Raw genomic sequence first — 46502 nt, 5'->3', positions numbered from 1 at the left:
TCTATCTTATAGAATGCAAGACTTATTTTAAAATAGTTTTCATTTCTATTTCAATACCACTGATATGCACTATCTCAAGCCTTATTCATCATTGCATATTAAAACATCCTTCTAATCCAATACCTTTTCTATAGCAAGATGCCTATTCGTAGTGAGGTCTAAAATAGATCCATCTACACTCTTCTTCACCATTGGACGTAATCTTGCATCACGGTGAACGAAAATAACTTCTCCTACTTCGCCGTTTGTCAGCAGCACCTTTGTTCCAATAGAAAGATTCCCGACAAGGTCATGCAGTGCTTGGACAACTTTAATATCAAATTTCCCGAACTCTTCTTCCTTTATCATCTCAATTACCTTAAACGAAGATTCCTTTGAACGATGAATCCGTTCTGATGTCATCGCATGGAAAACATCTGCAACCGCCAGCACTTGTGAAAACACAGAAATTTGATTTGCTTTCTCACCGCGTGGGTAACCGCTACCGTCGAGGCGCTCATGATGTTGGAAGATCGCCAACTTCATTTCTTGTCTTAAAAGCGACGTGTCTTGAATCATTTGATAACTATACAATGTGTGTTGCTTTACTTCATTGAACTGATCTTTTGTTAAGAATGCTGCTTTCTCCGTAATTGCCGTATCAATTTTAGCCATTCCACAATCGGCGAGTACACCCGCAAGTCCAAGTTGTAAAGTCTGCCCTTTTGGAAATCCAAGTTGTCTACTGATAGCAGAAGCCAATATTCCCACACCTATTGAATGATGGTATATGTAGTCTTTGACATTTGAAAACTCATTTAATAACGTTACCATCTTTTTCTGTTCAATAAACGCATCTAATAGAGGTATCACTATTGAACGTACTTTAGCAATATCCGGACGCACACCTGCACGCCATCCGTGAAACTCCTTTTTATAGTTATGAACTGCATCGCTATATCGTGTTTGCAGGTCTCCCTGTTTCATGGGTATTTTTGCAAGCACATCATCCGGATTCACTGGACCCTCGTTGTCATCATATACATCTTCTCTTTTTACAACGAGTCGTTCTTGAACTTTAACTTTTTTTACACTGAATGCATTTAAAACCTTTATATGCTCCGGTGAGAGTTCAGTATCTTTTCTAAGGATCGGGTAGATTGTATTTATATATATATCTTCACTTGTAATTATGCCCGGGCGCAGGTCACTTGTTTTTACATAGTTTTCAGCCATCAATATTACCTACCTTCACCTTATAGTTCTTTCTATCATACTCTAAATATTTCAATTAAACGACGGGATTGTATAAATAGGCGTAAAAAAAAGGTTATTGAAATGGCCATATCGACCATTTCAATAACCTTTTTACTTAAGATTCCGTATCTTCATCGTCTATCTCAATAGTAGATAACCCGATGTCTTCATTATTTTCAGAAGAGACTTCATTCTCTTCAACAATATTGTCGTCGAGTTCTTCTTCCTCTTCTTCTTTCACAACTTTTGCAACAGTCGCGACAAGTTCATCTTCTCCTAGGCGGATTAAACGTACTCCCTGCGTACTGCGTCCAATAACAGAAATATCGTCAATGTCCATACGGATCAAAATGCCATGTATCGTAATCAGCATTAGATCTTCAGTACCATCTACTGTCTTCATCGCAACAAGAAGACCATTGCGTTCTGTCACATTCAATGTCTTCAGACCATAACCGCCACGAGTTTGAATACGGTATTCATCTTCTGGCGTACGTTTTCCGAATCCTTTTTCTGTGACAACTAGAATTTCATCGCCTTCATTCACTGTATCCATACCAATTACAATGTCGCCTTCGCGAAGACGGATACCACGGACTCCACCTGCTATCCGACCCATAGAACGAATATCTGTCTCATTGAATTTGATTAACATGCCATCCTTCGTACCAATGGAAATGTTTTCATCGCCTTTAGTCATTTTGACGCCGATAAGTTCATCATCGCCTCGAAGGGTAAGTGCTATCAATCCATTTGAACGGATATTAGCAAATTCGGAAACAGGTGTACGTTTAACAACCCCGTTACGAGTCGAGAAGAATAAGTATTTGTCATCCTCGAATGCATCTACAGGAATCATGGCTGTTACTTTCTCATCTTTATCGACACCTAACAAGTTAATGATAGGTAAACCTTTTGCAGTACGGCTAAATTCAGGCACTTGATAGCCTTTCGTACGGAATACTCGTCCTCTGCTTGTGAAGAACAAGATGGTATCGTGCGTCGACGTATTCAATAAATGTTCAACGAAGTCGTCGTTATTCGTGCCCATTCCTTGTATTCCGCGACCACCGCGACGCTGGCTACGGTACGTATTAGCAGGCAAACGTTTAATGTAACCATTATGTGTGAGTGTCAGTACTGAATTTTCGACTGGGATAAGATCTTCGTCCTCAATCATTTCAGCGCCGCCCAGTGTAATTTCCGTTCTACGTTTATCTTCAAAGCGAATTTTCACTTCGAGCAATTCCTCACGAATAATCTCAAGCAATTTTGATTCGTCTGCAAGAATTGCACGGAGTTCAGACATAAGGAGTTGCAACGCTTCGTATTCACTTTCAATTTTGTCCCGCTCAAGTCCTGTCAAACGTTGAAGACGCATATCAAGGATAGCCTGCGCTTGACGATCAGATAAATTAAATTGATCCATCAGCCCTGTTTTTGCTTCATCCGTTGTTTTAGATGCACGGATAAGGGTGATGATTCTATCGATATTATCAAGTGCTATGCGTAGTCCTTCTAAAATGTGTGCGCGATCTTCCGCTTTTTTCAGATCGTACTGAGTACGTCTACGGATTACAACTTTTTGGTGTTCAAGATAATGGAACAAAATCTCCTTTAATGCAAGGATTTTTGGTTGACCATCAACGAGTGCCAGCATATTGACACCAAAACTAGATTGCAATGCGGTTTGTTTGTACAGATTATTTAACAGTACGTTGGCATTTGCGTCACGGCGTACTTCCATCACTATTCGCATTCCGGTACGATCCGATTCATCGCGTAGGTCAGTAATGCCATCGATTTTCTTATCACGTACCAACTCAGCAATTTTTTCAATCAGACGTGCCTTATTTACCTGGAAAGGCAGCTCATGTACAAGGATTGTTTCCCTGCCGTTCGACTGCTGTTCAATTTCGACTCTGCCTCGAATGATAACCGAACCCCGCCCAGTTTCATAAGCTCTTCTGATTCCGCTACGACCAAGAATGATCCCACCAGTTGGAAAGTCTGGACCTGGAATAATTTCCAACAATTCTTCTGTTGTAATTGCAGGATTGTCAGCAAGTGCAAGGACAGCATCAATTGTTTCTCCAAGATGATGCGGAGGAATATTTGTTGCCATTCCGACCGCAATACCGGTTGTCCCGTTAACGAGTAAATTCGGGTATCTGCTTGGAAGAACAATCGGCTCTCTTTCTTGTCCATCATAGTTATCTTGGTAATCAACAGTATCTTTATTAATATCTCGAAGAAGTTCCATTGCAATACGCGACATACGAGATTCCGTATACCGCATCGCAGCTGCACCATCTCCATCGACAGAACCAAAGTTACCATGACCATCAACGAGCATATAACGGTAGTTGAAATCTTGGGCCATCCGTACCATCGTGTCATACACAGCACTATCGCCATGCGGATGATACTTACCGATGACGTCTCCGACAATACGTGCGGATTTCTTATGCGGTTTATCTGCGGTATTTCCGAGATCCTGCATTGCATACAGAATACGGCGATGGACCGGCTTTAAACCATCCCTCACATCAGGGAGCGCACGTGAAACGATGACACTCATTGCATAATCAAGAAAAGATGTCTTCATTTCTGTACTAATGTTAATTCCCTTAACACCACGTTGCGGCATATCTGCCATTATTGTTAGACTCCTTTCAACTCAAAAATCCTTAGGAAAAGATAGTTCGACTACTTGACTAGATATGCTGATCTAAAGTATTCCATTGAACTCGCTAGGGGATGCCTCACACCTTAAGCGAAGCAGCCTCACCGTTCTCAGGGCTTCGGCTCTTTTGCTCAGTTATTATGGACAATCCTTTGTTCAATACATTTAGTTTTTTTTCATTTCAACTAGCCAATCAGGTATCTATATTTTTCACGTACATTGCATTCTCTTCGATGAATTTGCGTCGTGGTTCGACTTCATCTCCCATAAGCTGTTGGAATGTTGAATCCGCATCAAACGCATCTTCAAGGTGAACTTGGAGCAGTGTACGCTGATCAGGGTCCATTGTTGTATCCCATAATTGCGTTGCGTCCATTTCCCCCAGACCTTTATACCGGGTAATAACGGGTTTCGGCATAGGAGGAAGTCGTCCAATAATCTCTTGGAGTTCTTCTTCAGTATAGCAATACTCCTGAACCTTCCCTTGTTTCACACGATAAAGTGGCGGCTGAGCAATATAAACATACCCCGCTTCGATAAGCGGTCGCATAAAGCGGAAGAAGAAGGTTAAAAGAAGCGTACGTATATGCGCCCCATCGACATCTGCATCAGTCATAATTACAAGTTTATGATAGCGTGCCTTGGAAAGATCGAATTCTTCTCCGATGCCTGTACCAAGTGCTGTAATCATCGCACGGATTTCTAAGTTACCTAAAATACGGTCAAGACGTGCTTTTTCGACGTTCAAGATTTTTCCTCGAAGCGGAAGAATTGCTTGGAAGTGGCGATCGCGTCCCATTTTAGCTGAACCACCCGCCGAGTCACCTTCAACGATATACAGTTCACTTATTGCTGGGTCACGTGAAGAACAGTCTGCCAGTTTACCTGGAAGGCTCGACACTTCAAGCGCCGATTTCCGGCGTGTAAATTCACGCGCGTTTTTTGCAGCAAGACGTGCTCGTGCTGCCATAAGACTTTTATCGATGATTTGACGTGATGTTGTCGGATTTTCAAGCAGGAATCGTTGGAATCCTTCTGAAAATAATGAGTTAGTGATCGTACTAACTTCTGAGTTACCCAGTTTTGTTTTCGTCTGTCCCTCAAATTGCGGATCCGGGTGTTTAATCGAGATGATGGCCGTTAGTCCTTCACGTACATCATCACCAGACAAGTTTGGATCAGCTTCTTTCAGCACGCCATTTTTCCGGGAATAGTCGTTAATAACGCGTGTCAGTGCTGTTTTAAAACCTGATTCGTGCGTACCACCCTCGTAAGTATTGATATTATTGGCAAATGAAAACAGGTTTTCTGCATAGCCACTATTGTATTGCATAGCGATTTCGATTGAAATTCCATCTTTTTCGCCTTCAATGTATATAGGTTCATCATGAATAGGCTCTTTGTTTTTATTCAAGTGTTCAACGTACGACTTGATGCCGCCTTCGTAATAATAAATGTCGCTTCGTTCTTCTTCACCACGCTCATCGGTAATCGTGATTCGCAGACCACGGTTTAGATAAGCAAGCTCACGAAGTCGGTTGGCCAGAATATCATACTCATATACTGTTGTTTCCGTGAAAATTTCTGGGTCTGCTTTGAAGCGGATTCTTGTTCCAGTTTCATCAGTAGTACCGATTACACTAAGTTCTTTTGACACAGCACCGCGTTCAAATTCGATGAAATGGACTTCCCCGTCACGTCTTACATACACTTCTGTCGTTTCGGACAGCGCGTTCACGACAGATGCACCAACTCCGTGCAATCCACCGGAAACCTTATAACCTCCACCGCCAAATTTACCACCGGCATGAAGTACAGTCATAATAACTTCGACTGCAGGTCGACCTGTAGATTCCTGAGTACCTACTGGAATACCGCGGCCATTATCATCGACTCGGATCCAATCGCCTTTTTCCATCGTCACTTCGATATGGTCACAGTGACCTGCAAGTGCCTCATCGATACTATTATCAACAATTTCCCATACAAGATGGTGAAGTCCTCTAGAACTTGTTGTCCCGATATACATACCTGGACGTTTGCGGACAGCTTCTAATCCTTCTAAGACTTGGATTTGATTTTCATCATAAGCCATCTGCATATCTTTCTCTTCCATTGCCAAACTGTTCACCTTCCCTTTCCGAACGTCTAACATTTGTATTGCTGCTGTTTTATATAAAGGGATGACTCAATCGTCATTCCTCTCTTTTAGCCACTTCGCCCGCTGTAACTTCGAATATGTCTGCCTGACGAATTGTTTCATGGTCAATCCCCGCTACGTTCGTCGTCGTGACAATTGTCTGCACTTCTCCTTGAATTGTGTTCAAGAGATGGGATTGTCGGTAATCATCAAGTTCAGACAGGACATCGTCCAAAAGAAGAACAGGTGCTTCTCCGACTTCTTGCTTTACAAGTTCTATTTCCGCAAGTTTAAGGGACAGCGCTGTTGTTCGCTGCTGTCCCTGCGATCCATACGTTTGGATGTCATAGCCGTTTACGAAAAAGTGAAGATCGTCTCTATGTGGCCCAATCAAGGTCATACCGCGATCTAGTTCACGGCGTCTTGCCTCAAGCAATCGCTGACCGAGTATCGACTGCATCTGTTCCACAGTCTGTCCCGAATCAAGTTCTTTTAGTGTTCCATAAGAAACTTGAAGGGATTCAATACCACGAGAGATTCCTTTATGAATCGGTTCTGCCCATTTTTGTAAAAGTTCCATGAAATAAAACCTTTTACGAATAATTTGGACGGCTACTTGAATATACTGCTCTGTATAAATATCAAACATGACATCGTTAAGGCTTTGTTTTCCCCGATTGTCTTTTAAAATTGCATTGCGCTGTTTGAGTATTTTTTGAAATGTTAAAAGATCATGTAAATAGGTTGGTGAAATTTGACCGATTTCCATATCGAGAAACCGTCTTCTTACCTGGGGACTGCCCTTTACAAGATTTAAATCTTCAGGAGCAAACATGACGACATTTAATTGGCCAATGTACAAGCTAAGGCGTTTTTGTTCAAGATGATTGACACGCGCTTTTTTGCCTTTTTTCGAAATGACTAATTCTAATGGCAGCCGTCCATATTTACGTTGTATGTCCCCTTCTATTTTACCATATTCTTGGTCCCAGCGTATTAATTCACGATCATTTGAAGTTCTATGCGATTTCGCCATAGAAAGTACATAGATTGCTTCCATGATGTTTGTTTTCCCCTGGGCATTTTCCCCAATTAACACATTGATTTGTGGGGAGAATGAAAGGTCAAGTGATTCATAATTCCGGTAATCGATTAATGCAAGTCGTTCAATATACATCCGTTTGACCGTCTGTTAGTTCAGTTACTTTATATGTGCCGACATTGGGAATTTTAACGATATCTCCATCACGAAGTTTTTTACCTCGTCGCTGTTCCTCCTCGCCATTGACGTAGACAATGTATTCATCCAGAAACCATTTAGCCATACCACCTGAACTAATTGTATTCGTCATTTTTAATAGTTGCCCTAGAGTTATGAACTCTGTATCGATTGTAAGATTTTCCATAGAGTCTCAACCTTTCGCAAGTTAGTCTGTCTTTCTATTTTAGCCGACTTTCGGCAGTAAGTAAAAAGGATAGTCAAATAAGTGACTATCCTTCAAGATTCAGTATGTTCGTACAGGGAGAATAAGTTGCAAGATTGAATCGTCATCAACTGATTTCAAGATGAACGGTCGCATAGCTCCCGTAAATTGAATCGTTATGTCTTGTCCATCGATTGCTTTCAATGCGTCCATCATATATTTAGCACTGAAAGAGATATTCAATTCTTCTCCTGTTACGCCAATAGCTTCAACCAATTCTTCAACCTTACCTACTTCAGGTGAATTTGAAGAGATTTCAATAACTTTACCTTCATTGGCAGAGAAGCGAACAATGTTGTTCCGTTCTTCACGTGCTAGAAGGGATGCTCTATCAATTGCCTGAAGAAGAAGTCGGCCATTCACCGTTACTGATGTTTTATATTCTAATGGGATAAGACGTGATGTATCTGGGTAATTGCCTTCCAATAGGCGTGAGTAAAATAACACACCACGTGTTTTGAATAACACTTGTTGATCTGCAATGACGATATCCACAAGTTCACCGTTATCGGGCAAAATCTTATTTAGTTCCTGAAGACTTTTACCAGGAATAACGACACTGAATGGAACTTCCGGCATATCTTCAGGTATCGTCAGTCTTCTTGCCAATCTATGGCTATCAGTAGCGATACAAGCAAGTCCCCCATCTTTTACTTCCCAAAGGACACCTGTTAATACTGGTCTAGTTTCTTGTTGAGACACAGCAAAGACCGTTTCTCGAATGATTGATTTCATCAGATCCGCTGGCAATGAAAATAGATAGTCATCTTTTACTTCTGGTAGAACCGGGTAATCTTCTGGATCTAGTCCAATTAGATGGAATTCAGACTTACCGGATTGAATATGTGTTTGAAGTCCATTTGCAACTTCTATTGTTACTTCATTCGTAGGTAGTTTTCGTACGATTTCGCTAAATACTTTAGCTTGCAGCACGATGCTTCCTTTTTCTACAACTTGAATAATTTGTTCTCCGTTATCTTCTGCAGGTATGAATGTACAGATCGTAATATCGGAATCACTTCCTGTTAATGTCATTCCTTTTTCGTCCACTTCAATCTTTATTCCCGTCAAAATTGGAATCGCAACTTTTTGACTGATGGCTTTCATAACATCGCTTAATCCATCAAGCAACTTATCTCTCATAATTTCAAATTTCATTCTATACCCTCGCTTAATATATATAGTATTAGTTATTAATAAAGTAATAGTAATAGTAGTAGGGGCTGTGGATATGTTGGTAAGTCTATTTTCCCTTTGAGCCTGAACGTTTTCCACATGTGTATAACCTGTTTGTAGGTGTGCACTACTTATTATATGTTATGCACAGGTCATCCTCTACCAAGAACATTACGAATATCTTGAACGTCTTGTTGCAAAGCTTGATCATCCTTTAACATTTGCCTAATCTTCTCGTGTGCATGAATGACAGTTGAATGATCTCGTCCTCCGAATTCAGATCCAATCTTAGGTAGGGAGAAATCCGTAAGTTCTCTGGATAAAAACATGGCAATCTGTCGGGGAAATGCAATCGCCCTCGTTCTTTTCTTCGCAGTAAAATCCTCTAGACGTATGTCAAAGTGCTCTCCAACTGCTTTTTGGATATCAAGAATCGTTACAGTACGCGGTCTTGAATTAGGAATAATATCTTTCAAGGCTTCCGCAGCAAGATCCGTATTGATATCCGAATTGACGAGTGATGAGTAGGCGACAACGCGTATAAGAGCCCCCTCAAGCTCACGTATGTTTGAGTCAATTTGGTTGGCAATGTACAGCATGACTTCATTTGGAATATCAACAAGCCCATCAGCCTTTGCCTTTTTGCGCAAAATTGCGATGCGTGTTTCCAGGTCTGGAGGTGCTATATCTGTGATAAGACCCCATTCAAAGCGAGATCTAAGTCTGTCCTCAAGTGTTGGAATTTCTTTTGGAGGTCGGTCACTTGAAATAACAATTTGTTTTGACTCCTCATGGAGTGTGTTGAATGTATGGAAAAATTCTTCTTGTGTTTGTTCTTTTCCCGCAAGGAATTGAATATCATCTATTAAGAGCACGTCTACATTCCGATAACGATTACGGAACTCGACAGCTTTATTATCACGAATAGAGTTAATGAATTCATTTGTAAACTTCTCAGATGAAAGATACATGACTTTTGCTGAGGGGTTCTGTTCGAGTACATAATGTCCAATTGCGTGCATTAAGTGTGTCTTTCCAAGCCCAACACCCCCATAGATAAACAGCGGATTATAGGCTTTCGCTGGTGCTTCAGCAACGGCAAGTGACGCTGCATGGGCAAAACGATTTCCTGAACCAATGACGAATGTGTCAAACGTATATTTTAGATTAAGCATGCCAGGTGCCGACGTTAATGGAACTTTTTCTATAGGTTTAACGGTCGGTTTAGGTAGCATGAAATCATTTTCTTCCATGTTTTTAGGAACAACGAACTGAATGATTCGGTCTTCGCCAGTCAATTCGGATAGAATACCGGTAATAAGATGTACATAGTGGTTTTCAAGCCAATCTTTTGCAAATGAATTCGGTGCGGCGATTGTGACATTTTCTTCGCCATAAGACATCAGTTTTGTCGACTTTAGCCAAGTTTCAAAACTAGGTCTTGAAATTTTCTGCTCAACCTTCGACAAAACTTCGATCCATAATTCTTCTAAGTGGTCCAAACGTGTGCCTCCTTTACAATGAAAATAAAAAACCCGAGGATATGTATTATACACAGTTTTCCGTCGTGTGGATAACAATTACGCAAAAGTGTTGAAAAAATTATCCACAATGTATTAACAACTGTGGATAACAAAAATGCTATAAAATTATGTGCATAACAAATTCATCTCATTGTAACAGGATATGTTGTGGATTACAAGGAGTCCTGAACCTTATCCACAGCGCAATTGGTTGTGGATGAAATTTTTATCCACAGGCCTTGGTATGTGAGGAAGATGTCGATAAGCAGTGTGCATAAAAAAACTTAAGAAAATACTATCCACATCACTATCTGGAATTAGCGGAAGAAACCGTGGATAACTTATTGAGATGAAATCAGAGAAACTAAATGGCCTAAATTACTGTCGAACAGGAAAGGGTTGACTTTTACCTTGGAAATCCGATATACTATTCAAGACTGTCACAGTAATAAATAGACAATCAATGCAGGAGGTGTCTTAAAAGATGAAACGTACTTACCAACCAAATAAACGTAAGCGTAGTAAAGTTCACGGCTTCCGTGAAAGAATGAGCACGAAAAGCGGACGCAGAATTCTAGCAGCTCGTCGTCGTAAAGGAAGAAAAGTCCTATCAGCATAAGGCCACTGACATTTCAGTGGTCTTTTTTCTTGTTTATTAATGAAGAACTATAATCATAGATGACGGAGCAGGTGCATGAGATGAACAGACGTCAACGGATAAAGACGAATGAGGAATTCCAAGAAGTATTCAAAAAAGGGAAGTCGTTTGCTAATCGGCAATTTGTTGTGTATTCCTATAGGAAGGAAGACCAGCCAGAATTCAGGATTGGTCTGTCCGTCAGCAAAAAAGTAGGTAATGCAGTCGTGCGGAATAGGATCAAACGGTATTTACGACAGTCCTTCCTGGAAATGAAAGACGAACTGCGCAACGATATGGATTATGTCATCATCGCCAGACATCAGGCGGCCACATTAGATTTTCATGAAACAAAAAAAAGTTTGCAGCACGTTCTGCGTATTTCTCGTGTCTTAAAGAAGTAGAAGGAAGTATATGAACGTGATAAACTGTTAGTATCGGTCGATAGGGCCTTTTAACTTCACTCGGCAGGGGTCGAAACCCCTACTGAAAATTAAGGAACTCTGGCTAAAATCGCCGCGTACTGCGGCAACGCCTGAGTAACCAACATCCTGTTGGCCCAAAGCCTCCAGCGGATGTCACAGACTTTGAAGAGAATTAATTGAATAAGATAAGATTTGGGGGAACTGATTTGAAAAAGAAGTTAGCATTAATCCTTATACTGACGGCATTGTCGGTATTTCTTGCGGGATGTTCGGAATTCCAACAACCGATTTACGAGGACAGTGAAGGATTTTGGAACAAATTTGTCGTCTGGCCGTTAGTTTCCCTAATAACGACATTTAAAGACATACTCGGCACATACGGGTACGGTATTGTTGCAGTTACAATCATCATTCGACTTGTCTTGCTTCCATTAATGATCAAACAGACAAAAAGTTCAAAACGGATGCAGGAAATCCAACCTGAACTGAAAGCACTAAAAGAGAAATACAAATCAAAAGACGCAGTTACACAACAAAAGTACCGTGAAGAAATGCAAAAAGTTATGTCGGAACGAAAAATCAATCCGGCGGCAGGCTGTTTACCAGTCTTAATCCAAATGCCAATTCTATTCGGTTTCTATCACGCGATCAGCCGAATGAATGTCACATACGATATTGGAAACTTCTTATGGTTTGAACTTGCAGCGCCAAGTATTACACTTGCAGTTTTAGCAGGAGCTATGCAGTTTATCGTTTTACGTACAGGTCCTGCAATGGACAACCCACAGATGAAAGTAATGATGTATATCATGCCGTTTATGATTATGATCTTCGGTTCATTCTTACCAGCAGCACTTTCACTTTACTGGGTAATCGGTAATATCATTTCAATTATCCAAAACATCTTCATTTACAAACCATTTAAGAAAAAGGAAGTGGAACTTGTAAAAGTGGGAGGGAAACGGAAATGACAAGGACGACGCGAAGGGGAACCACGGTTGAATTAGCGATTTCATCAGCATTGACAGTACTTGGCGTTACGCGTGATGAAGTAAAAGTCGAAGTGATCAATCAAGGGAGAAAAGGATTTCTAGGTTTCGGTGCAAAAGAAGCTGAAGTAACCGTAACTATTATGAACTTTGAAGAACCTTCCGTCCTTGAAGAAGCAAAACCTCTAATGGAAATACAGCCATCTGAGATTGAAGTTATTAGTGAATCTGTTAAACCTCCTGTGGAGAAAGAGGAAGTCCAAATTGAAGGATTGTCTGATGAAACCGCGATAGAAGAAACAGAACACTATTTAAAAATGATTGCAATTGGAATGGGTGTCGATGACATTCAAATCAGCCATGAAATCAAAGGTAAATATGTTACATTCCAAATGGAAAGTGCAAAAGCTGCATTACTGATTGGAAAACGAGGACAAACGTTAAATGCACTCCAGCAATTATCGCAACTTGTAACAAACAAATTGGCAAGTCAATTCAAGGTCGTCCGGGTAGATATCGGTGATTATCGGGAGCGTCGCGAACAATCTTTGGAACAATTAGCAGAACGAATGGCTGATAAAGCAGTTCGTACAGGGAAAAGAATCCAGTTAGAACCGATGGCTTCCTATGAAAGGAAAGTCATTCATAATGCTTTATCACGGCGCATGGATATTGAAACATATTCAGAGGGCTCTGATCCATTCAGGTATTTAGTCATTGAATCCGTTAGGTGAAAAAAAGTCCCGCAAAGACGAACGCTGTCTCTGCGGGACTTTTTTGTATTATATTGTAAAGATATCTTAACTTATCCACATTATTTAAATTGCGACACTAGGAGGATGGATGGATTTGTGATAATATATTATGTTAGATAGTCGTGTCGGAAATAGGTTATCCACATGTGAGTAACCAAGTCAGGAAGGTGAAAAACGTGCATTTTGATACAATAGCTGCCATCTCTACTCCAATGGGGGAAGGTGCAATTGCCATCGTCAGGTTAAGTGGGGACGAAGCTGTCCAAATAGCGGATCGTATTTTCCGTTCACCGTCTGGTAAGAGGCTAAATGAAGAACAATCACATACAATCCATTATGGTCATTTAATAGATCCATCAACTGAGGAAACTGTCGAAGAAGTAATGGTTTCTCTCATGAAAGCACCAAAAACATTTACACGTGAGGACGTCGTAGAAGTGAACTGTCATGGAGGAATTGTTGCGGTCACCCGTGTTCTTCAATTAGTGCTCAAGCAAGGGGCGCGTCTTGCAGAACCCGGTGAATTCACAAAACGTGCATTCCTTAATGGACGAATTGATTTGTCTCAAGCCGAAGCGGTCATGGATCTTATTCGTGCGAAGACAGACCGTGCCATGAATGTTGCACTCAATCAGATGGAAGGAAAACTTTCTCGGTTAATCGGGGGATTGCGACAAGCGCTTATTGAAACGTTGGCGCAAGTTGAAGTAAATATCGATTATCCGGAGTACGACGACGTCGAAGAAATGACAATCCCGCTAATGATTGAAAAAAGTATGTGGGTGAGAAATGAAATTGATAAGTTGTTGAAAACTTCATCTCAAGGAAAAATTCTGCGAGAAGGTCTATCTACTGTTATTATTGGTAGACCCAATGTAGGGAAGTCTTCCTTACTAAATAGCATCATTCAAGAAAATAAAGCAATCGTAACCGACATTGCGGGGACGACGCGTGATATTATTGAAGAGTACGTTAATGTGCGAGGTGTTCCACTGCGTCTCGTTGATACAGCTGGAATCAGAGAAACAGAAGATATTGTGGAACGAATCGGCGTCGAAAAATCGAGGAAAGTGTTGAAGGAAGCGGATTTAATTCTACTCGTCCTTAACAGTTCTGAAGAGTTATCGATAGAAGACGAACGACTATTTGAAGTGGTATCGGGAATGGATACAATCTTTGTTATCAATAAAACCGATCTTCCGCAAAAAATTGACATGCAAAAAGTGATGGAACATGCCGGAACGGGCAAAGTTGTCACGACCTCTCTCGTGAAAGACGAAGGGGTAGATGAACTGGAAGAAGCAATTGCCGGACTCTTTTTCGAAGGAAATCTTGAATCAGGCGATTTCACATATGTATCAAATGCACGACATATCGCACTATTACACAACGCGCGTGCCACGATTGAAGACGCACTCGCGGCTGCTGAAGCAGGTGTTCCAGTCGATATGATTCAAATTGACGTTACACGGACGTGGGAAATTCTTGGTGAAATTATCGGAGACACGGTCCAAGACGGTCTACTCAATGAACTATTTTCTCAATTCTGCCTCGGAAAATAAAATAAGATAAGTGTTCAACAAGAGTGAATGGAAAGAGGGGGCCTGCCTAGCGCAGTAGCCCGCTTCTACTTTTCATCGAGCTTTTTGAATGACTTTAATAGAAAGAAGGAAAAGAACATGCCCAAATTTGAAGCAGGCACGTTCGATGTTATTGTTATTGGAGCTGGCCATGCGGGAGTTGAGGCGGCACTTTCCGCTGCCAAAATGGGTGCAACAACGCTCGTACTTACAATGAACCTCGACATGATCGCCTTTATGCCATGTAATCCGTCACTCGGTGGTCCCGCTAAAGGGATTGTCGTCCGTGAAATTGATGCACTGGGCGGTGCAATGGGGAAAGTAATTGATAAAACACACATCCAAATGCGGATGTTAAATACAGGAAAAGGACCAGCAGTTCGAGCGCTTCGAGCGCAAGCTGATAAAGTCCTTTACCAGTCGGAAATGAAACGTCTCCTGGAAGAACAGGAAAATTTACTACTTCACCAAGGTGTTGTAGAAGAACTAATCGTGGAAGACGATGAAATAAAAGGTGTACTTACGCAAGTCGGTGCAATTTACCGTGCGAAGACAGTCATCATTACAACGGGGACATTCCTGCGCGGTGAAGTTATTATTGGTAACCTAAAATATTCAAGCGGACCGAATAACCAAATGCCTTCAATTAAACTTGCAGACAATATTCGCGAACTTGGTTTTGACATGGTGCGATTCAAAACAGGGACACCGCCTCGTGTGAATAGTAGAACAATTGATTATAGCAAAACTGAAATCCAACCAGGAGATGATACAGCGTGGGCATTCAGTTATGAAACGACTGAATTCATCACTGATCAACTACCATGTTGGCTGACATATACATCGCCAAGAACACATGAACTTATTAATGAAAACCTTCACTTATCACCGATGTATTCCGGAATGATTAAAGGGAAAGGGCCCCGCTATTGCCCATCAATTGAAGATAAAATTGTACGATTTGCTGATAAATCACGTCATCAGATTTTCCTTGAGCCCGAAGGCCGTAATACGCAAGAAGTGTATGTTCAAGGATTATCGACAAGTTTGCCGGAACACGTTCAAAAACAATTGATTGCAAGCGTACCAGGACTTGAAAATGCGGAAATGATGCGTGCAGGTTATGCAATTGAGTATGATGCAATCGTCCCTACGCAACTATGGCCTACACTTGAAACCAAAAGAATTCGTAATTTATATACAGCTGGTCAGCTTAACGGTACATCTGGCTATGAAGAGGCAGCAGGTCAAGGAATCATGGCCGGTATAAATGCAGCTTCCCGTGCTCTCGGGAAAGAAGAACGTGTCCTGGGGCGTGCTGACGCATATATAGGTGTTCTTATTGATGATCTTGTTACAAAAGGGACAAGCGAGCCATATAGACTTCTGACATCACGTGCCGAATACCGACTGTTGTTGCGTCATGATAATGCGGACATGCGCCTGACTGAAATTGGGTACCAAATAGGTATGATTAGTGAAGAACGACATGATGCGCATATTATTAAAAAGCAACAGATTGAAGAAGAAATTGCCAGACTGCGAAAAGTGACGATTAAGCCTAATAGTGATGTTCAAGACATCATACGTGAAACAGGCGGCTCAGAACTTAGAGAACCGATGAAAGCAGCAGACCTTCTAAAACGTCCTGAAATAAAATATAGCCAGATAGAAAGAATGGTTCCACCAGAAGAAAAGAAATCAAAAGAAGTAGAAGAGCAAGTTGAAATCTTCATTAAGTATGAAGGGTATATTGAAAAATCATTGCAACAAGTAGATAAAATGAAAAAACTAGAAAACAAAAAAATACCCGATAATATCGACTATAATGCTATATCCGGCATCGCGTCGGAAGCTAAAAGTGTACTAAGCGAAGTAAGACCATTATCCATTGCACAAGCATCTCGTATATCCGGCGTTAATCCAGCCGATATTTCAATTCTTCTTGTCTATATCGAACAAGGAAGAATAGCCAAAATTTCGGGTTAAATTAGCTAATGCGGTCTTGTGTTATGTTAGTTAATACAGGCCGCTTACGCTTTTCTTATTGTCTAGGCTCCAGGCGTCAGCTCCTCGGGGTCACAAGACAGTTTGCTGTGGTGGCTGAAGAACGCCTCCTCGCAAATTGTCTTGTGCCTGTCGGGGCTGAACGACGCCTTACGCTTTTCTTATTGTCTAGACTCCAGCGGCCAGATGCTCGGGTCATAAGTCGATCTGACTATACGGCAAAGGGCGCCGTGCCGTCATTTCGTCTTATGCCTGTCGCATCTAGGCGGGCCGCTTACGCTTTTCTTAAGGGGGAATATTGATGAATGTTGCACAATTTATACAAGCTTTAAAAGAACAAGGTATTGAATTGAGTGAAACGCAAATAGCTCAGTTTAACCAGTATTTTAAACTCTTGGTAGAGTGGAATGAAAAGATGAACTTGACAGCGATTACAGATGCGCCCTCAGTTTATTTAAAACACTTCTATGATTCTATATCCGCGGCTTTTTATATTAATTTGAATGAACCAAAAACAATTTGTGACGTAGGCGCGGGAGCTGGATTTCCAAGTATTCCTTTGAAAATTTGTTTTCCAAACTTAGACGTGACTATTGTGGATTCATTAAATAAAAGAATTGGTTTTCTGAAAGTATTAGCTGAAGAACTTCAGCTAGAAAATGTGCACTTCGTTCATGCAAGAGCTGAGGACTTCGGACAAGACTCCAAGTATCGTGAAAAGTTCGATATCGTCACTGCTCGTGCGGTTGCACGTCTGTCTGTCTTAGCTGAATTATGTATACCACTAGCTAAAAAAGGTGGAATCTTCATTGCGATGAAGGGAGCAGCCGCAGAAGACGAACTTTTAGATGCAAAAAAAGCACTTTCTGTTCTCGGGGCTACCATTAAAAAACAATACTCATTTATTTTGCCAATTGAAAATAGTGAACGAAATATCTTTGTTTTTGATAAAGAGAAAATCACTCCTAAAAAATATCCTCGTAAACCAGGCATTCCGAATAAAATGCCAATTCAGTGAACTGTTTCACGTGGAACAATGAGTAAAGAGGATATACTATCGCCATGCCGAATTAGTAGAATTAGGGAGCAGTATTGAAAAGGTGGTGCCGGGAATGAAAAGTCCGTTTTCACGATTTTTTGGGAGTGGAGATAAAGAATTAGATCCACTAGTAGTGGAAGAGGTTCATCACGAAGTAATTGAACAGGTGAAAATCGAGTTAATAAATCCAAATAAATTTCAACCGCGTACAATATTTTCTGAAGATAAGATTGAAGAACTTGCGAGGACAATCCATACGCATGGTGTCATTCAACCAATCGTCATTCGGAAAATGGGCGAAGAAAATTATGAAATCATCGCTGGAGAGCGTAGATATCGAGCAATGAAAAAATTGGGATGGTCGGAAGTACCGGCGATCATTCGAAACCTTGATGATAAAGAAACTGCATCCATTGCACTTATTGAAAACTTACAGCGTGAAGAATTGACTGCAATTGAAGAGGCATATGCCTATGAAAAACTTCTTGAACTTCATTCCTTAACACAGGAAGCGTTAGCGCAAAGACTAGGAAAAGGTCAGTCAACTGTTGCTAATAAATTGCGTTTACTGAAATTACCCGATGAAATCAAGAATGGAATATTAACAAAAGAAATATCGGAGCGACATGCAAGAGCACTTATTCCAATTAAGGACAGCGAATTACAGTCACAACTATTTAAGGAAGTAATTGAACAGCAGTTGAATGTCAAACAACTAGAAGCCAGAATCTTTCAGGTTTTACACCCTCCAGAGAATGTAAAAGATAAAAAGACAGCACCTCGGAGAAAATCGGTAAGTAAAGATGTACGAATTGCTCTTAATACTATTAGACAATCACTAGTTCTCGTTACTAAAAGTGGGATAGATGTAAAGACAGAAGAAGAAGATTCAGATGATTTTTATATAATCACTGTTAAAATACCGAAAAAGAAATAAGAAATGTCCAAGTGCCTTGATAGACCTGAAAAACTTATACTTTCTTATTTTTTAACAAAAGACTCTTGCTTCACATAGCAAGAGTCTTTTTTCTACATATTTCTCTACAAAAAATGTTTTTTTTGTTAAACTAGAAGAAGTTACAAAATTGAAAGAATAAAAGAATAATAAAAGTGCAGGAAAGCAGGTGCAGGTGTGGGCAGAATTATAGCGATAGCCAATCAAAAGGGAGGCGTCGGAAAAACGACAACATCCGTAAATCTAAGTGCTTGCCTTGCTCATATAGGCAAAAAAGTTCTTTTGATTGATACCGATCCGCAAGGGAATGCAACGAGCGGGGTAGGCGTTAACAAGGGGGAAGTCCAACAATGCATTTATGATATTCTAATAGATGATGTTAATATAAAAGATGTCATTCGTTCGACTAAAGTAGAAAACCTTGATATCGTGCCGGCAACTATATCCCTAGCAGGCGCAGAAATTGAGCTAGTTTCAACTATATCCAGAGAAGTACGGATGAAACATGCTATTCAGGAAGCAAAAGATCTGTATGACTACATCATTATCGACTGTCCACCGTCACTTGGTTTACTAACAATAAATGCACTGACCGCGGCTGATTCAATTATCATCCCAGTCCAGTGCGAGTATTATGCCCTTGAAGGTTTAAGTCAACTACTAAGTACGATCCGGCTTGTTCAAAAACATTTAAATGAAGACTTAATGATTGATGGCGTCTTACTTACGATGTTCGATGCAAGAACAAATTTAGGGATTCAAGTGATAGATGAAGTGAAAAAGTATTTTCAAGATAAAGTATACAAAACGATTATTCCAAGAAATGTACGATTGAGTGAGGCACCGAGTCATGGAGAACCGATTATCATTTATGATTCAAGATCACGTGGTGCAGAAGTATACTTAGATCTGGCAAAGGAAGTGGTTCGCAATGGCTAAAGGTCTTGGAAAAGGATTAAATGCTTTATTTCCTGGAGAGTCACTAGCGAAAGTAGAGTCTGTCGAACACATTCATGTGAAAAGTATTAAGGCCAATCCGTACCAACCAAGGAAAGTATTTGATGAAAATGCTATTCAAGAGTTGAGTGCTTCCATTAAAGAACATGGTATTCTTCAACCAATTATTCTTCGGAAAATGGGAACGGCCTACGAAATTGTTGTAGGTGAGAGACGATTCCGTGCAGCACAAATGGCAGGTCTAACTGAAGTTCCAGCGGTTGTCCGTATCTTGACGGACGAAGAAACAATGGAGTTTGCGATTCTTGAAAACTTACAGCGGGAAGACCTAACGCCAATAGAAGAGGCTGAAGCTTATCAAAGCCTCATGGAAAATCTAGGTCTTACACAGGAACAACTAGCATTTAGACTCGGTAAAAGTAGACCTCACATCGCAAACCATGTCCGTTTACTTTCATTGCCTGAAAAAGTAAGAAATTATATTACTGTAGGTAAAATTTCTATGGGGCATGGTCGAACATTACTTGGTCTACGTAAGAAAGAACAAATCGCTTTAGTGGCAGAACGGCTACTAAGAGAAGGACTTAACGTCCGCCAATTAGAAAAGCTGGTTCAAAAAATGAATGAGGATGTTCCACGTGAAACTAAACCAGAAAAGCATAAAGACTTATTCCTTGCCGAGCGGGAGTCAAATCTGCGTGATTATTTCGGGACAAACGTATCAATAAAGAAAACAAAGAATAAAGGTAAAATTGAAATCGAATTCTTCTCTGAAGATGATCTCGAACGTATTCTTGAATTATTGAACGAATAAGGATGCACCTATTTTGCCGACTGTGCAAAATAGGTTTTATTTTTAACTTTACTCAGCGGGAATCCAACCCCGCTGAATTTTAGAACTCAGTTTAAGATCGCCGCGTCCTGCGGCAACGAGGAGGAATGAACTGAAATTCCTCCTCGTTGGCCCAAAGCCTCCGGCGGATGTCACAGATTTTGAAGGGAGTTAATTGAGCAAGCTCAATTAAAAATCTGGACGCAAATACGCCTCGACGTATTTGATTGAGAGGAAGTGAAAAAGTGATTTTATTTGGGACAGTTGTGAATGTTCTTTTAATAGTTGCAGGTGCGTTCATAGGAAGATTTCTACATAATATACCCGAGCGGATGAAAGAGACTGTCATGTATGGAATTGGGTTTGCGGTTGCTGTCATTGGCATACAAATGACTTTTGAAAGTACGCAAATACTGATTGTTATTATCAGTATTGTCGTTGGTGCAGTAATTGGTGAGTGGATGGATCTCGATAAGAAAGTGAATGATCTGGGACACTGGATGGAGAGCAAGATACCGGCAAGTGATAAAGGTCCGGGCATTGCGCAAGGGTTTGTTACAGCTACGTTGATTTTTGTTGTTGGATCGATGGCCATTATCGGTGCTATTGATAGCGGTCTGAGAAATGATCATGATGTCCTCGTCATGAAAGGAATTATTGATGGTTTCACTGCTATCATTTTAAGCTCAACGCTAGGTATTGGTGTCGCGTTTGCTGCAATTCCTGTATTTTTTTATCAAGGAATTATCACGTTATTTTCTACTCAAATAAGTCGCTTCGTTCCGGATGATTTACTGAACTTCTTCATCTCTGAAATGACAGCGACAGGTGGATTAATGATTTTGGCTATCGGTTTGAATTTAATTGGTTTGACTAAAGTGAGAGTTGCCAACCTGATTCCAGGTATCCTTGTTGTTGGAGTTGCTGTTACTATCGTACACTTCTTTTGATTTAAGACGCCCGTGTGCAAGTTGCAATGCCCGAGCAATAGTGCGGCTCATCTCGTATGGAAGGTAGAGGCGAGTACTTTGCAAAACGGCATGTTCCATGAACCCGGCGATATTGACTATGCCTTTAATGGATACGTCCCCAACTGGGGGTAGCTCCTTACCGACTGCCTTGCCAGGGTGTATAGGTCCACTATTGAAAAGTAATTGTCCGATAGAACTTACTTGTCCTAGGCATGCATCAATTGCTACGATGAAAGCAGTGGGATTAGTGAGTCTGGTTTCATCAATATGCTGTTGTAGATTTAAGGCATGTAATGGACTTTCCAATGTCCCGATTACAGTGAATGGGAACAGGGGAGACTCGGATAGGAAAGAACCGGTAAGTGGCCCTAGCGAGTCACCGGTAGATCGATCGGTTCCGATACAGAAAAAAGTGAGATCTTGGGTTTCGAATGGAATGTGCTGGAGGAATAATGAACTGAGTTTCCAAACGGCACCTGTCTCCTTATGGTGAATGCGATAATCATATGGTGTAGAAAGAGTAGATCGCATGAAAAAACTCCATTTCTTTTTTTATAACTCAGTCTACGCTTGCAAGTGATTTATTATACGAAAGGAAGAGGATTGTGGCAGTAACCGTAAATGAAGACATTAAAAAATTGAAAGAAGAATTAGAAGATGCAAGTAACATACTATTTAATTCAGAAACTTGGATTGATATTGGCATGCTGGCACTTAAAGTTTTCTTCATTATCCTGTTATCCATTATTGTAGTCAAAATAGGTAAAAGCGTTATTAGCCGTGCATTCAAGGTGAGACTGAAAGGCGCCTTGCGCTATACAGAGCGCCGTGAAACAACATTGGTTAAGCTGCTTCAAAATACATTGTCATATGTCGTCTATTTCGCAGCAATTCTAGCAATCCTTTCTGCATTTACAATCAATGTTACAGGAATTCTTGCAGGGGCTGGAGTGTTAGGTCTGGCAGTCGGTTTTGGTGCCCAAAGTCTTGTGAAGGATATTATCAGCGGTTTCTTCATCATTTTTGAAGATCAATTTTCTGTGGGTGATTATGTACAAATTGGTTTAACAGTTGGAACGGTTGAAGAAATTGGTTTACGTACGACAAAAATTAGTGCGTATGGCGGGGAAGTACATATCATCCCGAACGGAAATATTTCAGAGGTCGTGAACTACTCAATTAATAATTCACTGGCTATAGTGGATATTAGACTTGGATATGAAACAGACATCGCGAAAACGGAAAAACTGTTGAAAGAGTATCTTGCAAATTTAACTGTTGGATATGAAGCGCTGATATCACAGCCAACTATCGTAGGCGTACAAGATTTGGGAGCATCTGAAATTATCATGAGAATTACAGCAGAAACCCAGCCTGTGATGCAATACGCAATTGCAAGGCAATTACGCAGGGATTTGAAAGTATTCCTGGATCAGAATGGTATTGAAATACCATATCCCAAAATGGTGATGTATCAACCGAAAAATGAGGTGTAGATAAATGGTGGAAAAAGTTTTTGGGTTAAATGATATTGTTGAGATGAAAAAGCAGCATCCATGCGGAACGAACGCATGGAAAATCATTCGGATGGGGGCAGATATTCGAATTAAATGCGAAGGATGTGGCCATAGCGTAATGATTCCGCGCAATGAATTTGCAAAGAAGATGAAAAAGCTGCTTGTAAAGGCTGAATCTTAAGCTGTTCAGATTCCAGGCGTTCCGCTAGCAGATGGACAACTAGGCCTGCTGTCCTTATAATGGAAGAGTTGCATATGGAATGTATGAGTAAAAGAATGAACATATAATGGAGGCTTCTTTAAGCGAAAGTACCGCTTAAAAAGCTAAATGAAAGGTTGTGGAACGAATGGCATTAACAGCTGGAATCGTCGGTCTACCAAACGTAGGTAAATCTACACTATTCAATGCGATTACAAAAGCAGGAGCAGAGGCGGCAAACTATCCGTTCTGTACAATTGATCCGAACGTTGGAATCGTTGAAGTACCTGATGAAAGACTAGATAAACTTACAGAACTAGTAACTCCGAAAAAAACAGTACCAACTGCATTTGAGTTTACAGACATCGCAGGAATTGTTGAAGGAGCAAGCAAAGGTGAAGGGCTAGGGAATAAATTCCTTATGCATATCCGTGAAGTGGATGCAATCTGTCAGGTTGTCCGTTGCTTCGTAGACGAAAATATAACACATGTAGCTGGTAAAGTTGATCCAATCGATGATATCGAAATCATCAATCTTGAATTGATTCTTGCAGATATGGAAGCCGTTGAAAAACGATTGGCACGTGTTACCAAAATGGTTAAACAGAAAGATAAAGTGGCAATGGCAGAAGAACCAATCTTGATTAGATTAAGAGAAGCATTTGAAAATGAAAAACCTGCTCGTTCTGTTGAGTTTAGTGACGAGGAACTTATCCTTGCAAAAGGGATGAACCTTTTGACGATTAAACCGATGCTCTATGTAGCAAACGTTGCGGAAGATGAAGTTGCAGATGCAGACAATAATGAGAATGTTAAAGCTGTCCGCGCATTTGCGGAAAAAGATAGTGCACAAGTAATTGTTGTTTGTGCAAAAATCGAAGAAGAAATGGCTGAACTTGAAGATGATGAAAAAGCGATGTTCCTTGAAGAGTTGGGTATCAAGGAATCGGGCCTCGATCAACTTATCAAAGCATCTTATAAGCTTCTTGGCTTTGCAACATACTTCACAGCGGGCGTACAAGAAGTTCGTGCGTGGACATTCCGTAAAGGGATGAAAGCACCGCAATGTGCTGGAATCATTCACACTGACTTCGAACGCGGCTTCATCCGTGCTGAAACAGTAGCATATGATGACCTAGTTGCAACAGGTTCAATGGCTGCTGCAAAAGAGGCAGGAAAAGTTCGTCTTGAAGGAAAAGAATACATTGTTAAAGACGGCGACGTTATGCTGTTCCGTTTTAACGTTTAAGTACCATATATGTTGATTAACCAAAGTTAACCAGTAGCGATTGCTTACTTTTGTGATAAGACATTAGACGTCCTATGTATAGGTGCTTTCGGATCGCTATGGACTGAACGACTACTATACAATTATCGGGATTTTTTGCTGTGTAGGGATGCGACTTTGTCGTATCCCTACACAGTTTTTCCGTTAATCGTATGGGGGTCGTTCGTCCGTCCGTCGCTCTCCAAAGCTACAAGTACACTATAAGTGCCAAAGCTTTTGGGAACGAGTGAATAGGCACTTTCCTATCCTTAGAGGAGCAGCCAAAGATGCAATTTTGGCTGCTTACTCCTTCTTTATAGCATTTCCTTTTTCAAATTTAAGGTAGTGTACCTTTCTATAACTCACCACACTGATACTTCTATGTTCGATTTATTAAAAAGTGAGGAGTGCCCGAAATTTCATCTTCGGGCACTTGCAATCTTTATAGAAAGGTAGTTATTCTTTCATCCTCCAAAGTAGCTGCATTTATCACTTGAACGCTGTAGGTATGCGGCGGACGGATAATCGCAACAAGATGACCGAAAAGAATGTGTCTGGAAATGACGAAGTCATTTCCAGACACATTTAACCCCCGGTAAAGGTGTTGTGATCATTTCGTCCAAAGCGAGCCGGAAATGTACAAGTACAAATGTAGATTTGTATGCTTTTCTTATAGGTGGTTCATTTGAGAAAACGGTTAATCAATAGACGTGTCTAAGTAAAAATAAACGCCACTCTGGAATCTAACATTCCAAAGTGGCATTTTTATTTTTCAATGTAGCTCTCCAACTCAATCCCTTTGTCAGGTGAATAGACATAAAGTTTCGGTAATTCAGGATCATCTTTCACAACCCAATTGTCGGGCAGTTCTTTCAACTCCTTATACATAGCGAAGTCGCCAGCTGCCCCGCCTATTAATAAAGCAGACAAGCTGACTAGCAAACCACTTCCAATATAAAGACCGATAAAGGCTGGAAGAATACCTGTCGTCCAAAAGGGGAGCAGTAGCGCTTTTCGTATAGCACGGTTTGTCATAAGCTGATCGGTTGTCGCATACGCGATGCCCATTTTTAGATTGACTCCAATAATCATCTTTTTCCATGGGACATCACCAAATACACGGAAGCCAAGCAGGTGAAATAGTTCATGCAGAATGATCAGCAGGATATAGCCTATAATGAAAAAAACAATTGTCCATAAGCTGAGTGAAAACGAAAAATCTCTTTCAATAACAATTTTAAGAAACCATAATAAAACGAAAGCACTTGCGGTTAAAACTAGGCTGCTCTTAGCCACTTTTGGTAAATCAATCTCAATTATTTTGTCGGGTACAGGAAATTCATTCAATGAAAATCACCTCTATTCAAAAGTATACAAGAAAATAGTTGAAAGATGAATGGAACTGTGCTAATATGTACTGATGTGAGTAATATAATTACTTACTCCTTGCCCGCTGAAATCAGCAGGGCCCAAGTCCATAAGGAGGTGACTACAGATGAGAAAGTACGAAATTATGTACATTATCCGCCCAACAGTAGAAGATGAAGCGAAAAAAGCGTTGATTGAACGTTTTGACGAAGTTCTTCTTTCTAATGGTGCAGAAAACATCGAGTCGAAAGAGTGGGGCAAGCGCCGTCTTGCTTACGAAATCGACGATCTACGTGAAGGTTTCTATCAACTAATTAAGTTGAATGCAGAAACTAAAGCAATCGATGAATTTACACGTCTTGCGAACATCAACGAAGATATTCTTCGTCATATGACTGTCCGCATTGAAGATTAATCCATATATGAATAATGAACAGGTGAAACTTACAAAATGATGAGGGAGGTTGAATTCTAATGATTAACCGAGTTGTTTTAGTAGGGCGATTGACAAAAGATCCTGAACTCAAGTATACACAAACCGGTATTGCTGTTACACGTTTTACGTTAGCAGTAAACCGAGCTTTTCAAAGCGCTTCAGGCGAAAGAGAAGCTGATTTCATCAGTTGTGTTGCTTGGAGAAAACAGGCTGAAAACGTTGCAAACTTCTTGAAAAAGGGAAGTCTTGTCGGAGTAGATGGCCGTATTCAGACGGGCAGCTTTGAAGGACAAGATGGAAAGCGTGTTTATACTACAGAAGTTGTAGCAGACAGCACACAATTTCTCGAACCGCGCAATGCATCTGGCGAAAATAGATCGGGAGCTGGCGGTGGGGCACCTTACCAAGGTTCTCAACAAAGCGAACAACCGAGCTATCAGAATCAGCAGTCAAACCAACAATACAAACAATCTAACCAGCAATCTCAACAGCCTAATCAGCAAAATTACACACGTACTGACGATGATCCATTCTCGACAGGCGGAGGTCCGATAGAAGTATCGGACGACGACCTGCCGTTCTAAGAATCTACCCGTCATTATAAGGGTTTCGAGAAGCAAGCAGTGCTAGGAAACGAGTGAGTGAACACCGGAGCGTGCTTTGGCGCGTGAGGATGTGAATGAGCGAAGTTGACAACGCAATGCGCCGCTTATCGTAAGCCGAATATGAATTAAGTAAGGAGGGGAACAACTATGGCACCACGTCGTGGAGGAAAGAGACGCCGTAAAGTTTGTTATTTCACATCAAACAACATTACTAAAATCGATTATAAAGATACAGATATGCTTAAGAAATTTATTTCTGAGCGTGGAAAAATCTTGCCTCGCCGGGTAACTGGTACAAGCGCGAAGTATCAGCGTAAACTGACACTTGCAATCAAACGCTCACGTATCATGGCACTTCTTCCATTCAGTTCGGAAGAAAGATAATTTTATTTAGATAGACCGCCTCGTCAGACCGACACAACCGGTATGGGGGCGGTCTTTTTATTCGGGTAAAAGAAGTACATATGTTCTTGGTTTGGTTTAAAAACAATAATCATGATACAATTGAAGCAACTATCCATAGTAATTGGAAGTTAGAAGTATGGATAGAATTAGTCGTCCAGCGAAAGACCGGAGGAATCTATATTATGCAAGACAATGCAAGGAAAATTACGTACGGAGCAATGATGATTGCGCTATTTGCAATCTTGCTTGCGGTATCGTTATATACGCCATTTCTCGGAAATGTCACTATGTTCTTTATTGCGTTACCGATTATTTTGTACAGATTGAAATACGACAGGAACTCGTCCCTTCTTACATTGGCGGCCGGTATCGTGTTGTCATTATTAATCGGAGGTATTCTACTCGTTCCAATCGCTTTCGTCCATGGAATTCTTGGATTCATTATTGGAGAAACCATTGTGAGGGGCAAATCAAAGTTATATATCTTCATGGCTTCTGGACTCACTCTACTTATCACGGGGATGGGCGTTTATGTTGGGGCTGTCCTTTTCTTCGGATTCAATATGATTGATGCGTTAATGACGGTTATGGAGGATACTAAAGAGCAGATGAAGTCGTTCATGGCTAACTATGGCGGCGTACCGGATGGCTATGATGAAGTCGTTACATCAACGTTTCAGATGTACGAGTACACAATTCCATCTATCTTCATCATAAGTATTTTCATGTTAGCTTTCATTCTTCTCACGCTAAACCTTGGAGTTGCAAAGCGACTGGGATTTGAAGTACCCAAGTTTCCACCATTCCGGGAAATGAAACTACCAATGATTGCGCTGATTTTGTACGGGGCAATTCTTCTTATTACGCTTTTTGCAGGTGTGAAGCCGGGCACTAATCTATATCTGATTACCGTCAACGCAACTACTGTTTTGAGATTCTTGTTTCTACTGCAAGGTGTTTCACTTATCCATTACTATGTAAATGAAATGAAGTTACCGAAAGTAGCGACAGTTGTGGCCACGATTTTTGCACTAATGCTGGCTCCGATAACGACGATGCTCGGGATACTTGATACGGGAGTGAATCTACGTGCCTGGCTTAGAAAAGACAAGTCAAAATAAGGGGATGGGACAATGACGTCATTTTTTAGAAAAAGAGCAATACGCTATCCGTTGACGGTATTGTCGATTCTGGGCGTGATGGCGGCAGTGCTCCTGCTCTTATTCCAGTTTTGGCCTGGGCTTCTTTTCTCCGTCTTGTTTATAGTTACAATGGGATTTACATGGAAAATGGAAGAACAGACTTATATCGAAACAGAGAAACATATCGAAACATTATCGTACAGGATGAAGAAAGTCGGAGAAGAAGCACTTCTTGAATTGCCGATTGGAATTATCCTTATTAATGAAAAAAATATTGTTGAGTGGGCTAACCCATACGCAGCAAAAGTATTTGCACATCAGGAAACCCTTATCGGAGATGACTTGTTCGATCTATCTGGACAGTTTCATGCGATCTTAAAAAATGAAAAGATAGAAAATAATGTTTTGACGATTGGAGAACAATCGTATAAGGTTTTTTATAAAGCAGAAGAAAAACTTATTTATTTATTTGATATTACGGAGCAACTAGTGATGGAGACTCTTTATTATGCAGACCGTACAGTTCTCGGTATTATTCTTGTCGATAATTATGATGAAGTATCACAGGCGATGGATGATCAGACAAGAAGTCAGCTTAATTCTTTGGTAACCTCACTTGTAAATAGCTGGGGAACAACGAATGGGATATTTGTAAAACGAATTGCGACTGATCGTTTCTTGGCTGTCTTTAACGAGGCAACATTGGCCGATTTGGAAAAAACAAAGTTCTCGATTTTAGATGACATTCGTGAAACAACTGCTAAGCAGAGTACGGCACTGACACTAAGTATAGGTGTGGGTGTGGGATCTACTTCATTAATCGAATTGGGCGAACTGGCACAGTCGAGTTTAGATCTTGTATTGGGACGCGGCGGTGACCAAGTGGCCATCAAACGTTCTGACGGGAAGTTGAAATTTTATGGCGGTAAAACAAATCCCGTTGAAAAAAGGACCCGTGTTCGTGCAAGAGTCATCTCACATGCTTTGCGAGATCTTATTCAAGGCAGTGATAAAGTATTTATCATGGGTCACAAAATGCCTGATATGGACGCAATCGGTGCAGCAATTGGTGTTCGGAAAATGGCACGTAAGAATAATATTGAGGGATATGTAGTCGTCAATTTCAATGAACTTGATGGAAGCGTAACACGGCTTATGGACGAAATTAGGCGTGATACGGATCTGTTCAATCAATTCATCACGCCCGATGAGGCGCTTTCGATGATTACAGAGAAATCATTGATCATTGTTGTTGATACGCATAAACCGAGTATGGTCATTGATGAACGAGTTATCGATAAAGCAGAGAAGGTTGTCGTCATTGATCACCATCGACGTGGAGAAGAGTTTATCAAGAACACGATGCTTGTCTACATGGAACCATATGCGTCATCCACTGCGGAGCTCGTAACCGAATTAATTGAATACCAGCCTAAACAAGAAAAACTTACGATGCTTGAATCGACAGCCCTTCTAGCGGGTATTATCGTCGATACAAAAAGCTTCACACTCCGCACAGGGGCAAGGACGTTCGAAGCAGCATCGTATCTGCGAACCAATGGAGCAGATACAATACTCGTTCAGCGCCTGTTAAAAGAGGATATCGCTACTTATGTCCTGAGGTCTAAACTGATTGAAACTGTTGAATTGTCCGACGAGGGGATTGCCATTGCAAAAGGAGAGAACCAAGTCGTTTATGGTTCAGTTTTGATAGCTCAAACGGCTGATATTCTTCTTACAATGCAAGGCGTCGCAGCTTCATTCGTCATTGCATCCCGTGCAGATGGTAAAATAGGAATAAGCGCCCGTTCTCTCGGTGAATTGAATGTTCAACTCATCATGGAGGAACTTGGAGGCGGCGGCCATTTGACGAACGCAGCATGCCAGCTCGATGTTGAGTCTGTGGAAGCAGCAAAAGAAATGTTAACGGCTGTACTGAATACAAAGATGGAAAGGGGAAATTCATAATGAAAGTGATCTTATTGAAAGACGTAAAAAGTATTGGAGCAAAAGGTGATGTGAAAGAGGTATCTGTGGGGTACGCACAAAACTTCCTACTGAAAAATAAATTGGCGGTTGAAGCAACGCCAGGGAATATTAGCAGACTTGAAGGTCAAAAAAATCGGGTCGCTAAAGATGCAGCAGAAGAATTAGCAGAAGCAAAAGAGCTAAAAGAGCAAATTGATAAAATTACGGTAGAAATGAAAGCTAAATCTGGTGAAGGTGGAAGGCTATTTGGTTCAATTACAACAAAACAAATTGCTGAAGCATTAAATAAAACTGAAGGTATAAAAGTGGACCGTCGTAAAATGGAATTACCGGATGCAATCCGTGCACTTGGCTTCACGAATGTTCCAATCAGAATTCATCCAGACGTGACGGCAACACTTAAAGTACATGTAGTGGAAGAAGGATAAGGAGAGATTGGGTAGATGAATCAGATGATTGATCGCGTCCCACCACATAATAATGAAGCGGAGCAGTCGGTTATCGGGGCAATTTTCCTTGAACCACAAGCGCTCATTACAGCGGCAGAACTTCTTATGCCAGAAGATTTCTATAGGATGGCGCATGAGAAAATCTTCCAAACGATGATTATTCTAAGTGACAAAGGTCAGGCAATTGACGTTGTCACGGTCACGGAAGAACTATCTGCTAAAAAAGAACTGGAAGATGTCGGCGGTATTTCGTATTTGATGGAGATTGCCAACTCTGTTCCAACAGCAGCTAACATTGTGCATTATGCCCGTATCGTTGAAGAGAAAGCACTTTTACGGCGCCTTATTCGTGTGGCTACTTCAATCGTTGAAGACGGTTACGCGCGGGAGGACGAAGTAGAGGCACTCTTAGCTGAAGCGGAAAAGAAAATGATGGAAGTATCCAACCGGAAAAATGCTGGGGATTTTCGTCATATTAAAGACGTCCTTGTTGAAACGTATGACAGTATCGAACTTCTTCATACGCAAAAAGGTGATGTTACAGGTATTCCAACAGGTTTCCGGGATTTAGATAAAATCACAGCTGGTTTTCAGCGCAATGACTTAATCATTGTTGCCGCGCGTCCGTCTGTTGGTAAGACCGCATTCGCATTGAACGTGGCGCAAAATGTTGCGACTAAAACCGATGAAAACGTCGCGATCTTTAGTTTGGAGATGGGTGCGGAGCAGCTTGTTATGCGGATGCTTTGTGCGGAAGGTAATATTGATGCACAAGTGCTTCGTACAGGTGCTCTTGAAGCGGAAGACTGGCGTAAACTTACGATGGCAATGGGTAGCCTTTCAAATGCCGGTATTTTCATCGATGATTCGCCGGGTATCCGTGTCAATGACATTCGTTCTAAATGCCGTCGCTTGCAACAGGAGCACGGCTTGGGCATGATAATGATTGACTATATGCAACTGATTGCAGGAAGCGGCACTAAGCCCGGTGAAAACCGGCAGCAGGAAGTTTCAGAAATCTCCCGTTCGTTGAAATCACTTGCGAGGGAATTGAAAGTACCGGTTATTGCACTGTCTCAGCTGTCACGTGGTGTTGAGCAACGCGTGGATAAGCGCCCGATGATGTCCGATCTCCGGGAATCAGGGAGTATTGAGCAAGATGCGGATATCGTTTCATTCCTCTACCGTGAGGACTATTATGATAAAGAAACAGAAAATCAGAATATGATTGAAATTATCATAGCCAAACAACGGAATGGTCCAACAGGTACAGTAACTCTTGCTTTTGCAAAGGAATACAACAAATTTGTCAATATTGACTGGAGTCAGCACGAATCTCCGGATTATTGATAAACACAAACATTATTTCGGGTCTTTGGAAATAACACCATCAAATAGAGAAAGACGTCTTGTGATACCGAGGTTTCCCGGTAGACAAGACGTCTTTCTTTTTTATCGAAAAATACCTGAAAGTGACGTAGCAAAGTCGAAACAATGAAAAATAAATTGTCGAATAGAACGCTAAATGTATAAATAGCAAGGTAATAGTCGAGTAATGTGATAGAAAAGAAAGTTAAGAGAACCCTCTATCATTACAAAATTAATAGTTAATAAATGGATGCTATTCTACATTCTCATTACAAAGTCCTATAATACTACAAGAATGGTACCGGATATGTTAAATTAGAGAGGCGTGAAAATTTGCATACTGTAAATGATCTATATCAGTCTTCTGATTGAAATATGGAGGGAGTTTCATATATGTTTTTCAAAAGAAATAAACAGGACGAAACAAAAAAGGCATTACCCAAATTTATTCGTCCTTTCAAAAAGACTCAAAAGATCCTCGTTATGACAATGATCTTAGCGGGACTTGGGGTAAATTCAGGTTTTGCGAATGAAGAGGAGAGTAAGGACCTCTCGACCATATTCCATATCTATTCAAAAGGGGAATATGTGGGTGTTATAGCTGATCAAGAAAAGCTGGAAGAATTGAAAGAAGAAGAGCTGAAAAAAGCAGCCTCTGAATTTAAGAATCTTCCGCTTACAATAGGAACAGATTTATCGGTGATTCCAGAGCGGGTATTTACAGCAGAAACAGACGATGACATTGTCCTAGAAAAACTTCATGGAATGCTGTCCGTGGAAGCGGAAGCAATCGGCGTTTTAATTGACGAAGAACTGGCATTCTACGTTAATGATATGGCCACGTATAATGAAGTGATTCGCGAGTTGAAATTACAATCTGTTTCTGAGAAGAAGCTTAATGAATTCGAAGCCCGCAAAGCTTCTTCTGAACCAATACCCCCTTTGAAAGAAGATGAAACGCGTATCGTAAACATCTTAATTAGCGGTGAGATGCAGGCGGTACCGGGGAATGTATCTCCAAAAGAGGTAAGAAGTACAGAAGAAGCCATGGTTCTCCTTAATAAGGGGACACTTGAGGAGAAGAAGTATGTAGTAAGTTCAGGTGATGTCCTTGGATCAATTGCTGCCGCTCACAATATGACAACGGCTAAATTGGTAGAAATAAATCCAGGATTTACAGTAGATAAGGTTCTTAGATTAGGCGACGAGCTCAATGTTACGGCTATTGAACCGTACGTAGAAGTGGAAGTTCATTATGAAACGAAAACAAAAGAAGCTATTAAATATGCAACTTTAACTGAAGAAGACAGTTCCTTATTTAAAGGCGAAAAGAAAGTAACAAAGAAAGGTTCTGACGGGGAAAAAATTGTTACAGAACTTATTCGTAAACGAAATGGTCAAACGATAGGCAGGTCTGTTTCTGAGGAAAATATTATTGCTGAAGCAGTAGACAAAGTGACGGTTGTCGGAACGAAAGTGATTCCTTCAAGAGGATCAGGTACATTCATTTGGCCTGCATCTGGAGGATATGTTTCTAGTCAAATGGGTACTCGCTGGGGTAGGACGCATCAAGGTATTGATATTGCACGTCCATCCTCGTATGGAATTGTAGCAGCAGATAATGGAGTTGTTACAACTACAGGATCGCACAGCACATATGGAAATCGGGTTGTCATCACACATAACAATGGCTATGAAACTTTGTATGCCCATCTCTCTTCGATTGAGGTTAGTGAGGGACAAACTGTATCACAGGGAACAAAAATTGGTGTAATGGGGTCGACAGGTCGTTCAACGGGCGTCCATCTTCATTTTGAAGTATTCAAGAACGGTTCCAATATTAACCCCATGAGCGTGTTAAGATAATTAGATAACCAAAGACGATACACATGTTGTATCGTCTTTTTTTAACGTTTAGACTCCTACTCGTCGGGTCTACCAAAGCGCTTACTTTTTTTGAATGTTCCATTCGACAATATTCGGGGTATATTGCCCGGGAAATAGTGAGAATGCAAGGAGAAGATGGCGACTTTGATGCGACAGTAGAAACGTGCGAAGCGTCGCGAAGAATGATAGAGTAAAAGGACACTTATAGAGGCGCCAACAGGGCGAGATGGGGGAAGATAAAATGCAAAACAAAGTAATTTTAATTGTTGATGATGAAAAACCAATTGCTGATATACTTGAATTTAATCTAAAAAAAGAAGGTTTCACTGTTTTTTGTGCATACGATGGAGATGAGGCGCTTGAAAAGGTAGAAGAAGTTAAGCCTGATCTAGTACTTCTTGATATTATGCTACCGAAGCGGGATGGTATGGAAGTATGCCGAGAAATCCGGAAAAAATATGACTTCCCGATTATTATGTTAACAGCGAAAGACTCGGAAATTGATAAAGTACTTGGTTTGGAACTTGGAGCAGATGATTACGTCACCAAACCATTTGGAACACGTGAGCTCATTGCTCGTGTGAAAGCAAATTTACGCAGGCATATGAAATCTGTTGAGGAAGAGCAAGAAGGGGCTACAAATGACATTACAGTCGGCAACCTGATTATTCAGCCAGATGCTTACCTTGTTCTAAAAAGAGATGAAAAAATTGAACTGACACATCGAGAGTTTGAACTTCTTCACTATCTTTCGAAGCATATTGGACAAGTTATGACGCGTGAGCACCTCTTACAAACAGTATGGGGTTATGATTACTTTGGAGATGTGAGAACCGTAGATGTAACAATCCGTCGTTTGCGCGAAAAGATTGAAGATGCACCAAGTAATCCAACGTGGATTGTGACAAGACGTGGCGTTGGCTATTACTTACGTGACCCAGAACAGGAGTAACTATCATGCAAAAAGTTGGTTTTTTTCGATCTATCCACGTTAAATTTGTCTTAATCTATGTGATGCTGATTTTAATTGCAATGGAAATAATCGGGCTGTACTTTGCACGCGAGCTCGAACAGAACATGAAATCTAACTTCACAACATCGATTGATGATAGGATGAGTTTGGTCGAATTCAGTGTGCGTGAAGAAATGATGAAAAAACGAGCTGCGGACGACCCGATGACACTTGAGAAGAGTCTTCAGGCCGTCCTTTCGAGTTTTAAATCGGAAGATATCAATGAAGTACGGGTTATTAATGCGGGGAATATTATTCTTGCAACATCAGCCTTAAATAATATATCTATGGTTGGACAGCGTTCGGCGGACGACATTGTGAGGAAGTCAAATGCGTCGAAAACTCCATATGACATTATTAATCTTGACCGGAAAACAAGAAAACGAATTTTGGTTCGTGCAACGCCTATTGTTGTTGGAGATGAAGTAAAAGGCATACTTTATCTTGAGGCAAACATTGAAAAGGTGTTTAAACAAATCGATGAAGTAAATCGTATTTTAGCCGGCGGGGTAGCTGTTTCGTTGTCTATTACAATCATTCTTGGTATTTTAATCGCACAGACGATGACAAGACCAATATCTGATATGAGGCGCCAGGCTCAAGCGATGGCGAAAGGGAATTTCTCGCGAAAGGTTCGTGTATATGGAAATGACGAAATGGGCCAACTTGCAATAGCCTTCAATCATTTAACGAACCAATTACAAGAATCTCAGTCATCGACTGAAAGTGAACGGCGGAAACTGGCTTCCGTATTAGAGAATATGACTGATGGCGTCATTGCAACTGATCGAAAAGGTCGCGTCAGCCTTATTAATGACTCCGCACTTCTTATGCTAAGACTAACACGGGATTTGGTCTTGAACCGACCGATATCTAGCATCCTTGGATTTGAGCAGGAGTATGCATTTGAGGATTTAATCCAAGTAAAGGAATCCATTGCACTGGATTTCAGTACGGAAGATCAGCCTTATATTTTACGAGCAAATTTTTCCGTTACACAAAGAGAAACTGGTTTTGTGAATGGCCTTATTGTTGTCTTACACGATAATACAGAACAAGAGAAAATCGATATGGAAAGACGTGAGTTTGTTTCAAATGTATCGCATGAATTGCGTACGCCACTTACAACAATGCGCAGTTATTTGGAGGCGCTTGCTGACGGGGCGTGGAAGAATGAGGAGATTGCACCATCCTTCCTTCACGTAACACAGACTGAAACTGAGCGGATGATTCGTCTTGTTAACGATTTGTTGAAGCTATCACGCATGGACAGCAGGGACTATGACTTGAATAAAGAATGGGTTGAATTCAATTATTTTTTCAAATCGATCATTGGTCGATTTGAATTTTCGAAGTCTCAAGAAGTCCAGTTTATACGCCTTCTCTCTTCCTCCGAACTGTTTGTTGAAATCGATACGGATAAGATGACCCAGGTGCTAGATAACATTATTTCAAATGCGTTAAAATACTCACCGGACGGCGGAGATATCCGTTTTGGCATTACAATGTCCGAAGACTTTATTAAAGTAATGATTTCGGATGATGGTATGGGAATACCACAGGCGAACGTTAAACGTATTTTTGACAGATTCTATCGAGCAGATCGAGCAAGATCCCGTGCGATGGGCGGTACAGGACTAGGTCTTGCAATTGCCCGTGAAATGATTTTGGCGCACGGAGGAGAAATATGGGCAGAAAGCGAAGAAGGAAAAGGAACGACAATATTCTTTACGTTGCCGTTTGAACTTCAGGAGGACGGTGAGTGGGGTTGAAATATGTTGAAACTGTCAAATCGATTGTACTTATCCTACTTGTCGCTCTCAGTATCATACTAACATTTTCTATTTGGACGTACTCACCGCGTTATGAAACCATTGAGCAGTTCCCGCCCGTAGATATTTCTATAGGCGATAAAAAGAGAATTGATGAAATTATAAAACCATATAAAATGGTCTTTAATTTTGACGATGCTTTGAAAGGAACAACTGATTCAGATAAAATCGATCGTATTATGGAAGAGATAACGGACTGGAAAATAACAGAAATCACCACAGTGGAAGAAAACTTTACTTCAGAGGATATAAGTACTTTGCTACGGAAGCCTAACCGGTTTACAGTGTTCTTTCAAAGTGAAATTCCTTTGTCTGTCTATGACAGTGTTTTGAAAATTGAAGCACCGACGCCCGAGATTTCATTTAACCAGATTGTAGTTGAATGGAAGCCGGACAATACTGCGATGACTGTCTACTTCGTGAGCAAAGAAAACAAGAAGCTTTATAGCGCAAAAGTGAAGGCAGAGGATTATCAAAGTCTCGATAATTCAATATTAACAGTCGGGCGAGAACTACAAGAATACAGAGAAGTAAACCCTGATAGTTCTTCCTATCTCGTAGTCTCAGTAGAGCCCGTGGAAACGATTAAGTACACTTTTCTGGAGGATGAAGTATCCATTAATAAATTCCGTGATGCATTGTTCAGTGATGTAAATGCAGTACGGAATAGCCAAGTGGGAATTCATGTTGAAGAACTTGCTGACGATCATGCAATGATGAATGTTTATACAGAGAAGAAAACACTGAACTATGTTTCACCAAATGCAGAAAGTCAAGAACTTGCAATTCCCTCAGAGTTACTGATAAATACAGTCAACTTTGTTAATGAACACGGCGGATGGACAGACGAATTTAGATTTACTTACATGGATGCCGAGACCCGATCAGTAAGATTCCGGTTATATCTGCACGGATTACCTGTCTATACAGATTCCAGTTCTTCTGCTGAAATTCTGCCGAAGTGGGGAAAAAATCGGATATACAGTTATGCAAGACCGTACTATAGACTCAATTCTTCAAATCCAGCAAAATCAGAAATTGAACTTCTTCCACCAGGCATTGATATTGCCGAAAGTCTTAGAAAATCGGATATGGTGGATATTGGTGCTGTCGAGGAAATAACTCCGGGTTACTTTATGAAATATAAGCCAGGACTTTTCATCATGGAGCCGGCCTGGTTTTACTTGATTAATGGTAATTGGAGCCGCTTTTCACCTGAAATTTTAGGAGGTGAACTGATTGGATTGGAATAAGTCGAAAACGATATTTATTATCGTATTTTCAATCGTGAACGTTTTCCTTTACTTACTTTATGTGGACAAGGTTACAGATGCGCAAAATGTTCAGGTGATGGGGAAAACACCAATCGAGGAATTGCTGAAGATGGACAACGTTACGTATGATCAACTACCGCCCTATAAAAACGATCCGTCTTATGTGTCCGCAAAGTCTATGATATTTATAGATGAACAGATAAACAAACTTGAAAATCAAAAAGTCGAAATCTCAGACGAAACATTTCTTCAATCAAAATTGGACGATCCTGTCAGTGTGATGAATACGAAAGGCGATTTTGATTTTACGGAGATTCTCGCTAAGTATGTATTAAACGGTGCTGAGTACGAACTTTGGGACGTAGATGAAGAGGCGCAGGAAGCTTTGCTTTTTCAGAAAGTGAAGGACAATCCCATTTATTTCAGTAGTAATGCGAAGCTGGTATTGCATTGGAATGACAAGGGGGAGGTTACAAACTATGAGCAAAGTATGCTGCATGAATTCGGTACCTTTAATCGTAAAAAAGATCTTCTTTCCCCTATAGAGGCAATCGGTAATTTGTATTCAAACGGGCACTTGAAACAAGATTCCAAGGTAAAGTCTATGAAGCTCGGTTATTCGACACATGTTCAAGTATCGGAAACCCAAGTGTTTGCTCCGACATGGCATGTACGTGTAGAATTGAAGGATGGGGTAAAAGAAGATTACTTCATCAATGCAATTGAAGGTATGATTATAGAATTCCAGCAAGAACCGTTGGAAGAAGAGAATGAATAAGGGGTTTTTGCAATGCGTTTTAGTGTCCTCGCAAGCGGCAGTAGCGGCAATGCGGTATTTATAGAGAGTGATGAACATACTTTTCTCGTGGATGCGGGATTTAGTGCGAAGAAGATGGACAGTTTAATGGCTGGCATTGATCGTTCTATGAAAAAAGTGGACGGTATCTTTGTAACGCACGAGCATAGTGACCATATAAAAGGGATTGGTGTTGTCGCACGGAAATATGGCACACCAATTTATGCGAATGAAAAAACATGGCAGGCGATGGACGGTCTTGTTGGCAATATTCCGCTCGAGCAGCGCTTTCAATTTGATATGGAAACGGTAAAATCATTCGGTTCACTCGATGTTCAGTCATTTGCTGTCTCGCATGATGCAGCGGATCCGATGTTTTATGTTTTCCATGAGAATGGCCGAAAATTGGCGGTCATTACAGATACAGGTTATGTGAGTGATAGGATGAAAGGGTTCATCCGCGGTGCAGATGCTTTTGTCTTTGAAAGCAATCATGATGTTAGTATGCTGCAGGTAGGACGCTATCCTTGGTCCGTCAAACGACGAATTCTGAGTGATGTTGGACATGTATCTAACGAAGATGCTGCGGTTGCAATGAGTGAAGTTGTCGATCAAAAAGATACGAGAATCTATCTATCACATTTAAGTAAAGATAATAATATGAAAGATCTTGCAAGGATGAGTGTTACACAGACGCTGGAAACATGCGGTATCAGGACAGGTGAATTTGTTCATCTCTATGATACAGATGCAGATCAGCCGACTGAACTTGTCACAGTATAGAGTAATGTCTCTAGCCTTACCTTCAGGGGATTGTATAAAAACCTTGCTAAGGTAAGGTTTTTTATTTTGAAACGGTTGAAATAGGGTAATGTTAACTACAATGACATCATCATTAGAGAGGGAGAGGCGTATGGACGAACTAAATCAGAATCAGGCGAATGGAGAGCCGCAACCTTCTGCTCCTATGCCGGAAAGTACAGCGCGACATAGTCAAAAGCCGCCAAAAAGAAGAGGCGGATTCATATCCGGCTTCATTGGAGTTGTAATCGGTGCATTACTTGTATGGTTCATCATGCAAGGCGAAAGTAGTACAAAGGAACAGTCGCTGGTTAATGGCTCGGAGCAGAAGGTCGATGCTATGCAAACAGAACGCATATCTCTTGATGTAAATAACGACGTTACTGACATTGTCGAGAAAGTGGCGGATTCAGTCGTTGGCGTAACGAATTTGAAGACAATTAGTGATCCTTGGTCGCCTGTAGAAACGACAAGGGAAACAGGTTCAGGTTCGGGTGTCATTTATAAAAAACAAGGAGACAAAGCATATATCGTAACGAATCATCACGTTATAGAAGGTGCACAAGAACTTGAAATTACTTTCGATGATGGTTCGAAGACAGACGGAAAAATCGTTGGTAGCGATATGTGGACTGACTTAGCTGTCATTGAAATTGACGCTAAACTTGTTAAAACAGTTATTGATTTTGGGGATTCAGATGCTTTGAAACGCGGTGAAACGGTCATTGCAATTGGTAATCCGCTCGGTCTAGGTTTTTCAGGTTCGGTAACCGTTGGCGTTGTATCCGGAAAAGATCGTTCGATTCCAATTGATTTTGATGAAAATGGCACAGTAGATTGGTTTGCAGATGCCTTACAAACCGATGCCGCCATTAATCCTGGTAACTCGGGAGGCGCGCTAATTAACCTTGCTGGCCAGCTTATTGGCATCAATTCCATGAAAGTATCGGAGGCAACGGTTGAAGGAATCGGACTTGCGATCCCCATCAATCTTGCAATGCCGATTATTGATCAACTTGAAGAACATGGTGAAGTAAACCGTCCGACAATGGGTGTTACATTACTCGATCTTCGAAGTATACCAGCTCAACAACAACGGGAAATGCTAAAGTTACCGGTGGATGTAACAGACGGGGTTGTCATCAATGAAGTAATGAGCAATTCTCCTGCCCAACTTGCTGGTGTAAAGCAGTATGATGTCATCGTTGAAATGGATGGCGAAAAAATTGAGGACATGGTCACCTTGCGTAAACATCTGTATAATTCGAAAGAAGTAGGCGACGCAATGCAAATGAAAGTGTATCGCGATGGTCAATTGCTTGAAATTGAAATGGTGTTAAAAGACGGTAACTCATTCTAGTAATAAAAATTATACACAGATTACCATGAAAAACTTATCCACAACGGGTATAATAGCTAACAGCTAGCTATTATACCCGTTTTTTTATTGTATTCGCTGTTTGTGGATAAATCTAAATATTTGTGAATAACTTTGTGTGAAATAAAAAAGCTGAAAGTTGGGATAGAAATGAATACTTATAGCTGTGAAACTCATATAAACCATGCTTTAGACGTTTTTGTAGCGGAGCAAGGAAAGTTTCCAATCATGGAAGTTGTATCGGAGGAAGAAAAGTTATCCACAAAGTGCAACTACTGTGAAGAGCCTTCGATATATGTTGTGGTGAACAAATAGTCGGACACAAGATGTAGATAAGTGTTGTGGATATGTGCATAAGTTTTGTTTGTAATAAATAAAAAAGGGTGGATAACTTGTGAATATAACGATTGTGACAGTAGGTAAATTAAAAGAGAAGTATTTAAAAATGGGCATTGAGGAATTCTCAAAACGATTAGGCGCGTATGCAAAAGTTAATATAGTCGAAGTAGCGGATGAGAAAGCACCTGAATCATTAAGCGACGCCGATATGGAAATTGTGAAGAAAAAAGAAGCGGAGCGAATTCTGGCGAAGTTTGGGTCGGATACGTATGTGATTGCACTTGCGATTGAAGGTAAGATGAAGACGTCAGAAGAGCTAGCGGCGGATTTGGAGTCGTTGATGACCTACGGACGTAGTAAGGTGGCATTTGTTATTGGTGGATCACTAGGACTGCATGACAGTGTGATAAAACGCGCGGATGAATTACTGTCCTTTTCGAAAATGACGTTTCCACATCAGATGATGAAGCTGATATTGTTGGAGCAGGTATATAGGGCTTTCAGGATAATGAAGAACGAACCGTATCATAAGTAAAAGAGATTTTTTATATGAAATGAGAGATAAAAATAACGTAACGTATAGATCCTGATTTTTAACTGAAATTTATAATGCCTATGATTGGGGACCGTGTGAATGTTAAGTGAACAGACGAGATATTCTAGGCTTGCGAACATAACCAAAATAATAAATACAAAGTTAGAACTACGTGAAGTATTACAGCGGGTAACAATGGCAATATCCGAAGAGGTTGTTCAATGTAACTCTGTTGGTATTTATTTACCCCAGAAGGATGGAACATTCAGAGGGTTTGCAGGAAAACCAGAAGTTATAAATGGGATAACGCTTGATACGCAGGTAATAGATGTTGAAATTGACTTACTAGCCAAAGAAGTTATTGAAACTCAAAAAACCATCTACATCCCTGATACCTCAAAGGATAATCGACCGGATCCGAGATCAGTTGAAGCCTTCCAAATTAAATCCTTATTAGCTCTGCCTATTGCATTTGGGCACGAGTTGTTTGGTCTGGTTTTTTTATTTGATTATGGAACACCAATGAACTTAACAGAGTCAGAAATTCAAAGTGTTGAAGCTTATGTGAATATGGCTGCAGTCGCAATTCAAAACGCAAATAATTTAAAACAAAAGGAAAGCCTTATTGCTGAAAAGCAATTATTACTTAATGTTACACGTGATTTATCGATGTGTTCTTCTGTAGAAGAATGTCTCGATAAATGTTTTTATTACTTAGGAAAAGTTTTAGATAGGAAAAGTATTGCTGCATATCTTCTAGATCCGTTAGAAAATACAGCAATTAGATTAACGAAGTTAAGTAAAGACTGTGAGTGGACACTGGCAGATTGGATTGAGAACCTTAAAAGCATAAGAATGGATCAAAGCTTTGAAACCCTGATGCAAAAGGTTATTAAAACAAAAAGTGTAATTTCCGGCCCGAATGAAGAAAGTAAGTATCTACTTATGATTCCGTTGGTTTCAATGGGAGAAGTATTAGGGGTAATAGCAGTTGTTAATGTTGAAGAGAAAGCTAATAGTTACGATAAATCTCAAATTCAACTAGCAAAATCTATAGTTGACGCCACAGCCCCTACGTTTTCAAACTTGTTATATATGGACCAACTTGAAAACATGGTGGAAGAGCGAACAAGCGAATTAGCTACCGCTAATGAAAAAGTTACGAGTGTTATTGAAAGTATTACGGATGGATTTTTTGCATTGAATAAAGAATGGGAATTTATCTATTTAAATAAACATCAATATATACCACAAAAGAAAACAGCAGAAGATGTATTAGGTAAGAATATTTGGGAGGTTTTCCCGAAGAGTGTGGATACAGTCATGTATAAAGAATTTCATCGTGCAATGTCAGAGCGAGTATCAGTACATTTCGAATACCTCTCAACCTCTGATGAGTATTGGTACGAAGCAGTCGCTTATCCGTATGACGAGGGGATCTGCTGTCTTCTAAAAAACATAACGGAAAAAAAGAAATATGAGCAAGAATTGAAAAGGTTATCAAATTTAGACTTAATAGGGCAAATGGCGGCAGGTATTAGTCATGAGATTAGAAATCCAATGACAACAGTACGAGGGTTTTTGCAGTTATTAAAAAAAGAAGGCGAATTTGAAAAACATAATGGTTACTTTAATTTAATGATTGAAGAACTTGACCGGGCAAATTCTATTATTACTGAATTTCTTTCAATAGGTAATACAAGGACATCTGATTTAGAGATGTTAGATTTAAATTCAATTATTCGTGATATTACTCCTTTGATAAAAATCGATACATGTAATCAAAATAAACTTATTCAATTCGATATGAAAGATATCCCAGAACTACTTTTAAATCCTAATGAGATCCGACAATTAATAATAAACCTATATCGTAATGGCCTTGAAGCAATGAGCACAGGGAAAGTTCTATCCATCAGCACCTACAAGGAAGATGGAAATTGTGTAGTTCTTGCAATACGGGATCAAGGAGAAGGTATCAGTCCTCAGACAGTAGAGAAATTGGGTACTCCATTCTACACAACTAAGGATAATGGTACTGGATTGGGTTTAGGCATATGTTATGCCATTGTTGCCCGTCATAACGCAAAAATTGAAATTCAAACAGGATCTGAAGGAACTACTTTTTTTGTTAAATTTGACACCTACATAGGACTCCGTTGAATTCGCTATGGTGTTAGGAGATGCCTTCACTCAGATTATAGAGGTGTTCATTTGTTCAAGATTAAATTAAATTTAATCATAAAAAAACTACTTTAGATTAGTCGTGGAAGTAAAATTTGAAGTGTCGATCCACTGGTAACGGCAAACAAGAGCTTTACCCTTTGCAAGGAGCTAGGGTAAAGCCGTGGATTTTTGAGTGTTCCTATAGACGTTCGGCTTTACTATCTTTTAAATCGACTATAACTACTATATAATAGAAGTTATTCCGATCCATGAATAATTGTAAAAATTGAGACAGAAAAGATATGTGTCTAGGTCACTCCTTAGCTTGCTATAACGCCTAAGCAGGAGCGCCTACATCCTTTCTGCGAATACTAGGGTATAAAGGATGGTAAAAATGAGTAACCAAAAAACTAAAACAGACGTTATCTTAATTGGTGCCGGAGTTATGAGTGCGACTTTGGGGACAATGCTAAAAGAATTAGTACCAGAATGGAATATTAAAGTGTTTGAGAAGCTCGCAAATGCGGGGGAGGAAAGCTCTAACGAATGGAATAATGCAGGAACTGGCCATGCGGCACTGTGTGAGCTTAACTACACCAGTGAAAAACCAGACGGATCTGTAGATATTAGCAAAGCTATAAAAATCAATGAACAGTTTCAGCTTTCAATGCAGTTTTGGTCATATCTTGTAAACAATAAGTTGATCAACAATCCGCAGGACTTTATCATGTCATTGCCTCATATGAGCATGGTACAAGGGGAACAAAATGTAGCATTTTTAAAGAAACGTTTTGAAGCGATGTCAAACAACCCGTTGTTTAAAGGGATGGAATTTTCCGCTGACCCAGAAAAATTGATGGAATGGATTCCGCTTATTATGCAAGGCCGCCCATCAAATGATGCGATAGCAGCAACAAAAATCGACACCGGAACGGACGTCAACTTCGGTGCTTTAACGCGCATGTTGTTTGACCACTTACAGAATAAAAATGTCGATATCAATTACAAACATAGTGTTGATGCTATTAAGCGAACAAATGATGGCGCATGGGAATTGAAAGTGAAGAATGTCGATAGCGGTAGCATCGAACGCCATACTGCAAAATTTGTCTTTATCGGAGGCGGCGGAGGAAGTCTGCATCTACTACAAAAAACCGGTATTCCTGAAGGAAAACATATTGGTGGATTCCCAGTAAGCGGAATCTTCATGGTATGTAATAATCCGGATGTTGTGGCGCAGCATCACGCAAAAGTATATGGAAAAGCGCAGGTTGGCGCTCCACCAATGTCCGTTCCGCATCTGGACACAAGATTTATCGACAATAAAAAGTCATTGCTATTTGGACCATTTGCCGGCTTTTCACCAAAGTTCTTAAAGACGGGTTCAATGTTAGATTTAATAACTTCTGTCAAACCAAATAATGTGTTGACGATGTTAGCCGCAGGCGCAAAAGAAATGTCATTGACAAAGTACCTAATCCAGCAACTTATGTTATCGAAAGAACAACGCATGAAAGAGTTACAAGAGTTTATCCCGAATGCCAAAATTGAAGAATGGGATTTTGTAGTAGCGGGCCAACGTGTACAAGTTATCAAAGATACTGAGGCGGGCGGTAAAGGAACACTTCAATTTGGTACGGAAGTTATCACTGCTGCAGATGGCTCGATTGCAGCATTGCTAGGCGCTTCTCCGGGTGCTTCTACTGCCGTACACGTTATGTTTGAGGTCATTAAAAAATGCTTCCCACAACATATCGAAGAATGGGAACCAAAATTGAAAGAAATGGTTCCCTCGTATGGCATGTCGCTAATGGAAAATCCAGAGCTTTTGCACGAAATGCATGCTTCAACAGCGCAGGCGCTTGGTCTAAGCGAAAACTTGCCGGACCAAAGCTAATTCTTTGGATATAGAAACAATCGAGATGAACTATAATATAGAACCTTTAATCTGTCTTTGGATTGAAGGTTCTTTTTTCAAGACCCCTTAGCTAGATGGTCACGGAGACCTTTGTCGTTAGTACACAAAACAAATTACTGATAGGGAGTGAACAATATGATTACAAAAATCGGTCAAATTATGTTATATGTCAATAACCAAGATGAGACAGTGAAGTTTTGGACGGAAAAGGTAGGATTTAGCGTCATTTCAGAAGAAGATAATGGCCAAGGAATGAAATGGATTGAAATCGCTCCAACTAAGGATGCGGAAACAACTATCATACTTCACAATAAGGAACTCATTGCTAAAATGCAGCCGGAATTAAATCTTCAAACACCTTCATTACTGCTTTTCTCAGATAATCTTGATGAATTATATAAAGATTTTTCAGAAAAACAGATCACGG

43 protein-coding genes (1 of these 43 only partly in view) are annotated in these 46502 nt (G+C 40.5%); 33 read left to right on the top strand and 10 right to left on the bottom strand.

Annotation, left to right across the window (positions count from 1 at the left end; genetic code table 11):
- Positions 1–111 precede the first annotated feature (111 nt).
- The 7 genes from MKZ26_RS14695 to dnaA all read right to left on the bottom strand — a co-directional run bounded on the left by MKZ26_RS14695 (position 112) and on the right by dnaA (position 10224).
- Positions 112–1215: an HD-GYP domain-containing protein gene (locus MKZ26_RS14695; RefSeq protein WP_067204062.1), complete on the bottom strand. Its 1104-nt coding sequence runs from the start codon at positions 1213–1215 to the stop codon at positions 112–114.
- Positions 1216–1351: 136 nt separating this feature from the next.
- Positions 1352–3895, bottom strand: a complete 2544-nt coding sequence (gene gyrA / locus MKZ26_RS14690) for a DNA gyrase subunit A (protein WP_067204065.1) — start codon at positions 3893–3895, stop codon at positions 1352–1354.
- A gap of 220 nt (positions 3896–4115) precedes the next feature.
- Entirely contained in the window at positions 4116–6038 is a 1923-nt protein-coding gene (gene gyrB / locus MKZ26_RS14685; RefSeq protein WP_067213784.1) for a DNA topoisomerase (ATP-hydrolyzing) subunit B, read from the bottom strand.
- Positions 6039–6117: 79 nt separating this feature from the next.
- The gene (gene recF, locus MKZ26_RS14680; RefSeq protein ID WP_067204068.1) at positions 6118–7239 is read right to left on the bottom strand and encodes a DNA replication/repair protein RecF; all 1122 of its coding nucleotides are present in this window, start codon (positions 7237–7239) and stop codon (positions 6118–6120) included.
- A complete protein-coding gene (gene yaaA, locus MKZ26_RS14675) occupies positions 7229–7468 on the bottom strand; it encodes a S4 domain-containing protein YaaA (RefSeq protein WP_067204071.1) in 240 nt (79 codons plus the stop codon). The genes recF and yaaA overlap by 11 nt, the downstream gene beginning before the upstream one ends.
- Before the next feature lie 99 nt (positions 7469–7567).
- Positions 7568–8704, bottom strand: a complete 1137-nt coding sequence (gene dnaN / locus MKZ26_RS14670; protein ID WP_067204074.1) for a DNA polymerase III subunit beta — start codon at positions 8702–8704, stop codon at positions 7568–7570.
- A gap of 170 nt (positions 8705–8874) precedes the next feature.
- Positions 8875–10224 carry a chromosomal replication initiator protein DnaA gene (dnaA, locus tag MKZ26_RS14665; protein ID WP_067204077.1) on the bottom strand — a complete coding sequence of 450 codons (1350 nt, stop codon included), beginning with the start codon at positions 10222–10224 and terminating at the stop codon, positions 8875–8877.
- Between the two features lie 505 nt (positions 10225–10729).
- Here dnaA and rpmH point away from each other — a divergent pair.
- From rpmH to MKZ26_RS14610, 11 genes are all read left to right on the top strand, one after another.
- Positions 10730–10864, top strand: a complete 135-nt coding sequence (gene rpmH, locus MKZ26_RS14660; RefSeq protein WP_067204080.1) for a 50S ribosomal protein L34 — start codon at positions 10730–10732, stop codon at positions 10862–10864.
- An 80-nt stretch (positions 10865–10944) separates the two neighbouring features.
- Complete coding sequence (gene rnpA / locus MKZ26_RS14655) at positions 10945–11286, top strand: ribonuclease P protein component (RefSeq protein WP_340766638.1); 342 nt, start codon at positions 10945–10947, stop codon at positions 11284–11286.
- 227 nt (positions 11287–11513) lie between these two features.
- Positions 11514–12278 (top strand): membrane protein insertase YidC, encoded by a 765-nt coding sequence (gene yidC / locus MKZ26_RS14650; RefSeq protein WP_340766637.1) that lies wholly within the window; start codon positions 11514–11516, stop codon positions 12276–12278.
- Positions 12275–13030, top strand: coding sequence for an RNA-binding cell elongation regulator Jag/EloR (jag, locus tag MKZ26_RS14645; protein ID WP_340766636.1), 756 nt, complete (start codon positions 12275–12277; stop codon positions 13028–13030). Before yidC ends, jag begins: the two co-directional genes overlap by 4 nt.
- Before the next feature lie 197 nt (positions 13031–13227).
- Positions 13228–14613: a tRNA uridine-5-carboxymethylaminomethyl(34) synthesis GTPase MnmE gene (gene mnmE, locus MKZ26_RS14640; RefSeq protein WP_067204090.1), complete on the top strand. Its 1386-nt coding sequence runs from the start codon at positions 13228–13230 to the stop codon at positions 14611–14613.
- A 117-nt stretch (positions 14614–14730) separates the two neighbouring features.
- Positions 14731–16620 (top strand): tRNA uridine-5-carboxymethylaminomethyl(34) synthesis enzyme MnmG, encoded by a 1890-nt coding sequence (gene mnmG / locus MKZ26_RS14635; RefSeq protein ID WP_340766634.1) that lies wholly within the window; start codon positions 14731–14733, stop codon positions 16618–16620.
- Positions 16621–16939: 319 nt separating this feature from the next.
- Positions 16940–17656 carry a 16S rRNA (guanine(527)-N(7))-methyltransferase RsmG gene (rsmG, locus tag MKZ26_RS14630; RefSeq protein WP_067204096.1) on the top strand — a complete coding sequence of 239 codons (717 nt, stop codon included), beginning with the start codon at positions 16940–16942 and terminating at the stop codon, positions 17654–17656.
- Positions 17657–17750: 94 nt separating this feature from the next.
- Positions 17751–18614, top strand: coding sequence for a nucleoid occlusion protein (gene noc / locus MKZ26_RS14625; RefSeq protein ID WP_067204099.1), 864 nt, complete (start codon positions 17751–17753; stop codon positions 18612–18614).
- Positions 18615–18809: 195 nt separating this feature from the next.
- The gene (locus tag MKZ26_RS14620) at positions 18810–19571 is read left to right on the top strand and encodes a ParA family protein (RefSeq protein WP_067204101.1); all 762 of its coding nucleotides are present in this window, start codon (positions 18810–18812) and stop codon (positions 19569–19571) included.
- On the top strand, positions 19564–20403 hold the full coding sequence (locus MKZ26_RS14615; protein WP_340766633.1) for a ParB/RepB/Spo0J family partition protein: 840 nt from the start codon (positions 19564–19566) through the stop codon (positions 20401–20403). Before MKZ26_RS14620 ends, MKZ26_RS14615 begins: the two co-directional genes overlap by 8 nt.
- A gap of 263 nt (positions 20404–20666) precedes the next feature.
- The gene (locus tag MKZ26_RS14610; protein ID WP_340766632.1) at positions 20667–21371 is read left to right on the top strand and encodes a DUF554 domain-containing protein; all 705 of its coding nucleotides are present in this window, start codon (positions 20667–20669) and stop codon (positions 21369–21371) included.
- Here MKZ26_RS14610 and yyaC read toward each other — a convergent pair.
- Complete coding sequence (yyaC, locus tag MKZ26_RS14605; protein WP_187046284.1) at positions 21282–21923, bottom strand: spore protease YyaC; 642 nt, start codon at positions 21921–21923, stop codon at positions 21282–21284. The two genes, MKZ26_RS14610 and yyaC, sit on opposite strands and share 90 nt — an antisense overlap.
- Positions 21924–21997: 74 nt before the next feature.
- Between yyaC and MKZ26_RS14600 the strand changes: the two genes are divergently transcribed.
- The 3 genes from MKZ26_RS14600 to ychF all read left to right on the top strand — a co-directional run bounded on the left by MKZ26_RS14600 (position 21998) and on the right by ychF (position 24357).
- A complete protein-coding gene (locus tag MKZ26_RS14600; protein ID WP_340766630.1) occupies positions 21998–22888 on the top strand; it encodes a mechanosensitive ion channel family protein in 891 nt (296 codons plus the stop codon).
- A 4-nt stretch (positions 22889–22892) separates the two neighbouring features.
- Positions 22893–23090, top strand: a complete 198-nt coding sequence (locus MKZ26_RS14595; RefSeq protein ID WP_340766629.1) for a DUF951 domain-containing protein — start codon at positions 22893–22895, stop codon at positions 23088–23090.
- Positions 23091–23256: 166 nt separating this feature from the next.
- On the top strand, positions 23257–24357 hold the full coding sequence (gene ychF, locus MKZ26_RS14590) for a redox-regulated ATPase YchF (protein WP_340766628.1): 1101 nt from the start codon (positions 23257–23259) through the stop codon (positions 24355–24357).
- Positions 24358–24817: 460 nt separating this feature from the next.
- On the opposite strand, the gene MKZ26_RS14585 is transcribed toward ychF, so the two are convergent.
- The gene (locus MKZ26_RS14585; protein WP_340766627.1) at positions 24818–24958 is read right to left on the bottom strand and encodes a hypothetical protein; all 141 of its coding nucleotides are present in this window, start codon (positions 24956–24958) and stop codon (positions 24818–24820) included.
- A gap of 182 nt (positions 24959–25140) precedes the next feature.
- A complete protein-coding gene (locus tag MKZ26_RS14580; RefSeq protein WP_340766626.1) occupies positions 25141–25722 on the bottom strand; it encodes a DUF3267 domain-containing protein in 582 nt (193 codons plus the stop codon).
- A 148-nt stretch (positions 25723–25870) separates the two neighbouring features.
- Between MKZ26_RS14580 and rpsF the strand changes: the two genes are divergently transcribed.
- The 19 genes from rpsF to MKZ26_RS14485 all read left to right on the top strand — a co-directional run.
- On the top strand, positions 25871–26158 hold the full coding sequence (gene rpsF, locus MKZ26_RS14575) for a 30S ribosomal protein S6 (RefSeq protein ID WP_067204117.1): 288 nt from the start codon (positions 25871–25873) through the stop codon (positions 26156–26158).
- Positions 26159–26217: 59 nt separating this feature from the next.
- Positions 26218–26763 carry a single-stranded DNA-binding protein gene (gene ssb / locus MKZ26_RS14570; RefSeq protein WP_067204120.1) on the top strand — a complete coding sequence of 182 codons (546 nt, stop codon included), beginning with the start codon at positions 26218–26220 and terminating at the stop codon, positions 26761–26763.
- A 168-nt stretch (positions 26764–26931) separates the two neighbouring features.
- Positions 26932–27168: a 30S ribosomal protein S18 gene (rpsR, locus tag MKZ26_RS14565; RefSeq protein ID WP_067204122.1), complete on the top strand. Its 237-nt coding sequence runs from the start codon at positions 26932–26934 to the stop codon at positions 27166–27168.
- Positions 27169–27254: 86 nt separating this feature from the next.
- Complete coding sequence (locus MKZ26_RS14560) at positions 27255–28310, top strand: YybS family protein (protein ID WP_340766625.1); 1056 nt, start codon at positions 27255–27257, stop codon at positions 28308–28310.
- 12 nt (positions 28311–28322) lie between these two features.
- Complete coding sequence (locus MKZ26_RS14555) at positions 28323–30299, top strand: DHH family phosphoesterase (RefSeq protein ID WP_340766624.1); 1977 nt, start codon at positions 28323–28325, stop codon at positions 30297–30299.
- Positions 30299–30748 carry a 50S ribosomal protein L9 gene (rplI, locus tag MKZ26_RS14550; protein WP_187046287.1) on the top strand — a complete coding sequence of 150 codons (450 nt, stop codon included), beginning with the start codon at positions 30299–30301 and terminating at the stop codon, positions 30746–30748. The genes MKZ26_RS14555 and rplI overlap by 1 nt, the downstream gene beginning before the upstream one ends.
- Before the next feature lie 15 nt (positions 30749–30763).
- Complete coding sequence (dnaB, locus tag MKZ26_RS14545; RefSeq protein WP_067204134.1) at positions 30764–32119, top strand: replicative DNA helicase; 1356 nt, start codon at positions 30764–30766, stop codon at positions 32117–32119.
- A gap of 411 nt (positions 32120–32530) precedes the next feature.
- Positions 32531–34003: a M23 family metallopeptidase gene (locus MKZ26_RS14540; protein WP_340766623.1), complete on the top strand. Its 1473-nt coding sequence runs from the start codon at positions 32531–32533 to the stop codon at positions 34001–34003.
- Positions 34004–34265: 262 nt separating this feature from the next.
- Positions 34266–34976, top strand: a complete 711-nt coding sequence (gene yycF, locus MKZ26_RS14535) for a response regulator YycF (RefSeq protein WP_067204140.1) — start codon at positions 34266–34268, stop codon at positions 34974–34976.
- Positions 34977–34981: 5 nt separating this feature from the next.
- The gene (gene walK / locus MKZ26_RS14530) at positions 34982–36808 is read left to right on the top strand and encodes a cell wall metabolism sensor histidine kinase WalK (RefSeq protein WP_340766622.1); all 1827 of its coding nucleotides are present in this window, start codon (positions 34982–34984) and stop codon (positions 36806–36808) included.
- Complete coding sequence (locus MKZ26_RS14525) at positions 36799–38121, top strand: YycH family regulatory protein (RefSeq protein WP_340766621.1); 1323 nt, start codon at positions 36799–36801, stop codon at positions 38119–38121. Before walK ends, MKZ26_RS14525 begins: the two co-directional genes overlap by 10 nt.
- On the top strand, positions 38108–38920 hold the full coding sequence (locus tag MKZ26_RS14520) for a two-component system regulatory protein YycI (RefSeq protein ID WP_067204150.1): 813 nt from the start codon (positions 38108–38110) through the stop codon (positions 38918–38920). The genes MKZ26_RS14525 and MKZ26_RS14520 overlap by 14 nt, the downstream gene beginning before the upstream one ends.
- Before the next feature lie 12 nt (positions 38921–38932).
- Complete coding sequence (locus tag MKZ26_RS14515) at positions 38933–39721, top strand: MBL fold metallo-hydrolase (RefSeq protein ID WP_067204153.1); 789 nt, start codon at positions 38933–38935, stop codon at positions 39719–39721.
- Between the two features lie 130 nt (positions 39722–39851).
- On the top strand, positions 39852–41099 hold the full coding sequence (locus MKZ26_RS14510; protein ID WP_340766620.1) for a S1C family serine protease: 1248 nt from the start codon (positions 39852–39854) through the stop codon (positions 41097–41099).
- A 168-nt stretch (positions 41100–41267) separates the two neighbouring features.
- Positions 41268–41432 carry a CxxH/CxxC protein gene (locus MKZ26_RS14505; protein WP_340766619.1) on the top strand — a complete coding sequence of 55 codons (165 nt, stop codon included), beginning with the start codon at positions 41268–41270 and terminating at the stop codon, positions 41430–41432.
- 79 nt (positions 41433–41511) lie between these two features.
- Positions 41512–41991: a 23S rRNA (pseudouridine(1915)-N(3))-methyltransferase RlmH gene (rlmH, locus tag MKZ26_RS14500; protein WP_067204158.1), complete on the top strand. Its 480-nt coding sequence runs from the start codon at positions 41512–41514 to the stop codon at positions 41989–41991.
- 99 nt (positions 41992–42090) lie between these two features.
- Positions 42091–44154: a GAF domain-containing sensor histidine kinase gene (locus MKZ26_RS14495; RefSeq protein WP_340766618.1), complete on the top strand. Its 2064-nt coding sequence runs from the start codon at positions 42091–42093 to the stop codon at positions 44152–44154.
- A gap of 397 nt (positions 44155–44551) precedes the next feature.
- A complete protein-coding gene (locus MKZ26_RS14490; protein WP_340766617.1) occupies positions 44552–46054 on the top strand; it encodes a malate:quinone oxidoreductase in 1503 nt (500 codons plus the stop codon).
- 156 nt (positions 46055–46210) lie between these two features.
- Positions 46211–46502, top strand: the 5' portion of a protein-coding gene (locus MKZ26_RS14485; protein WP_340766616.1) for a VOC family protein. It continues 89 nt past the right edge of the window; the window shows 292 of its 381 coding nt (coding positions 1–292); it begins with the start codon at positions 46211–46213; its stop codon lies off the right edge, out of view.

Source organism: Sporosarcina sp. FSL K6-6792 (genome assembly GCF_038004885.1).
Taxonomy (GTDB): Bacteria; Bacillota; Bacilli; order Bacillales_A; family Planococcaceae; genus Sporosarcina; species Sporosarcina psychrophila.
Note: the sequence above shows the minus strand (reverse complement) of the source record. Positions and strands in the feature narration are given on the sequence as shown.

Excerpts from the sequence above, each read along its gene's own strand:
- MKZ26_RS14695 (WP_067204062.1), bottom strand. The coding sequence starts at position 1,215 with ATGGCTGAAAACTATGTAAAAACAAGTGACCTGCGCCCGGGCATAATT.
- gyrA (WP_067204065.1), bottom strand. The coding sequence starts at position 3,895 with ATGGCAGATATGCCGCAACGTGGTGTTAAGGGAATTAACATTAGTACA.
- gyrB (WP_067213784.1), bottom strand. The coding sequence starts at position 6,038 with ATGGAAGAGAAAGATATGCAGATGGCTTATGATGAAAATCAAATCCAA.
- recF (WP_067204068.1), bottom strand. The coding sequence starts at position 7,239 with ATGTATATTGAACGACTTGCATTAATCGATTACCGGAATTATGAATCA.
- yaaA (WP_067204071.1), bottom strand. The coding sequence starts at position 7,468 with ATGGAAAATCTTACAATCGATACAGAGTTCATAACTCTAGGGCAACTA.
- dnaN (WP_067204074.1), bottom strand. The coding sequence starts at position 8,704 with ATGAAATTTGAAATTATGAGAGATAAGTTGCTTGATGGATTAAGCGAT.
- rpmH (WP_067204080.1), top strand. The coding sequence starts at position 10,730 with ATGAAACGTACTTACCAACCAAATAAACGTAAGCGTAGTAAAGTTCAC.
- rnpA (WP_340766638.1), top strand. The coding sequence starts at position 10,945 with ATGAACAGACGTCAACGGATAAAGACGAATGAGGAATTCCAAGAAGTA.
- jag (WP_340766636.1), top strand. The coding sequence starts at position 12,275 with ATGACAAGGACGACGCGAAGGGGAACCACGGTTGAATTAGCGATTTCA.
- mnmG (WP_340766634.1), top strand. The coding sequence starts at position 14,731 with ATGCCCAAATTTGAAGCAGGCACGTTCGATGTTATTGTTATTGGAGCT.
- rsmG (WP_067204096.1), top strand. The coding sequence starts at position 16,940 with ATGAATGTTGCACAATTTATACAAGCTTTAAAAGAACAAGGTATTGAA.
- noc (WP_067204099.1), top strand. The coding sequence starts at position 17,751 with ATGAAAAGTCCGTTTTCACGATTTTTTGGGAGTGGAGATAAAGAATTA.
- MKZ26_RS14615 (WP_340766633.1), top strand. The coding sequence starts at position 19,564 with ATGGCTAAAGGTCTTGGAAAAGGATTAAATGCTTTATTTCCTGGAGAG.
- yyaC (WP_187046284.1), bottom strand. The coding sequence starts at position 21,923 with ATGCGATCTACTCTTTCTACACCATATGATTATCGCATTCACCATAAG.
- MKZ26_RS14595 (WP_340766629.1), top strand. The coding sequence starts at position 22,893 with ATGGTGGAAAAAGTTTTTGGGTTAAATGATATTGTTGAGATGAAAAAG.
- ychF (WP_340766628.1), top strand. The coding sequence starts at position 23,257 with ATGGCATTAACAGCTGGAATCGTCGGTCTACCAAACGTAGGTAAATCT.
- rpsF (WP_067204117.1), top strand. The coding sequence starts at position 25,871 with ATGAGAAAGTACGAAATTATGTACATTATCCGCCCAACAGTAGAAGAT.
- ssb (WP_067204120.1), top strand. The coding sequence starts at position 26,218 with ATGATTAACCGAGTTGTTTTAGTAGGGCGATTGACAAAAGATCCTGAA.
- rpsR (WP_067204122.1), top strand. The coding sequence starts at position 26,932 with ATGGCACCACGTCGTGGAGGAAAGAGACGCCGTAAAGTTTGTTATTTC.
- MKZ26_RS14555 (WP_340766624.1), top strand. The coding sequence starts at position 28,323 with ATGACGTCATTTTTTAGAAAAAGAGCAATACGCTATCCGTTGACGGTA.
- rplI (WP_187046287.1), top strand. The coding sequence starts at position 30,299 with ATGAAAGTGATCTTATTGAAAGACGTAAAAAGTATTGGAGCAAAAGGT.
- dnaB (WP_067204134.1), top strand. The coding sequence starts at position 30,764 with ATGAATCAGATGATTGATCGCGTCCCACCACATAATAATGAAGCGGAG.
- MKZ26_RS14540 (WP_340766623.1), top strand. The coding sequence starts at position 32,531 with ATGTTTTTCAAAAGAAATAAACAGGACGAAACAAAAAAGGCATTACCC.
- yycF (WP_067204140.1), top strand. The coding sequence starts at position 34,266 with ATGCAAAACAAAGTAATTTTAATTGTTGATGATGAAAAACCAATTGCT.
- walK (WP_340766622.1), top strand. The coding sequence starts at position 34,982 with ATGCAAAAAGTTGGTTTTTTTCGATCTATCCACGTTAAATTTGTCTTA.
- MKZ26_RS14515 (WP_067204153.1), top strand. The coding sequence starts at position 38,933 with ATGCGTTTTAGTGTCCTCGCAAGCGGCAGTAGCGGCAATGCGGTATTT.
- MKZ26_RS14510 (WP_340766620.1), top strand. The coding sequence starts at position 39,852 with ATGGACGAACTAAATCAGAATCAGGCGAATGGAGAGCCGCAACCTTCT.
- MKZ26_RS14505 (WP_340766619.1), top strand. The coding sequence starts at position 41,268 with ATGAATACTTATAGCTGTGAAACTCATATAAACCATGCTTTAGACGTT.
- MKZ26_RS14495 (WP_340766618.1), top strand. The coding sequence starts at position 42,091 with ATGTTAAGTGAACAGACGAGATATTCTAGGCTTGCGAACATAACCAAA.
- MKZ26_RS14490 (WP_340766617.1), top strand. The coding sequence starts at position 44,552 with ATGAGTAACCAAAAAACTAAAACAGACGTTATCTTAATTGGTGCCGGA.